At 39.2% G+C, this 56,066-nt stretch carries 58 protein-coding genes, 1 tRNA gene and 3 pseudogenes (1 of these 62 cut by a window edge); 29 read left to right on the forward strand and 33 right to left on the reverse strand.

What is annotated here, in order from left to right; all coding sequences use genetic code 11:
• The 6 genes from ftsH to vbhT form a co-directional block, all read left to right on the forward strand.
• Window positions 1-1,897, forward strand: partial view of an ATP-dependent zinc metalloprotease FtsH gene (gene ftsH / locus ACFIK2_RS06060; protein WP_375637006.1) — the 3' portion only. Its footprint begins 266 nt before the window's first position; only the last 1,897 of its 2,163 coding nucleotides appear in the window; its start codon lies off the left edge, out of view; its stop codon occupies window positions 1,895-1,897.
• 551 nt (window positions 1,898-2,448) lie between these two features.
• Complete coding sequence (glmM, locus tag ACFIK2_RS06065) at window positions 2,449-3,822, forward strand: phosphoglucosamine mutase (protein ID WP_375676992.1); 1,374 nt, start codon at window positions 2,449-2,451, stop codon at window positions 3,820-3,822.
• Window positions 3,823-4,637: 815 nt separating this feature from the next.
• Entirely contained in the window at window positions 4,638-4,766 is a 129-nt protein-coding gene (locus tag ACFIK2_RS06070) for a hypothetical protein (protein WP_375634445.1), read from the forward strand.
• Window positions 4,738-5,010 carry a HigA family addiction module antitoxin gene (locus ACFIK2_RS06075; protein ID WP_375634432.1) on the forward strand — a complete coding sequence of 91 codons (273 nt, stop codon included), beginning with the start codon at window positions 4,738-4,740 and terminating at the stop codon, window positions 5,008-5,010. Before ACFIK2_RS06070 ends, ACFIK2_RS06075 begins: the two co-directional genes overlap by 29 nt.
• Window positions 5,011-5,179: 169 nt before the next feature.
• The gene (locus ACFIK2_RS06080; RefSeq protein WP_375617883.1) at window positions 5,180-5,368 is read left to right on the forward strand and encodes an antitoxin VbhA family protein; all 189 of its coding nucleotides are present in this window, start codon (window positions 5,180-5,182) and stop codon (window positions 5,366-5,368) included.
• Window positions 5,355-6,872, forward strand: a complete 1,518-nt coding sequence (gene vbhT / locus ACFIK2_RS06085; RefSeq protein WP_375676993.1) for a type II toxin-antitoxin system protein adenylyltransferase VbhT — start codon at window positions 5,355-5,357, stop codon at window positions 6,870-6,872. The genes ACFIK2_RS06080 and vbhT overlap by 14 nt, the downstream gene beginning before the upstream one ends.
• Before the next feature lie 340 nt (window positions 6,873-7,212).
• Here the strand turns inward: vbhT and virB11 are convergent, their stop codons facing one another.
• The 14 genes and pseudogenes from virB11 to ACFIK2_RS06155 form a co-directional block, all read right to left on the reverse strand.
• Window positions 7,213-8,265, reverse strand: a complete 1,053-nt coding sequence (gene virB11, locus ACFIK2_RS06090; RefSeq protein ID WP_375655031.1) for a P-type DNA transfer ATPase VirB11 — start codon at window positions 8,263-8,265, stop codon at window positions 7,213-7,215.
• Window positions 8,266-8,282: 17 nt separating this feature from the next.
• Window positions 8,283-9,455, reverse strand: a complete 1,173-nt coding sequence (gene virB10 / locus ACFIK2_RS06095) for a type IV secretion system protein VirB10 (RefSeq protein ID WP_375676994.1) — start codon at window positions 9,453-9,455, stop codon at window positions 8,283-8,285.
• Window positions 9,456-9,482: 27 nt separating this feature from the next.
• Window positions 9,483-10,337, reverse strand: coding sequence for a P-type conjugative transfer protein VirB9 (gene virB9, locus ACFIK2_RS06100; RefSeq protein WP_375676995.1), 855 nt, complete (start codon window positions 10,335-10,337; stop codon window positions 9,483-9,485).
• A 2-nt stretch (window positions 10,338-10,339) separates the two neighbouring features.
• Window positions 10,340-11,011 (reverse strand): virB8 family protein, encoded by a 672-nt coding sequence (locus ACFIK2_RS06105; protein ID WP_375676996.1) that lies wholly within the window; start codon window positions 11,009-11,011, stop codon window positions 10,340-10,342.
• Window positions 11,008-11,238 carry a type IV secretion protein VblB7 gene (locus tag ACFIK2_RS06110; protein ID WP_375677047.1) on the reverse strand — a complete coding sequence of 77 codons (231 nt, stop codon included), beginning with the start codon at window positions 11,236-11,238 and terminating at the stop codon, window positions 11,008-11,010. The genes ACFIK2_RS06105 and ACFIK2_RS06110 overlap by 4 nt, the downstream gene beginning before the upstream one ends.
• 58 nt (window positions 11,239-11,296) lie before the next feature.
• Window positions 11,297-12,235 (reverse strand): type IV secretion system protein, encoded by a 939-nt coding sequence (locus ACFIK2_RS06115; protein ID WP_375642881.1) that lies wholly within the window; start codon window positions 12,233-12,235, stop codon window positions 11,297-11,299.
• A gap of 36 nt (window positions 12,236-12,271) precedes the next feature.
• Window positions 12,272-12,658: an EexN family lipoprotein gene (locus ACFIK2_RS06120; RefSeq protein ID WP_375628033.1), complete on the reverse strand. Its 387-nt coding sequence runs from the start codon at window positions 12,656-12,658 to the stop codon at window positions 12,272-12,274.
• 268 nt (window positions 12,659-12,926) lie between these two features.
• Window positions 12,927-13,298: an EexN family lipoprotein gene (locus ACFIK2_RS06125; RefSeq protein WP_375676997.1), complete on the reverse strand. Its 372-nt coding sequence runs from the start codon at window positions 13,296-13,298 to the stop codon at window positions 12,927-12,929.
• Window positions 13,299-13,582: 284 nt separating this feature from the next.
• Window positions 13,583-13,987, reverse strand: a complete 405-nt coding sequence (locus ACFIK2_RS06130) for an EexN family lipoprotein (RefSeq protein ID WP_375676998.1) — start codon at window positions 13,985-13,987, stop codon at window positions 13,583-13,585.
• Window positions 13,988-14,172: 185 nt separating this feature from the next.
• A pseudogene (locus tag ACFIK2_RS06135) lies at window positions 14,173-14,478 on the reverse strand (EexN family lipoprotein); the annotation flags it as partial.
• A 24-nt stretch (window positions 14,479-14,502) separates the two neighbouring features.
• A complete protein-coding gene (locus ACFIK2_RS06140) occupies window positions 14,503-15,270 on the reverse strand; it encodes a type IV secretion system protein (protein WP_375676999.1) in 768 nt (255 codons plus the stop codon).
• A complete protein-coding gene (locus tag ACFIK2_RS06145; protein ID WP_375642876.1) occupies window positions 15,267-17,627 on the reverse strand; it encodes a VirB4 family type IV secretion/conjugal transfer ATPase in 2,361 nt (786 codons plus the stop codon). The genes ACFIK2_RS06140 and ACFIK2_RS06145 overlap by 4 nt, the downstream gene beginning before the upstream one ends.
• Window positions 17,627-17,950: a type IV secretion system protein VirB3 gene (locus tag ACFIK2_RS06150; protein WP_375617900.1), complete on the reverse strand. Its 324-nt coding sequence runs from the start codon at window positions 17,948-17,950 to the stop codon at window positions 17,627-17,629. The genes ACFIK2_RS06145 and ACFIK2_RS06150 overlap by 1 nt, the downstream gene beginning before the upstream one ends.
• A 22-nt stretch (window positions 17,951-17,972) precedes the next feature.
• Window positions 17,973-18,320, reverse strand: coding sequence for a TrbC/VirB2 family protein (locus tag ACFIK2_RS06155; RefSeq protein ID WP_375633398.1), 348 nt, complete (start codon window positions 18,318-18,320; stop codon window positions 17,973-17,975).
• A 159-nt stretch (window positions 18,321-18,479) separates the two neighbouring features.
• Between ACFIK2_RS06155 and ACFIK2_RS06160 the strand changes: the two genes are divergently transcribed.
• On the forward strand, window positions 18,480-19,223 hold the full coding sequence (locus ACFIK2_RS06160) for a nuclease (protein WP_375677000.1): 744 nt from the start codon (window positions 18,480-18,482) through the stop codon (window positions 19,221-19,223).
• A 575-nt stretch (window positions 19,224-19,798) separates the two neighbouring features.
• Here the strand turns inward: ACFIK2_RS06160 and ACFIK2_RS06165 are convergent.
• Both ACFIK2_RS06165 and ACFIK2_RS06170 read right to left on the reverse strand, forming a co-directional pair.
• On the reverse strand, window positions 19,799-20,242 hold the full coding sequence (locus tag ACFIK2_RS06165; RefSeq protein ID WP_375617902.1) for a hypothetical protein: 444 nt from the start codon (window positions 20,240-20,242) through the stop codon (window positions 19,799-19,801).
• A gap of 3 nt (window positions 20,243-20,245) precedes the next feature.
• The gene (locus ACFIK2_RS06170) at window positions 20,246-20,584 is read right to left on the reverse strand and encodes a YqjD family protein (protein ID WP_375633396.1); all 339 of its coding nucleotides are present in this window, start codon (window positions 20,582-20,584) and stop codon (window positions 20,246-20,248) included.
• A gap of 997 nt (window positions 20,585-21,581) precedes the next feature.
• Between ACFIK2_RS06170 and ACFIK2_RS06175 the strand changes: the two genes are divergently transcribed.
• Complete coding sequence (locus tag ACFIK2_RS06175) at window positions 21,582-22,466, forward strand: MotA/TolQ/ExbB proton channel family protein (RefSeq protein WP_375617904.1); 885 nt, start codon at window positions 21,582-21,584, stop codon at window positions 22,464-22,466.
• The gene (locus ACFIK2_RS06180; RefSeq protein ID WP_375677001.1) at window positions 22,463-23,041 is read left to right on the forward strand and encodes a biopolymer transporter ExbD; all 579 of its coding nucleotides are present in this window, start codon (window positions 22,463-22,465) and stop codon (window positions 23,039-23,041) included. Before ACFIK2_RS06175 ends, ACFIK2_RS06180 begins: the two co-directional genes overlap by 4 nt.
• Window positions 23,042-23,878: 837 nt before the next feature.
• Here the strand turns inward: ACFIK2_RS06180 and dut are convergent.
• Together dut and ACFIK2_RS06190 are read right to left on the reverse strand one after the other, a co-directional pair.
• Window positions 23,879-24,409 carry a dUTP diphosphatase gene (gene dut / locus ACFIK2_RS06185; RefSeq protein ID WP_375633393.1) on the reverse strand — a complete coding sequence of 177 codons (531 nt, stop codon included), beginning with the start codon at window positions 24,407-24,409 and terminating at the stop codon, window positions 23,879-23,881.
• Window positions 24,410-24,667: 258 nt separating this feature from the next.
• Window positions 24,668-25,477, reverse strand: a complete 810-nt coding sequence (locus ACFIK2_RS06190; RefSeq protein ID WP_375634492.1) for a VIT1/CCC1 transporter family protein — start codon at window positions 25,475-25,477, stop codon at window positions 24,668-24,670.
• A 1,062-nt stretch (window positions 25,478-26,539) separates the two neighbouring features.
• Between ACFIK2_RS06190 and ACFIK2_RS06195 the strand changes: the two genes are divergently transcribed.
• Window positions 26,540-27,208: a hypothetical protein gene (locus ACFIK2_RS06195; RefSeq protein ID WP_375617908.1), complete on the forward strand. Its 669-nt coding sequence runs from the start codon at window positions 26,540-26,542 to the stop codon at window positions 27,206-27,208.
• Window positions 27,209-28,747: 1,539 nt separating this feature from the next.
• Here ACFIK2_RS06195 and ACFIK2_RS06200 read toward each other — a convergent pair.
• On the reverse strand, window positions 28,748-29,272 hold the full coding sequence (locus tag ACFIK2_RS06200; RefSeq protein ID WP_375613249.1) for a type II toxin-antitoxin system PemK/MazF family toxin: 525 nt from the start codon (window positions 29,270-29,272) through the stop codon (window positions 28,748-28,750).
• 164 nt (window positions 29,273-29,436) lie between these two features.
• On the opposite strand from ACFIK2_RS06200, the gene ACFIK2_RS06205 reads away from it, so the two are divergent.
• Complete coding sequence (locus ACFIK2_RS06205) at window positions 29,437-29,589, forward strand: hypothetical protein (RefSeq protein WP_375677002.1); 153 nt, start codon at window positions 29,437-29,439, stop codon at window positions 29,587-29,589.
• On the opposite strand, the gene ACFIK2_RS06210 is transcribed toward ACFIK2_RS06205, so the two are convergent.
• Entirely contained in the window at window positions 29,569-30,141 is a 573-nt protein-coding gene (locus ACFIK2_RS06210; RefSeq protein WP_375677003.1) for a disulfide bond formation protein B, read from the reverse strand. The two genes, ACFIK2_RS06205 and ACFIK2_RS06210, sit on opposite strands and share 21 nt — an antisense overlap.
• A 12-nt stretch (window positions 30,142-30,153) precedes the next feature.
• A complete protein-coding gene (locus ACFIK2_RS06215; RefSeq protein WP_375633390.1) occupies window positions 30,154-30,759 on the reverse strand; it encodes a YqaA family protein in 606 nt (201 codons plus the stop codon).
• A 222-nt stretch (window positions 30,760-30,981) separates the two neighbouring features.
• Here ACFIK2_RS06215 and ACFIK2_RS06220 point away from each other — a divergent pair.
• Window positions 30,982-31,066 (forward strand) — tRNA-Leu (locus ACFIK2_RS06220).
• Between the two features lie 1,338 nt (window positions 31,067-32,404).
• Here the strand turns inward: ACFIK2_RS06220 and ACFIK2_RS06225 are convergent.
• The 4 genes and pseudogenes from ACFIK2_RS06225 to fumC (ACFIK2_RS06240) form a co-directional block, all read right to left on the reverse strand.
• Window positions 32,405-33,292 carry an outer membrane protein gene (locus tag ACFIK2_RS06225; protein WP_375634495.1) on the reverse strand — a complete coding sequence of 296 codons (888 nt, stop codon included), beginning with the start codon at window positions 33,290-33,292 and terminating at the stop codon, window positions 32,405-32,407.
• Window positions 33,293-33,915: 623 nt separating this feature from the next.
• Window positions 33,916-34,095, reverse strand: a pseudogene (fumC, locus tag ACFIK2_RS06230) (class II fumarate hydratase); the annotation flags it as partial.
• Between the two features lie 582 nt (window positions 34,096-34,677).
• Window positions 34,678-34,833 (reverse strand): hypothetical protein, encoded by a 156-nt coding sequence (locus ACFIK2_RS06235; protein ID WP_375633388.1) that lies wholly within the window; start codon window positions 34,831-34,833, stop codon window positions 34,678-34,680.
• 199 nt (window positions 34,834-35,032) lie between these two features.
• Window positions 35,033-36,421, reverse strand: coding sequence for a class II fumarate hydratase (fumC, locus tag ACFIK2_RS06240; RefSeq protein WP_375634496.1), 1,389 nt, complete (start codon window positions 36,419-36,421; stop codon window positions 35,033-35,035).
• 227 nt (window positions 36,422-36,648) lie between these two features.
• On the opposite strand from fumC (ACFIK2_RS06240), the gene groES reads away from it, so the two are divergent.
• The 3 genes and pseudogenes from groES to groEL form a co-directional block, all read left to right on the forward strand.
• Window positions 36,649-36,945, forward strand: a complete 297-nt coding sequence (gene groES, locus ACFIK2_RS06245; protein WP_005774667.1) for a co-chaperone GroES — start codon at window positions 36,649-36,651, stop codon at window positions 36,943-36,945.
• Between the two features lie 58 nt (window positions 36,946-37,003).
• Complete coding sequence (gene groL / locus ACFIK2_RS06250) at window positions 37,004-38,647, forward strand: chaperonin GroEL (RefSeq protein ID WP_375606493.1); 1,644 nt, start codon at window positions 37,004-37,006, stop codon at window positions 38,645-38,647.
• Window positions 38,648-38,716: 69 nt separating this feature from the next.
• Window positions 38,717-38,922: pseudogene (gene groEL / locus ACFIK2_RS06255) on the forward strand (chaperonin GroEL); the annotation flags it as partial.
• Window positions 38,923-39,672: 750 nt separating this feature from the next.
• Here the strand turns inward: groEL and ACFIK2_RS06260 are convergent.
• The 7 genes from ACFIK2_RS06260 to ACFIK2_RS06290 form a co-directional block, all read right to left on the reverse strand.
• Window positions 39,673-39,825 (reverse strand): hypothetical protein, encoded by a 153-nt coding sequence (locus ACFIK2_RS06260; protein ID WP_375606492.1) that lies wholly within the window; start codon window positions 39,823-39,825, stop codon window positions 39,673-39,675.
• 495 nt (window positions 39,826-40,320) lie between these two features.
• Window positions 40,321-40,533, reverse strand: a complete 213-nt coding sequence (locus tag ACFIK2_RS06265; RefSeq protein WP_375617918.1) for a hypothetical protein — start codon at window positions 40,531-40,533, stop codon at window positions 40,321-40,323.
• Complete coding sequence (locus ACFIK2_RS06270; RefSeq protein WP_273790903.1) at window positions 40,526-40,738, reverse strand: hypothetical protein; 213 nt, start codon at window positions 40,736-40,738, stop codon at window positions 40,526-40,528. Before ACFIK2_RS06270 ends, ACFIK2_RS06265 begins: the two co-directional genes overlap by 8 nt.
• Window positions 40,662-40,898: a hypothetical protein gene (locus ACFIK2_RS06275; protein ID WP_375606489.1), complete on the reverse strand. Its 237-nt coding sequence runs from the start codon at window positions 40,896-40,898 to the stop codon at window positions 40,662-40,664. Before ACFIK2_RS06275 ends, ACFIK2_RS06270 begins: the two co-directional genes overlap by 77 nt.
• Window positions 40,895-41,557, reverse strand: coding sequence for a lysozyme (locus tag ACFIK2_RS06280; RefSeq protein WP_375617920.1), 663 nt, complete (start codon window positions 41,555-41,557; stop codon window positions 40,895-40,897). Before ACFIK2_RS06280 ends, ACFIK2_RS06275 begins: the two co-directional genes overlap by 4 nt.
• Window positions 41,558-42,230: 673 nt before the next feature.
• Window positions 42,231-43,157: a YopJ/AvrA family T3SS effector serine/threonine acetyltransferase gene (locus ACFIK2_RS06285; RefSeq protein WP_375677004.1), complete on the reverse strand. Its 927-nt coding sequence runs from the start codon at window positions 43,155-43,157 to the stop codon at window positions 42,231-42,233.
• 326 nt (window positions 43,158-43,483) lie between these two features.
• Entirely contained in the window at window positions 43,484-44,428 is a 945-nt protein-coding gene (locus ACFIK2_RS06290) for a YopJ/AvrA family T3SS effector serine/threonine acetyltransferase (RefSeq protein ID WP_375636889.1), read from the reverse strand.
• Window positions 44,429-44,841: 413 nt separating this feature from the next.
• On the opposite strand from ACFIK2_RS06290, the gene ACFIK2_RS06295 reads away from it, so the two are divergent.
• Window positions 44,842-45,066, forward strand: a complete 225-nt coding sequence (locus ACFIK2_RS06295) for a hypothetical protein (RefSeq protein WP_375633372.1) — start codon at window positions 44,842-44,844, stop codon at window positions 45,064-45,066.
• A gap of 1,110 nt (window positions 45,067-46,176) precedes the next feature.
• Here the strand turns inward: ACFIK2_RS06295 and ACFIK2_RS06300 are convergent.
• Window positions 46,177-46,743 carry a hypothetical protein gene (locus ACFIK2_RS06300; RefSeq protein ID WP_375633370.1) on the reverse strand — a complete coding sequence of 189 codons (567 nt, stop codon included), beginning with the start codon at window positions 46,741-46,743 and terminating at the stop codon, window positions 46,177-46,179.
• A gap of 1,938 nt (window positions 46,744-48,681) precedes the next feature.
• Here ACFIK2_RS06300 and ACFIK2_RS06305 point away from each other — a divergent pair.
• The 13 genes from ACFIK2_RS06305 to ACFIK2_RS06365 all read left to right on the forward strand — a co-directional run bounded on the left by ACFIK2_RS06305 (window position 48,682) and on the right by ACFIK2_RS06365 (window position 56,018).
• Entirely contained in the window at window positions 48,682-49,185 is a 504-nt protein-coding gene (locus ACFIK2_RS06305; RefSeq protein WP_375677005.1) for a hypothetical protein, read from the forward strand.
• A 210-nt stretch (window positions 49,186-49,395) separates the two neighbouring features.
• Window positions 49,396-49,752, forward strand: a complete 357-nt coding sequence (locus ACFIK2_RS06310) for a hypothetical protein (protein ID WP_375677006.1) — start codon at window positions 49,396-49,398, stop codon at window positions 49,750-49,752.
• 48 nt (window positions 49,753-49,800) lie between these two features.
• Complete coding sequence (locus tag ACFIK2_RS06315) at window positions 49,801-50,391, forward strand: hypothetical protein (RefSeq protein WP_375677007.1); 591 nt, start codon at window positions 49,801-49,803, stop codon at window positions 50,389-50,391.
• Window positions 50,381-50,578 (forward strand): hypothetical protein, encoded by a 198-nt coding sequence (locus ACFIK2_RS06320; RefSeq protein ID WP_375677008.1) that lies wholly within the window; start codon window positions 50,381-50,383, stop codon window positions 50,576-50,578. Before ACFIK2_RS06315 ends, ACFIK2_RS06320 begins: the two co-directional genes overlap by 11 nt.
• A gap of 11 nt (window positions 50,579-50,589) precedes the next feature.
• Complete coding sequence (locus ACFIK2_RS06325) at window positions 50,590-50,922, forward strand: hypothetical protein (RefSeq protein ID WP_375677009.1); 333 nt, start codon at window positions 50,590-50,592, stop codon at window positions 50,920-50,922.
• 824 nt (window positions 50,923-51,746) lie between these two features.
• On the forward strand, window positions 51,747-51,995 hold the full coding sequence (locus ACFIK2_RS06330; protein WP_375634503.1) for a hypothetical protein: 249 nt from the start codon (window positions 51,747-51,749) through the stop codon (window positions 51,993-51,995).
• Between the two features lie 103 nt (window positions 51,996-52,098).
• A complete protein-coding gene (locus tag ACFIK2_RS06335) occupies window positions 52,099-52,272 on the forward strand; it encodes a hypothetical protein (protein ID WP_375636896.1) in 174 nt (57 codons plus the stop codon).
• Between the two features lie 2 nt (window positions 52,273-52,274).
• On the forward strand, window positions 52,275-52,640 hold the full coding sequence (locus tag ACFIK2_RS06340; protein WP_375636897.1) for a hypothetical protein: 366 nt from the start codon (window positions 52,275-52,277) through the stop codon (window positions 52,638-52,640).
• A 229-nt stretch (window positions 52,641-52,869) separates the two neighbouring features.
• Window positions 52,870-53,226, forward strand: coding sequence for a hypothetical protein (locus tag ACFIK2_RS06345; protein WP_375633362.1), 357 nt, complete (start codon window positions 52,870-52,872; stop codon window positions 53,224-53,226).
• Window positions 53,227-53,453: 227 nt separating this feature from the next.
• Window positions 53,454-53,819, forward strand: a complete 366-nt coding sequence (locus ACFIK2_RS06350; RefSeq protein ID WP_375677010.1) for a hypothetical protein — start codon at window positions 53,454-53,456, stop codon at window positions 53,817-53,819.
• A gap of 28 nt (window positions 53,820-53,847) precedes the next feature.
• Window positions 53,848-54,984 carry a DUF6990 domain-containing protein gene (locus ACFIK2_RS06355; RefSeq protein WP_375640401.1) on the forward strand — a complete coding sequence of 379 codons (1,137 nt, stop codon included), beginning with the start codon at window positions 53,848-53,850 and terminating at the stop codon, window positions 54,982-54,984.
• A gap of 88 nt (window positions 54,985-55,072) precedes the next feature.
• Window positions 55,073-55,435, forward strand: a complete 363-nt coding sequence (locus ACFIK2_RS06360) for a hypothetical protein (RefSeq protein WP_375640308.1) — start codon at window positions 55,073-55,075, stop codon at window positions 55,433-55,435.
• Between the two features lie 10 nt (window positions 55,436-55,445).
• Window positions 55,446-56,018: a hypothetical protein gene (locus ACFIK2_RS06365; RefSeq protein WP_375677011.1), complete on the forward strand. Its 573-nt coding sequence runs from the start codon at window positions 55,446-55,448 to the stop codon at window positions 56,016-56,018.
• Window positions 56,019-56,066: the final 48 nt, after the last annotated feature.

Here is a 56,066-nt window from a genome sequence, read left to right on the forward strand (position 1 = left end):
CGTTAATGTTAAAGCTATTCCTGAAAGCTCTGGAAATAGCATTTTCCTCAATCTCCTCTTTTCCTTATTGCCTGTTATTATTATCGTGGGGGCGTGGGTCTTTTTTATGCGGCAAATGCAAAATGGGTCACGTGGTGCAATGGGATTTGGGAAATCGAAAGCAAGATTGCTTAATGAAGCGCAAGGGCGTATTACCTTTAAAGATGTTGCTGGCGTTGAAGAAGCAAAGCAAGATCTTCAAGAAATTGTTGAATTTTTACGCGAACCACAAAAATTTCAACGCTTAGGGGGGCGTATCCCACGCGGTGTTTTGCTTGTTGGTCCTCCAGGAACCGGTAAAACTTTGCTAGCACGCTCTGTGGCCGGTGAAGCCAATGTGCCATTCTTTACCATTTCAGGGTCTGATTTTGTTGAAATGTTTGTTGGTGTTGGGGCAAGCCGTGTGCGCGATATGTTCGAACAGGCTAAAAAAAATGCACCTTGTATTATCTTTATTGATGAAATCGATGCTGTTGGGCGCCATCGGGGGGCTGGTCTTGGCGGTGGAAACGATGAACGTGAACAGACCTTAAACCAGTTGCTTGTCGAAATGGATGGGTTTGAGCCCAATGAAAGTATTATTCTTATTGCCGCAACAAACCGTCCCGATGTGCTTGATCCTGCTTTATTGAGACCAGGGCGTTTTGATCGGCAAGTTGTTGTGCCAAACCCTGATGTTTCTGGGCGTGAACAAATCTTGAAAGTGCATGTGCGCAATGTGCCTTTAGCGCCTAACGTTGATTTGAAAATTTTGGCAAGGGGAACACCAGGATTTTCAGGTGCGGACCTGATGAATCTGGTCAATGAAGCTGCTCTTATGGCTGCAAGCCGTAATAAAAGAGTTGTCACGATGCAAGAATTTGAAGATGCCAAAGATAAGGTGATGATGGGGGCTGAACGTCGTTCAACCGCTATGACACAAGAGGAAAAAGAACTCACTGCTTATCATGAAGCAGGACATGCTATTGTGGCTCTTAATGTGCCGGTTGCTGATCCTGTCCACAAAGCAACAATCGTTCCAAGGGGAAGAGCATTGGGAATGGTGATGCAATTGCCTGAAGGCGATCGCTATTCTATGAGTTATCGCTGGATGATTTCTCGTCTGGCCATTATGATGGGTGGACGTGTGGCTGAAGAATTAAAGTTTGGAAAGGAAAATATCACCTCCGGTGCTTCTTCTGATATTGAGCAAGCGACGAAATTAGCACGCGCGATGATCACACGGTGGGGATTTTCTGATCTGCTTGGAAATGTAGCTTATGGCGATAACCAAGATGAAGTCTTTTTGGGTCATTCTGTTGCGCGAACACAAAATGTTTCTGAAGAAACAGCGCGCATGATTGATATGGAAGTGCGTAAGCTTATTGATGATGCCTATAAAAATGCGACAAACATTTTGAAAACAAAAAGAAAAGAATGGTTTGCTTTGGCACAAGGTTTGTTGGAATATGAGACTTTAACGGGAGCTGAAATTAACGAAGTTATTGCAGGAAAGCTTCCTTCACGCACACAGAAAGATGAGGGTGCTGCGCCCCGGGGGTCTTCTGTTCCAAAAACTGGAACGGTCAGAGCAGAGATAACAGTGGTAGATGAAAAAGATGCTGAAGCAGCCCCTAAAACAGTGCCTCATAAAGAAGAGACCGATAAAGGCAAGGCAGGTAAAGCAGAGGTAGCTGTTGGGAAAAAAACAGCAAAATCCGGTAATGTTGAGCCTAAGGAGGCTCAGTCTAAAGAAGTGCAATCGGATGAGACTGAGAAAAAAGCGCAAAGCACAAAAGGTACCACAAAATCAGTCAACCGCTCTAAAAGTAATGCTGAAAAGAAGTCCAATACTGCGGGACATGATAAAGAAAAATAAGAACTGTTTAATATCGCTTGAGTGACGATGTTTTAGGAAAACTTCTAAATTCTTTGAGAAAGGCGCAAGTTTTGTTTGCGCCTTTCTTGTAATATTTGCAAAATATGGAAGCAAAAAATTAAGCAAAGCTGTTGTATGATAACAGTTTTAGCAGGCTACAAGGCGAGGTGGACTGTTGCTTTTCTAATGTGGTAGGGGTTGTAAGGTTAGGCGATAGATTTCCTTGCTGATTTGGTAGGGTATGAGGTTTGGTGCTGGGTTTCTTTACGGATTTAGCAAGTGTGTGAGATTATCCGTTGGTTGTGTTAAAGGGATGTATAGAGCATTTTGAGGAGATAATATTGCTTTTATGTGTAAGGGTGTAAACATAATTGCTTGAGAGTGTTTTAGATGTGTAGATGGTGAATAGGGGGCTTGATTTTCTAAATGCATGAAGGTTTAAGATCAATGATCTGATTTTATACGGGGAGAGGAGGACTATTGTACCAAGGGGGCTTGTTAGGGTTTTAAGGAAAAGCCAAGGGAAGAATTATATATTAAAGGAAAGAGGCATGGTGCAAAAATATTTTGGTACAGATGGAATTCGGGGGAAAGCCAATTCATTTCCTATGACACCCGATTTTGCCATGAAGGTGGGGATGGCGGTAGGGGTTTTATTTCGCTCACAACATCAATCTCATCGTGTGGTGATTGGCAAGGATACACGATTATCTGGCTATATGTTGGAAAACGCTTTGGTTTCAGGATTGACTGCTGCGGGGATGGAAGCTTTTTTATTGGGTCCAGTGCCAACACCTGCTGTTGCAATGCTTTGCCGCTCTTTGCGCGCAGATCTTGGGGTGATGATTTCTGCTTCTCATAATCCGTTCTATGATAATGGAATTAAACTTTTTGGTCCTGATGGTTTTAAACTTTCAGATGATATGGAAGCGAAAATTGAACAATTGATCGATACAGATCTTTCAAAGTCTTTAGCAAGTTCTGCCGAAATTGGTTATGCAAAACGGGTTGAGGGAGATATTTATCGTTATATTGAATATGCCAAACGAACTTTGCCGCGTGATGTTCGCTTAGATACTGTGCGTATTGTTGTGGATTGTGCCAATGGGGCTGCTTATAAAGCGGCTCCCCGTGCTTTATGGGAATTGGGGGCTGAGGTTTTTGCTATTCATGATGAGCCCAATGGGACCAATATTAATCAAAAATGTGGATCAACCGATTTAAGCTCTTTAAAACGAAAAGTGCATGAAGTGCGTGCTGATGTGGGGATTGCTCTTGATGGAGATGGAGATCGTGTTCTCATTGTTGATGAAAAAGCACAAACGGTTGATGGAGATCAGTTGATTGCTGTAATTGCTGAAAATTGGCATAAAATGGGACGATTACGGTGCAATGGTGTTGTCACAACGATTATGTCAAATCTTGGACTAGAGCGTTTCTTGAATAGCAAAGGATTGCACCTTGTAAGGACAAAAGTTGGAGATCGTTATGTTGTCGATGCCATGCGCCAAAAGGGATATAATGTTGGTGGTGAGTCTTCTGGGCATATTGTGCTTAGTGATTTTGGTACAACGGGTGATGGCTTGGTGGCTGCATTGCAGGTTTTAGCCTGTATGAAGGAAAGCCAAAGTCCTATGAGCCAATTGTGTAAACGGTTTGAACCTGTACCGCAAATTTTAAAAAATGTAACGATTAAAAATAAAAATGTCCTGAAAAAAAATCCCGTCAAAACGGCTATTAATCAAGCAGAGAAGCGGTTGGGAAAAGAGGCACGGCTGGTGATCCGCGCTTCTGGAACGGAACCGGTTATCCGCCTTATGGTTGAAGGCGATGCACGAGAAGTATTGGACACTGTTGTGACAGAGTTGATGGATGTTATTATTCATCATGATGTACGCATGGGTACTGCACTTGAGGAATCTTGAATTTTTTGAGAAAATTATCAGATCATCTTTTGATAAAGATATTATTATAATGTGGGATTTTGGCAATTACAAAAGGTATGATTATTAACTCAGTGATGTAATAACGGTAATGGATACTCTATCTACGAACAAATTAAATAAAAAAGGGAAAAGTCCAATTCTAATAAATACAATGCGTATAGATTTCTCTATATTTCGTAAGATATGAAAAATATGCCTTTTTTTGATTTTCCTTTTTCTTTTACTTATTCGTAAACCGGTTATTAGTTTAACAGAGTTTGTAGGGGGGAGAGTTTATTAGTATTATTCATTCTTTTTACTGGATATCCAGCGGGTGCAGCGTCCCATGAACATCAAACAGCAATGGTCATTGTGGTTATATCATCTTGATGTTTCTAAGTGCCGCTGCCAATTGGAGATATGATACGCTCCTATTACGTTTAGCTCCTCCTAATTATGAACTTATACTTTTCCAATAATTAGTAGAATAATGAGAAAGAGATGGGAATGATCAATTTTTTTCACGATAGTTCTAATGTTTATAAAGTAAAAAAAGCTATGTGATGTAAAAATAATGAACATTTTTTGTATCTTGGAGAGGTACACTCTATATTCATTTATCATTTTAAGATTTAAACATAAAAGGATTGAAGCCTTCTATAATACTGGTACGACTGAAGGGATTAGAACCGCCCATGCTCAAAAATTAAAGCGTATTCTAAGTGCTCTTGAAGTAGATGTATCGCCAAAAGATTTTGAGTTATCCATCCTTTTGATTACATCTGCTAAAGGGTGATTTCAAGGATTATTGGTCAATTACTGTAAATGGAAATTGTCGCGTAATATTTCGCTTTGATAGCATAGATGTCGAAATGGTTGATTATCTAGATTATCATCAAAAAGGAGATCTAAACAATGATGAAGAATCCTTCACATCCCGGTGAATTATTGCGTGAAGATGTGATCAAAGAGCTTGGTTTATCCTTTAATGAAGCAGCAGAGTGGCTTGGTATATCTCGTGTAGCACTTTCTAGAGTTTTAAATGAAAAAGCCGCTATGAGTGCTAATCTTGCTATTAGGCTTGAAATGTTTGGTGTAAGCACAGCACGTGCTTGGCTTGTTATGCAAACAAATTATGATCTATCAAAAAAATTCCTTAACAACAGTCTCATGATCAAGATTGCATAAAAGAGCTTCAAATGGCAGTTAAGTTTTTGCAACAGAGACGTATACAAGAGCTAAATCATGCGTATGAGCGTACAAGGTCAAAAGATGTAATTGCGGGTAAGACAAGGAATAAAATCTTGTTTCTATAGTCTGTTTGGCTATAATAAATGTAAGCAAATGAGGGTTTTATATGTTGAGTGAAGAGGAAATTAAGCTGCGTCGCATTTATGCTGAAAATGCATTGGCAAGCCAACGTTTAGAGGGATTAGAGCCAGATCCGCTGGTTGTTGCTCAAGTAGAGCGTTATATTATAGGTGAACTTGAAATAAGTGATATCATCACAGATTATATGGAGCGTGTAAGACGTGGAGAAGTATAAGGGGAGCGGCGATTCTTATACTGATCCTGAAACTGGTGTGATGTATAATCGGCTTGGTATTAAAGACAAAGCCACACTGCAGCGTGTAGAATCTACTATTACTTATGTAAAATCTTTCGAATTTGTACATACTCCTATTGGTGGTAAATTTGATCTGGATTACATGAAAGAGATCCATAGAAGGCTGTTTGGCGACATATATGAATGGGCGGGACAAATTCGTTTAGTGGATATTGCCAAAGGTAATAGTATATTTGCTAGTTATAATCAGATTGAAAGTTATGCACCGAAGATTACACAAAAGCTTGCAAAAGAACAGTATCTGCGTGGTCTTGGCGCTTATGAATTTAGCCAAAGGGCTGGATATTACATGGGCGAGTTGAATGCGTTGCATCCGTTTCGAGAGGGGAATGGGCGTACTCAGCGTGAATTTATGGTGCAACTGGCTCGTGAAGCTGGTTATCATATCAACTGGAAGGGTATTGAGCGACAAGAAATGACACGTGCGTCAATTGAAGCACATTTTGGTAATTCAGAATATCTGTCTGCACTCATCTATAAGAACCTTACCAAGTTTACAGAAAATAAAAGGGATGATGTTTCTCAAGGTATTGGCAAAAATATTGCTTTTGGCGTTGATCTTAATAAAGAGTGCTTGGAACAACAAAAAGAGAAGATTGAAACTCCTTGGGATAGAGAAAAGACAAGTTTTGCTAAACGTCAAAAAGAAGAACTTGAACAATTACAAAATGATTTGAATGTTGTTGCAAAAGCAACAGAACGAGAGCCATACCTTGCGGCTTATATAGATAATTCTAATTTAGAACAGAAAGCGCTTAGCGCTCTTAGGAATGAAAAATCTTATGTTAATATGTTTAAGGAGTTAAACAGTCGTTTAGCATCTATTTATAAAGATCCGCAAGCTGCCGCACTCAAGATTGAGCAGACGATTTTAGCAGGTAAAGGCGATAAATTGCCTGATATTTTGGAAAGGGAACCTGATAGAGCGGGTGAACTGCGTGGGTCAGATCGTTTAATCGATAAACTCAAATCTACAGGAAAAGAACGAAAAGAAGCGCTTTCTCATGTTCCTCGTGCACTTTCTTCTATTAAAAAGCTTCAAGCCTTTTATAAGAATTCTTATGAGACACATGTAAATAGGGTTGTACGGGAGCGTGAGCGATTGAAAGTTGAAGTACCTTCGCTTTCACAAGAAGCAGTGACTTTTATGAAAAATGTTGAAGCTGGTCGTGATAGTTATTCAAAGATACCAGAGCAGGTTAATCAAGAGTTTTTAAAGCTACAAAGTGCTTTAGATAAACGTTTTGGACAGGATGCCATTCATAAATATGGTTTTGATTTATCAAAAGCAATCCCCAAAGAACAGTCTTATAATAAAGAACACATAAAAGAATTTCAAATGGCAGTTAAGTTTTTGCAACAGAGACAACAGGAGAAAATCAACGCAATAGCGCGTGCAAGATCAATAGATATGATACGGTAAGGGCAAGAATAAAGCCTTATGCTGTATAAGCCCTATTAAGCCATATGGTAAAAGAGAGGTAATCAAAAGAGGTTTAATATGAGTGTGACAAAAGACGTTGTACGAGCCCGCATAGATAGGACATTAAAAAAGAAGCTGGTGAAATATTAGCAAGTTTAGGACTTACGGTGTCTGATTTATCCGGATTGCTTTGACAAAAGTTGTTGATGAAAGAGGATTGCCGTTTGATATGTCTATTTCTAATGCGGAAACGCTTAAAACTTTTGAAAAGAGTGCAAAAGGATAAGATGTATATTTTGCGAAAGATATGAATGATTTATTTAAGTGATTTCGATAGTTTTTAAAAGGCATCACGGCGTTTGAAGGGGTCGTAATAGATTTCTGTTACACGAAATTTTCCTTCAAGGCGTTTGCATTGGATGATGACATCTATCATCGAGATTAATAAGCCGCGGATATCATCGCGCGCTAAATTACCACCACCGTCACTTTCTTTGACTAAAAGGGTCATTTGTTCGAAGGCTGCAAGTGCTGTTGAGGCGTGGACGGTGGTAATGGAGCCGGGGTGACCAGAATTGACATTACGGATGTAGTAAAAGGCTGTACCATCACGCAGCTCTTGTAGAAGGATTCTGTCGGGGCGCATGCGTAAGCCAGATTCAAGCAGTTCTTTTGCGCCTGCTTTTGCTAAGCCTTGGTTATCTTTTGAATAAAAAAGTTGGACTTTGTTGGCGTGCGGAACGACAAGTTCTGGCGTGTCTTCAATGGTGAGAATTCGTTCATAGTCAGGGATTTTTGCAATCAAAGCTTTGGAGAGGGTTGTTTTACCAGAACCGGTTTTGCCCGATATTAAGATATTTTGTTGTGTAATAACGGCTCTTTCTAAAAAGGTGCAAAAATCTTTGGCGATAAAGAGATCTGTTAGCTCTTTGTCTGTATCAGAGAGTTCGGATAACCGTTCTGTCATTTGTTGCGTAGGTGTGAAACTGGTGTTTTGGGCGACAGAAAACAGATTGTTTTCATGTAAACTTTCAAGAGAAAAAGTGCGTGATGAAGGTTTACGAATGGTCATGCTAATGGTATTGGCTGCAACTGCTGGAGGCATAACAATTTGTATGCGTTCGTTGTTTGGCAGTGTTGCGGAGAGAACGGGGTTTTCTACACTGATTTTTTGTGTTGTGTAGGCAGCAACAACTTTTGCAATCCCTTCTAGTTCGCTGTAGGTTAGTTCTTTTAAGATGTGGGTTTGCCAACCATTGGGACCCTCAACGATTACTTCGCCAGGGCGATTGATAACAATTTCAAATAAATTTTCATCATTGAGGAAGTCATCTAAGATCTTTAATTTTGTTAAGACGATGGAGGCGCGTTCTGCATTTTTTGCTGATGGCATAATGTGACTTTATTGGCTTAATGAAAAAAGGAATAGCTGGGAGTAGAGCGGTTTCTTTTGCTCTTTACGACTAGTTTATAGACAGATGAAAAATCGAGATCTCTTGCTACAAAGATGTTGACGAGTTCGCCTTGAAATTTTTCTAGGGTAGGAGGGATGTTGATTTGATTTTCAAGAGCAATACTGGCGGTATCTTTTCCAGTGTTGTTTGCGCCTTCAAAACCGCCGCCTCCAGAGTTGTTTGAACCTTCTTTATTGGAATTGCCTACTATTTTATTTGTTAAAACTGTTGTGGCACCATCAATAACGGTGAGTAAAAGGGAAGAGCCAAAGCGTTCCCACCAATGGGTGTTGATGTTGCCATCAAAACCGGCTCTGCCTAAACTGTCGGTTGCGGGTGAGGCAAGGTCGATGATGACACCGGTTGGGGTTTTTGCTCTTGTCCAGAGCACAAAGAGGCGAGATTGACCTTGTTTTATCCCTCCGCGGTATTCGCCAATCACTTGGGTTCCTTTATCAAGCAAAACAACGCGCCCATTGTCAGAGAGGATATCACGGTTGATGATGCAGCTTGCAAAGCCTGGTTGCTCACTGTTTAATGCGGTTTCTAAGATACAGGGGATAGAGGTTCCCATGGCGATGATAAAGTTCCTATTGCCGATGAGTTTTGCTTTTGTTTCTTCTGTTTTGGTGGGCTTTAATAGGGTTGCAAAATTTTGTGTGTCTTGAAGGGCAGGAGAATTTTGCGCATTCGCGAGATTTTCAAGGGCATGGAATTTGTCAAAGGGGTTGAGAGTCGTGTTGACGATGTCTTTTAATTGAGATTTAGAGCCTTTGGCAAAAGCTAAAACAGGGGCGCGTCTTGCGGCATCAAGTAGTGGGTCATCTTTTTTGGGTTCTTGTGCGAGTGGTTGTGGGGGTGGTAAGGTTATTGGCGCTATGTTGGCACGCGGGTCAGAGGGCGCGAGCTCTAAAGGGGCGAGGGAATTGTGAAAGTTTTGTGCTTGTTTTTTATGAGCTTTTGCGGTGTCTTTTTGTTCTGTGGGGGAGGATAAGATGTTCCAGAGCACATAGCCGCAGATTCCTATACAGGCTATTGCGACAACTATTTTTTTGCCAGCGGTTTTGGCGCTATTGTTTTTGCCATCCCCAATAGATCCGCGATCTTCGATGATTGGTTTATCACTCATGTGTTGTCCCCTTCAATTCCCGCTTATTTAAAGATCTGATGCAATTTTACGTTCAACAGATGGTGAGGTTGTTCCGGTATTTGGATTGGTGCCTTTTGGTTGATAGGCTTCGTTAAAGACGCATAGGACGTTTTTTCCCTGTCTTAGGGTGAAGCGTGCGCTAATGGCATGGACTATCACCATGTTGCCTCTTGTGGTTTTGGGAACCAGCGATTCTGTACCGTCATTGCTGACAATGTAAATGGCAGGGATTTCTTGGTTGTCTGGAAATGTAAATGTTGTGGTTTTGCCATTGTCGTAAACGGAGGAGGGTTCGAGCACGCTCGATCCTTGAGCGGTGTAAGCCCAATTGCGTGGTCCGTAGGTTTCAGAAGCGTTGAAGACATTATCAATACGCTGGGCTTGTTGTTTTTCTTGTCGCATAAGGGCTGCGAGTCTTCTTTGTTCTGCTTCCTCTTGTGGGTAGCGAAATTTCACAAGGAAATATGTTTCTTGTCCAGAGGAAATTTCTCCATCTTTGACCATGAGTTCAAATTGATAAGAGCGCTTTGAGCCATCAAGCTTTGTGGTGACGACTTGGAGATTGGTAATGGGTTGGACTTCCCGCGCTTTAAGGAAAAGAATATTGCCAGCGGGGGCGACTTCCCATGCAACGCTGTTGCCAATGGCTACATGGGCAATTTCTTCATTGGGAGAAAATTCTATTTGTACCGATGAGCGTATGGAGCCAATAATTTTAGTGACATTATAAGCATCATAATTGATAAAGCGAATGCGGCTATCGCTTGGCGCGCGGGTGGGAAAAACACTGGCATGGCTTATCGGTATAGGAGAAAGGGTAATAGCGATGTTAAGAATGAGAAAAAGAAATTTTTTTTTCATGATCAGTTGACCACTTCCGGATCGGTTCTATATTCATTAACAATAAACCCTAGAGGATTTATTAAACGGTTTTGGACAGAGATAGGGGCATTGATATATTCAAAGGTAAGTGTTGCAACCCAGTGGGTGATGAATTCTTTGTTGTTGTCGTTGTCATGAATGGTTCTGTAGTAACGCACTTGGGCAACATCGTCATTGATAAAGGAGATTGATTTTATTGTTATTGTAACAGCGGCGTGTTTATAGAGAATTTGAGGACTTTGGGGATTTCTTGCTCCATACCAGCTGGCAAATCTTTGCTGTTCTTCAGAAGAAGAGAGGAGGGAGACGGTTTGGAAGTTGTGTTGTGTTTCTTCTGTGGTGAAGCCTTCACGGCAGCGGACGTATTTTGCAGCAAAGTAGCGTGTGATGGCTTCGTCGACATTGGTGGGACCTTCTTTTAAGGCTTCTACGACTTCAGTGATGCCGGTTGAATTGTCGACGCGAATGACAAAGGGTTCCACGGTTTTAAGGGGCGTGAGGGTGATGACCGCGAGAGAAGACATTATTGCAACAGCAACCGCGATGCCGGCAATGGCAAGCGAGACGCGGGTGGTGCGGCGTGAAGCGAGCATGCGGTCTTGATCAAACGAGCGCGCTTCGGCAATATATTGTTCTACTTCTTTTTCTTTCATGCCTTTTTTCCGCAATCTTTGTAGGATTTTATTTCTTCATCCATTAATTTTTGTGCCAGAAGCATTTCCAATTTGCCCTCTTTCATGGTGGAGGGTGTGTTGTTACTGATGATAATGGGCGTGGGCGTGGGGTTTTTCCCTTCCCAATTCCACATCGATTTGTTGAGCGGTCGCTTAGAATATCCATCACATTTTGGCAGTGACTTCAGCGTGTTTGGTGAAGACATACAGCCACTGAGAAAGAGAAACGGCAAGATTACCCCAATTTTTTTTAACACTTTCCTATTATCCTTTCTTAGTCTTAAACAGATTGTTCAGCAGTTTATTAACAAAATTTTGCATGTTGTTACCAGCTCTCCAAATCGTTTTTGCTGTGTCTGCTCCTAATTTTGTTGCTCCTGTAAGGGAGGCTCCTCCAGAGGCTAAAGCGGAAGCAATGCCAGGTAAATGGAAGAAAAGGTAAATACCACAGATGCCGACAACTAAGAATTGAATTAAAGAAATCATGATATCATCAAGACCTGCTGAAAAAACTTGCATTGAAATCTTTATATATAAGCTACCAAGCAAGACGACTAATACCTGCAAAATGATGAAGTTGGCTGTTTGACTTAACCATGCTTCTGTAAACCTTCTGGTTGATGAAAACATATAGAGGCTTATGAAGAGCGGTCCTATTGATATGACAAGAAATAAACCAAGTTTAGCCACTAATGAGACGACAAAACCAATTAAACAAAACAAGCAAGCAATACCGAGACATATAAGACCAGCAATCCATGCAGCAAGAAACTTACCCATTGACAATAATCCTGCTTTGTCTGCTGCATCAAAAACATGTGCAGCAGCTTGATTCATCATATTGTCCCATACATTTTGATCCGTGTGTGCTGCTGCACCTTGTGTGACATTTGAAATGGCATTTGGTAGATCATTGAAAAATATGTCCCTAACCCACGTATTGTAGTGAGCGGCATTTGTGGCGAGTGCAACAATGATGCCAAGTTTGAAAGTTGTCGCTATAAATTCCCATAAGGGCGTGGAAGAACGCCCATAGATGATATTGTATCCCATAAATATAATGTAGATTGTACAAGACAGCTTGAGCGGAGCACTTAAACCAGATGAAAGATGCATAATGGCGCTATCCATTGTCTTTGTAAGGGGATTCATTAACATATTGTCTATAATAGTGAATATACCTTTGGTTTCTATTGCTGCCATTTAGATGCTCCGCTATTCATTATGTGTTTTTATAATTTAATCGTTATTTTGTTTTTTCGCTCTTCGTTCTTCTTCAGCACGTTCTTTCGCTTCTTGTTCGGCTTGCAATTTTTTAGTCTCAGCCTCCATTTTTTCAAGATCGGCTTCCATTTGAGCTCTAGCCTTTTCCATAGCTTTATCAAATTTTTCTTGATCTTTACGCGCTCTTTCTTCAGCCTTTGCTTCATATTCCTTTTCAAGTTCAAGTTGTGCTAATCTTAGAGTTTCACAATTTTTTGAAGTTCCTGCTAATCCACATTTAGCAATCCACTCTTCCATCAACGTTGGATTTTTTTTAAATTCTGCGACGCTGTAAGTTTTTTCACAGCCAGCGGTGATGAGCCCTGTGCAAAGTAGCAATGTTGTTATGAGAACTTTATTCATAGATATTTCCCCTTTTTTCTTTCAGTTTTTGAGGTTTGAGCACAATCTTTAAATTATGCTTGTGTTATCGGTTGTTTTACAACCAGTGATGATAAATCTAGGGCACAGACATAATGTTGCCATAAATATAAGCCTAAAATACACAAAGCTCTTTAAGTTGAGCAGCTAAAGCGCAATAAGAGATTCAAGAGTGAATCGCTGTCTATACGAGGATATTTGCTTTTTATTGCCATTTAGATGCTCCGCTATTCGTTGTGTATTTTATAATCTAATTATCCTGTTGTTCTTTTGCTTTTCGTTCTTTCTCTTGTTGTTCAGCTTGCCTTCTTTCATATTCAGCTTGATTTCTTTGAATCTCCTCTCTCAATCTAATTCTGGTTTTTTCAAATGTTTTATCAAGGTTCTCTTGAGCTTTACGAGCTCTTTCTTCAGCTTTTGCTTCATATTCCTTTTCAAGTTCAAGTTGTGCTAATCTTAGGGTTTCACAATTTTTTGAAGTTCCTGCTAATCCACATTTAGCAATCCACTCTTCCATCAACGTTGGATTTTTTTTAAATTCTGCGACGCTATAGGTTTTTTCACATCCAGCTGTGATGAGCCCTGTGCAAAGTAGCAATGTTGTTATGAGAACTTTATTCATCAATATTTCCCCTTTTTCCTTTCAGTTTTACAAGTTTTGAGCACAATCTTTAAATTCTGCTTGTGTTATCGGTTTTTATAACCAGTGATGATAAATCTAAGGGCACGGACATAATGTTGCCATAAATCTATTGTATAGTTGGTAAGGCTCTTTAGGTTGAGCAGCTAAAGCGCAATAGATGTTATCCATTGTTTTTGTAAGGGGCTCCATCAACATATTGTCGATATAAGAAAATATGCCTTTGCTTTCTACTGCCATTGAGATGCTCCGCTCTTCATTATGTCTTAATTATTATTCTGTTGTTCTTCTGCCGCGCGCTCTTTTGCTCTTCGTTCTTCTTCAGCGCGTTCTTTTGCTTTTTGTTCAGCTCGGAATTTTTTATTCTCTGCTCTCATTTTTTCAATCCTGGCGTCTTGTTCAGCTTTAGCTTTTTCCATTGCTTTACGATAACGTTCGTCATCTTCACGCTCTCTTTCTTCAGCTTTTGCTTCATATTCCTTTTCAAGTTCAAGTTGTGCTAATCTTAAGTTTTCACAATTTTTTGCAGTTCCTGCGAATCCACATTTAGCATTCCACTCTTCCATCAACGTTGGATTTTTTTTAAATTCTGCGACGCTATAGGTTTTTTCACAACCAGCTGTGATGAGCCCTGTGCAAAGTAGCAATGTTGTTATGAGAACTTTATTCATTATTTATTGTCCTGTTGTTGTTTAGCTTTAGCGCGCTCTTCTGCTTCTCGTTCGGCTTTTTCTTCAGCTTCAGATAATTTACGGAGATTCTCGTCTATTTCTCGCTGTAGTTTTTCAAGATAAGCGCGTCCTTTAGCTTCATTTTCAGCTCTCCGTTTTTCATATTCAGCTGCCCGTTTTCCAGCTTCGGCTTCCCATTTTTCACGTTCAGCTTTTCTTTTAGCTTCTTCTTCTTTTTGCTTTTTTTCCCATTCTTCTCTACGTTTACGGTTTTCTTCTTCAGCCTTTTTCCTGCGTTCTGCCGCAAGTTCGTGATCGGCTACTCTTACATTTTCACAATTTTTTGAAGTTCCTGACCATCCACATCTCACAGCCCATTCTTCAAATAATTTTTTATCTTTTTTAAATTCTTCTACGCTGTAGGTTTTTTCACAACCAGCCGTGATCAGCCCTGTGCAAAGTAGCAATGTTGTTATGATGATCTTGTTCATGTTCAAGCCCCTCTTTTTTACTCTTTATTGACCACGCAGTTTTTTGGCCAAAGCTCTGTATCGTGCTCTAAATTCTTCCGCTTCACGTTTTTCTGCCGCTTTTTCTTCTGCTTGTTGAATCATCATGGCGGCTTGCATTTGGAGTATTTTTGCTTGCAGGTCTGCTTGTACCGCTGCTAATTGTGCTTGAATGCCTTGAATTTTACCCGCATCTTCAGTACTTCCAAGTTCGTCAAGGAGCTTGGTAATGTTTTTTTGTGTTTCACTGGCTTCTTCGTAGACGTCTTGTCCTTTGGCTGCTTGTCCTACTACGCGCTGTTCAGCTTTTTTCACTTCCTCTGCGTAAAAAGCATCTACTGCCTCTTTTGATCCTGCGCCCCCCGCGGGCTCTTTGTATAAGAGTTCTTCTTGCCATTTTTGCGTGTTTTTGCTGCCGCCGCCACCGCCACCGCCGCCGCTGCCCATCGATTGTTGAAAGTGGTTGAAATCTGAAGGAAGGGCGCCACTGCTCCCTTGCTTGTTAAACATGTCTTTCAATCCCGAAATGTCAGGCTTGACATTTAGGGAGTTATATAATTGTTTCGCTTGATCGAGTTGGCTCTTTAATTGGTCAAGCTGTTGTTTGCCTTGTTGAATTTGTTCTTGCAATTTGCCAAGCTGTTGTGTGCCTTGCTGGACTTGTTTCATTATTTGTCCAACAGCTGTGGGATCATATACCATGATAGCGAATGCATTTGTTTGAAAGCCAAATGAAGCTGCATAGACGGCTGTTGCCAATAAAAGTTTTTTCATTGCTTTGACCTTTCTTGAAAAATAGGAAGCCATTTTTCTGGAGATTGTCCAACTTCATCCATAATGGTCTCTAGGAGTTCAATATTCTTGGTGGTGCCACTTAAAATGGCTATTTCATCATCAAAGCCGCGTAAATTTAGCTCTGCTACAACTGAACTTTGTCCTTGTTTGATGAGAAAACGCCGTGACTCACGGCTTAATTCTGATTGTATCAGGTTAAATTCTCTGTCCGATAATTTAAACCCTTCTACATAATCCCCATGATTGCCCTTTTGATTGGGAAAATAAATCTGTGTTGGGCATTGCTCTATAATGGTGTGGGCAATGGTCGAATTGATCGCATCTTTGGGAGATTGCGTTGCAAACAACATCAAACCATTTTGTTTACGGATAGTTTTCAGCCTGTCTTGCGCAAAGGCTTTAAAGGAATCATCCTCTAGCGCTTTCCAAAACTCATCAATGACAATGATAATACGACGCCCATCAATCAGAGACAAAATCCTATGAAAAAGATACATCATTAATGGGGGACGAATTTCATTATTATCTAAAAAATCCGTCATGTCATAACCAATAAATTTTGCATCAATGCCAATGTCGTCATCAGGATTGTCAAAAACCCACCCTAAGGCATTGCCTTTACACCATCTTTCTAAACGACCCGCTATCCCCTCCCTGTGCGTGGTGTCAAAAAACATTTGTAAGGCGGAGATCGTCCGTTGTTCTTTTGGCAACAAGGCAAGTTGGTCAACAGCAGCAGAAATATCTTGTCTTTCTGATTCACTGATCTTTTGATCTTCAGACGAAACAAGCTTTATAATCCATTGGCGTAAAAAAACTCTATCTGCTGGATTGTTATAGTCTAAGCCTTTTAGCGGTGCTATGCCTGTCGGTCTACCATTCTTCAAGGGCATATAAGTGCCGCCACCCGCTCTGACAAAAAGTTCTGCACCCCGATCTTTGTCAAAAAAGACCATATTGGGATCATGCTTTTGAAGTTGCGCTAAAAGAAAATTGACAATAACCGTTTTCCCAGAACCAGAGGGACCACAAACAAACGTATTGCCTAAATCACCAAAGTGAAAGTTAAAATAAAACGGTGAACCAGCAGAGGTTTTCATCAAGGCTACCGCTGGTCCCCACACATTGCCATCTATTTTTCCAACCGGAAAAGAATGAAATGGAGAAAGCGCTGCATAATTGCGGCTTGTTATTGCACCAGAGCGGGTGCGATAAGCATAATTGCCAGGCAATTGTGCCCACCAAGCCGCCGCTAACCCTAAATCTTCCCGCGCAATCACAGCCCCACCATCTGTAAGACGAGAACGCGCTTTTGCAAGATTATCCGCTAATTCTTGCGGCGTATCAGCAAAAACTGCCAATGATAAATGATGTTCCCCTAAAACAAAACGATTGGATTCAAGATCATCAAGCGCATCATCCAGTTCCATAATTTGTGAACCTGCTCGATCTCCTGCATTGACCATTTGGTTTTGTTTGCGCCCCATAATTTGCTTGGCAATGTTTTTGCTCTTGAAAACAAAAGATTGGGTGAAAATAAACTCAAAGGGAAGGGTGAGCAAACCATCCGCCATGCCTACCCTGGTTTTTGCTGGATATTCTTTCCAACCAAACATGCCCGCAAACCGCTGTGCCGCCTCGGTGCGTATTTCTATGATCTCTTTCCCAAAAATGAGACGGTCTGAGTAAACAGTCGAAGCTATCGTCCCCCATGTGAGAGGGATCCGTTCACGACGACCTCCCACCAATTGGTGGATAAACTCACTTTGCTGCGAATAAATATTACCTTCATGTTCATAAAGGCTCAGTCTTTTTGCACCATAACGCTCTAAATTTTGAATAAGATCTGTGGTAATATCTTCAAGCTTGCGAATGGACTCTGCATCAACTTCTGTCTTTTCTTGCTTGGCTTTGCCTAAACGTTTGAAAAATTCCACTAATTTATCCGTTTGATCAACGTGTGGATTCCACAAAATCGAAAGATAAAGATCATTGCGATAAAGCTCCTGTGAAACCATCCGCTCGCGATATTTATCATCTAATTGCTTGGCAAATGCCGATCTGAAAGTCCCATCCGGATAAATCGTTTCACGCTTTCTGATAATATGGCTATAAAGCGCTATCCGTTCATCCGCTATGTTTTTAAAAAGATTATTGAGTTGTTCGTGAAGCACATTCAGATCAATAATATCCGCTGTCTCAAAGTTAATGCCTTCAAGTTTAATAACGCTCATGAGAGCGCGTGAATCCAGCGCAATGATGTGTTTGTTGACATGGCGCACGTAAGGGATAATCGCCTCTGGCTGCTTTTCACGTTTGCGCTCTGTTCTATTCATTATAATTCCTCATAATTACGAATTAATCGTAATGGAGAAATACTTCCCCCACCCCATAGACTCGAATTTCTGGCAAAAATAGATGTCTTTTGCCATGTCAGAAGAATACGAAATTTGTTATGGTCATGCTTTAGGATTTCCTTGAATATGAAATGCAGCATCACACCAAAGGTTAGAAGAAAAATATTGCCCGCCATAATGAACAATATCATCGTTCCTATCCCATTTAATCCCATAGCTTCCACCGTCACGCCCGCAATCATTGCAGGGCGCGTGCAAGCAAGAAATAACGTATCTTCTGTTAGCTTATCGTGCTCTTTCATGGCTTTGAAAGGCAAAGTTTAATTAGGAAAGCATTGATACGATTTGCGATGCACCCATAACAATGCCGATGCCAACACAAACAAAAAAAGCTTTACGCATTTCAACATAACCAGCAATCCATGCAAGCCCAATACCAGCAACCGCAATCGTCGCAATCGATTTTGCAATGTTTCCTGTTAAAGCTTCAATTATTTTTTTAAGCGCATCGTCAACTTTACCAAAGTCACCTGCGGCAAATGCTGGCTCACTCAGTGCGATGAAGGCAATAAACAGCATCAATGCTGTTGTTAACCATTTCTTTTGGGTGTTGGATAGAATAGTTTTTTGTAAGGTATGTTCACAACTGAACAAATTATTCATGTTTTTCATGAAAAATTCCCCGCTTTATGTTTAAGTTGATAGAAAAATTAATATTCAAAATATTATTTAGGAATCATATAAATGAAAAAAATAAATTTTTCTATCGATAAATTAATAATATTTAATCTTTTATTAATTTAATGAACAAAAAATATAGTAATATTCAAAATGATACTTTTAAAATATCTTCGAGAAGCGCCTAAATATATTGTCTTAATTTTTATTATTATTTTAGGATACTTTTATTTAATTAAAAATAATGAACAACTTACTCAAAATTCTTTTTTAAAAGGAACAGAAAAGACAATAGAAAACCCCGTTCAAAATCCGAAGTCACAATTGATAGATTATGCAAACCAACAAGACGCAAGCCAACAAAATGTGGTATTGCATCCAGAACCAATCGCATCACAATTTTATGAAGAAAATGTGCCGGTCTATTCCGGTGCTATACAGGTCACAAGTGGTGTGACCTTTAAAATGATCACGCTCGTGGATGATGGATGGAGAAAAAAGATTATCCGTGATATCCGCTTATATGGTGTGGAAAGCTGTGAAATGAGGCAATTTGCCTCACGCAACGGAGTTAAGTGGCCATGTGGTGCTTTTGTTACTGCTTGGCTTGTCTCAAAAACAATCGATAAAAATGTTACTTGTCGGCAAGCACGTGTCATTCAACAGGTTCATTATGCACAATGTTTTGTAGATGGGGTTGATCTGGCACGTTTGGGGCTGGCAGAAGGGTTGATGGTGTTGACAAAAGATCAGCATCATTTTCCATCCCCAGCAGACTATAAAATTCTACAATCTGCTGCTCAAAAAGCACAAAACGGTTTATGGTCGAGCCAATTTCAACAACCAGAAGATTGGCGAAGAGATCATGGGAGCTATAATCCCATTGACCATTATTGATAAAGCGTCCTCTTAAGCGCTATTTAAAAATCAAGACAATATTCTACTGCAAATCTTATCAGAAAAAAGTTAATTATAATCCACGCACTCCTTGGTGGACAACGTTCGTTATGGAAATTTGTTGTGTTTAAAGCTCGCTTACGCATATAGGTTGCTCACTACAGCGCTATGGGAGAGCGCGTTTTTTCCCCTAAACAAAATAGTCATTGTAACAAACATGAGTGTTCAGAAAATATGAACACATGCAAACTACTGATGTGACCTTTGGTCATGAAAAAAGGCTTATGAAAAAATAGAGAAAAGGTAAAACTGAAAATACCTTGCCTTCAAAAAACAACCAATTGCTTCAAATCAAACCAGAACTTTTAATGCAAGCTTTGCCTCATGTTGCTATGTTCATGAAACATGGGGACATCTGAAAGGGAAGCGGTTCTATGGAATTTTTATCCAAAATGAAGGGGATTTTTTCAGGCTTTTGAAGAAGCTAAAGAGGCTATGAGGAAAAAATGTGCTTTCTTTTGTTACAAAAGAAAGCACATTGAGGGGGGGGATTTAGAATGACAGTTTTACATATTTTACTCTGAAAAGCGGTCTTTTTTATCTTTTTTCCACAGAAAATAAGTTGCAAGTCCGAGTATGGGAACACTCAATTTGGCAAAAGGGAGATGTTGACTGAGAGCTGCAAGGCTGGAAACGGTCGCATCTGTCATGAGTTTATGGCGTTGTTCTTCTGTCTTTTTTTGTTGGTCATAGCGTTGATAAGTTTTGAGAATGCGACTGATAATAAGACCTAATCCCGCAAGAGAAAGACAAATTAAAAACATGATACTAGCGGCGGCAAGAGGCTTCATAACAGAACATAACGCAATAAAACCGATGGTACATAAAAAAAGCAAAGACATGAAGAATGAAATGCCAATAAACCCATAGAAAATTGCTTGAAGGCGTACTTGCTTGACTGTGCTTTTAAGCCCTCCACCGACAAGATGGTTTAAAAGAGGAGCGATAAACTTATGCATTGCTTAACGACGTAGTAATTGAGAAAGAATAAAACCAATTCCTGCGGCAAACAAAACGCTTTTGCCAGGATTTTTGCGAACGCATTGATTCATGGTTTGTTCAAGATCACTGATTTTATCTTTTGCTTGAGACATCATGTCTTCACCACTTTCTTTCGCTGAGTGATATAGTTTTTCTGCTTTGTCTTTGGCGGCGTTGAATTTGTTTGCACCAAGATCTGTTAGGGTTGAGGTAATCCCTGAAATTTCAGTGCGTAACTTTTCTAATTGTCCTTGTAGGTCTTTTTGTTGGTCTTTTTCTACGGCTGATTTATCGTGCTGTGTTGTTTTATTATGGGCCATGGTATTTTTCCCTCTTGATTCATTATATTTGTATTGGTGTGTTCATAGTGATCATTTGCATTGGAGTGAAAATTTTCACTGCTTGAGTAACGCCAAAAGCTTTTTTTGGTTCCTTTCATTTTGTCGAATTTAAAACTGTTTTTGATAAAATAAATCTTTCCTATACGATATGCTCTGTCTGTAAAGGGTCGCATTTGTTAAAAATTGTCTTATGCTTTTGCAAGAATTTAGCACCATTCTTCAGTTTCTCATGGCACAGTTTTTATAAAAGTTTTTTAAAAGCGTGTTGAGGTTTATTTTTTAGGCTTGTGACAGGTAAAAAACATGGTTATTGTGAGTTTGCGGCAGAAATAATGTCATTTTTATGTTTTTGAAGCAAAGAAAAAGAAATGATATTGCGGCTCTTTGTTCTCTATGTATTTGGGGGCAACACGCGCTCTCCCATTATACTTTTGGTCAGTTTAAGATATTGCGATAGTTCTTTTTTTAAAAAAGGTATATTTTTATTTGGATAGAAGGTACTTTAGTGCACTGGTTGTTAGAGAAGTGCATATCCTTTTCTCCGAGGATTTTATGATATTTTTGCTGCTTGTTTCATGTAAGCAAATATTTTGTTGGATTTAAAAGAGCCGCTGAAATGAAAGAAGCTTTGCGATATGAGGAATTCATTTAACAGGAATGATGATAAATTATTCTTATAAATGAAAATATTATATGCGATATTTCTTGTAACTTTATCATTTTGCCTAATTTATGCAATAAATTGATTGAGTAAGATAAACTTGTTGAATTGTTAGAGAAAAATTTCTTGAGTGATTTCTTTAGAATTAAGAGAGAGCTTGTGGAATAAAACTATACTTGATTTATCAAGTTTTCTTTCTTAAGAGGAATACACAAGTGACGTTAAAAGGGTCGTGGCATTTTGGAACAGTGATGCTATGCGGGGTGACGACCCAGCTCATAAATAAAGATAAGAGCACAAGAATGTGAGATAAAAATGGAATCTGAAACAGTACCTTTAGATAATATGTCTGCTGTAGTGACAACGCATGATTTTTCTCCTCTTTCTATGTTTATGGCTGCTGATTGGGTGGTGAAAGCGGTTATCATTATTTTGTTACTTGCTTCACTTGTGTCTTGGACAATTGCTTTTGTGAAAATTGTTGAGATCACTTTGGTAAAACGAAGAGTACGTCATGAACTTCAATTGGTTCTAAATGCTCAGACTCTTACGCGTTTGGCAGCTAGCTTGAAAGAAAGCAAAGGGGCTGGTGTATTTTTTCTCAAAGAAGTCCTTAAAGAGGTGTATCTTTCTGCACAACAGGTTCATTTTTCTGCTCCTGAAGGGATAAACGAAAGCTCTGGTGAAAAAACCAGTACAGGGGAAAGGGCACAAACGATTGAAGATATTCTCTTTTATGAGGAGAGCAATCAATATGAAGATGTTTCCCGCGATGTTCGTGATGCTAGGGTTCGCGATGTTCATGAAGGTTTAAAAGAAAGGGTTCATTCACTTTTGTCACGCTGCTTGCTGGCTGCTACACGCCGTGTTGCATGTGGAAGTGCTGTTCTTGCAACTATTGGCGCAATTGCTCCTTTTGTTGGTCTTTTTGCAACTGTTTGGGGAATTATGAACTCTTTTATTGGGATTGCTCAGTCTCAAACAACGCGACTTGATGTGGTGGCGCCTGGAATTGCTGAAGCTTTATTCGCAACGGCTGTTGGGCTTTTTGTGGCTATTCCCGCCGTTGTTATGTATAATAGCCTTATGCGTGCTTTGAGTGGTTATCGCAGTGATTTAGGCGATATCGCTGCTGCTCTTGAAAGGCTCTTGAGCCGTGAACTTGATAGGCAAAGACAACAGAAAAGTCATAAAAAATGAAAGCAAGCCTTAATAATGATTGGGATATAGACGAGAGTGGGTTGCAAAGTGAAATCAATGTGACCCCTTTTATTGATGTTGTATTGGTGTTGCTTATTGTTTTTATGGTTGCAGCGCCTTTGGCAACGTCTGTCATTTCCGTTCAGCTTCCTTCTATAACTCAAGCACCTTCAGTGGTTCAGTCTGATGAACCTCTTTATGTTACGTTGCAAAAAGATCGTTCTCTTTACATTGGTGATCATCTTGTAGAACAAGCAGCTTTGAGAGAAGCTTTGTTGAGGGAAACTACGCAAAATTTAGAGGCAAAAATTTTAATCAAAGCGGATAGCGAAATTGATTATGGTACTGTCATCGATTTATTAAATCAAATACGCATGGCTGGATATAATAAAATCGGTCTTGTAGGATTGCAAAACTCTACCAATCTTGTCTCAAGAGGTGAGATCAATAATAAAACAACAGGGGTAGCGGATGCTGCTGTCGATGGAGCGGGTGGTAACGTTGTGGGGCGTGTGGATGCCGTAACAACGAGCCCTACGGGAAACGCTAATATTCCAGCCGATGTCTCTGATTAGTGATAAAAAAACAGCCTTTGTTGCAGGAAGCAAAGCATATTACTCAAAGTCGTAGAGTGAAATTGATGAGGGTTCCGTGGATTTATTAAACCAAATACGCATGGGTTTGATATTATGCAGGGGGTTCATATATTGAATCGTTTTTTTTAGGATTAAGCTCTACTCATCTTGCCGCAAGAGGTGCGATCAAGAAAAATAGCCAAGGGCGATTGTTGTGTGTCTTAATACATCTTAAAGCCTTTTTTGCGGCGGTGTTCATAAATGGTACAACGTTAAAGCCCCCGTAACATAATAAAAAACCTATCAAACATCACCATCTTTATGCTTAACAAAAGAGCAAGCGAGCACCATTATCGTATTTATATTTTTTTCCAATGTTGTGATAGTGCTATTTATTGTAGGCATTTTTTCAGTTTTTATCTGCATGCTAGCCACGTTTGGAATGTGAGAAACATGCTTTTGATTGATTTAATATAAATAGGCTTGCCATGAAACAATCTTACAGTATTGAGATTTCTCATTTAAGTTGCAAGACAATTCATTATTATTATAAATCAATATGATGTATAGATTGTCGACATTACCAGCGGTGTGTGAGCTCTCAATGTTTAATGCCAATGTTTTTGTTATGGGGGAGGGGTATCTGGTGATAATGAAGTTTTGTATAGCGCACGAGACGTAATTGAGAGATGCTTGTTTAGAGGTGCGTTTAGTGAAAAAACTTTGAAAGCAAATGCGCATTCCCTCTGCATTTTAAAAGCTCAAAGAATTTCCAGTGAAAGAGTGGTTGGAATAAGTATGTGTGTTATTTTGAGAGTAGCGATTTTTCAGAGCTTCTTAAGTGTGTCCCGTTGAACCAAAACCTCCTGTTCCACGGCTCTCTATATGGCTTTGGGTATTTTGCTCTGGTTCAATGGTGCAAACATTAACTTGGGATACGGGGGCGATGACTGTTTGGGCAATGCGCATGCCCCGTTGGATGGAAAAGTCTTCTTGTCCTAAATTGATAAGAAGGACTTTGACTTCACCACGGTAGTCACTATCAATTGTTCCTGGAGTGTTGAGGCATGTGATGCCGTGTTTTAAGGCTAAGCCAGAGCGTGGACGTATTTGTGCTTCAAACCCAAGTGATAAATGAAAAATGAGACCTGTTGGAATAAGTGCCCGCTGCCCAGGGGCAAGAACAAGCGTTTCTTCTTCTCCAATTGCTGCCCGTAGATCAAGACCCGCAGAACCCGCTGTCGCGTAGCAAGGAAGTTCTAAACCTTGTCCGTGTGCAAGACGCTGAACAAATAAAGTCTGGGCATGTGAAGATTGAGAAGAGACAGGATGATTGTTTAGAGGGGCGTTGGTTTCAGTGTGCGACATGATTGAGGCATTTCCAAAATATGAGGTCTAGAAGAAAATGATACTTTAACAAAAGATATCTATAAAACCAAGTCGATAAAGGTGTGTGGATATAGGTTGTCCCCAGAGCTTGCTTATCATCTCTTACTGACTTAAAATATTCCACAACACCACCTAACATTATCAATGGCATTTTTCAATAATGGCATCATCAAGGATGGCTTATGCCTAGGGGCATGCGCTTATTTGAGATCTAAATTATGGTTACAGATAAGATTTTTAGATACTACCGATAAGAATACCCGTGGCAAAAACCAGAGCACCACCAATGATGACCTGTAAAGAGGCGCGCCAAAAGGGAGTGGACATGTATTTGTTCTGAATCCAGACGATGGCGCCGAGTTCGAAAAAAACAATGATAAAAGCAATAATTGTCGCTACATAAAAAGAGCTGATCAAATAGGGAAGAGTATGGCCTAGTCCTCCTAATGTTGTCATAATGCCGCTGGCAAGACCTCTTTTTAATGGCGAACCACGCCCTGATAATTTTCCGTCATCATGGGCTGCTTCTGTGAAACCCATTGAAAGTCCCGCACCAATTGAAGCTGAGAGCCCTATTAAAAAAGTTTGATGCGTGTCTCCCGTGGCAAAAGCTGCGGCAAAAATGGGGGCAAGGGTGGAGACAGAGCCATCCATTAATCCTGCAAGACCTGGTTGAATCCAAGTCAAAAGTGTTTGTCTTTGCGTTTTCGAAGTTTTTTTTATGGTGTGATTTGCCGCTGTTGTTTTTTGGGAGGGATGGCGGTTCTTGCCTTTCACAAGAGAAGTTTTGTCACATAATGAACCGATAGTGTTTGCACGATTATGGCAAGAAAGGCACAAAAGTTGCTTATAATTTTTAAGCTCTTGAAGCCCCATGGCGGTAAAAACCGCGGCTTCCTTAGAGGAATAAGGTTCTAGAGCTTTTGCATATTTTAAATAGAGCGCCGCATGTTGCTCTTTTATTTTGAGCGCTTTAAGTATCACGTTTTGTGCTGAACGAAAGGACAGAGCTTTACGTTGTACAAATGAAAAAAACGATCTCAACATTTTCTGTTCCTCTGCACTTTAGAATAATTCTAAAACATAAGAAAAATAAACCGAAAGTCAATCTAAAAGTTAAAAACTGACAAATTACAAAAAGGTTGCACTGAGAAAAAAGGTGATGGGATGCTGAGAAAGTACAAGGAAATTTATCAAATGGAGACGAGAGGGGCGCATGAAAGAAATAATTGCGTGAAAAAATTTAAGAGACAATGTGCTTTATTTTGCTAAAGGGATGTTTGAATGGAGCATTTCAATGTATTGTGAATATATGGAAAAAAATAGGACGACTCTATCATTCATTTGATGCGTTCAAAAGACTGTAACAGTTCTTGGAATTTGAAATGATTCTTTAAAAAGAGACCTTTTTCAAGGGACAAAAGCCCATTTCGCGAGGGGGCCCCGTGAAGAGTATAGAAGGGTAGAGCCGCAAAATTTCCATGAAATAATATAAACTCCATTGAGTCTTCTTAATCTTTACGCTTCATAAAAGAGCAAGCTGGCATCATCATACACTTTAGCTCCCAATGTTGCGACAGTCTTTAGTACGGTTCATTATAGGTATGGCATTTTATTGTACAGTTTTACGCCAATCATCCTGCTTGTGGAGGTGTAAGACAGTATTCTTATGATATTTACGCGCATTGAGCGTTGTTACAGCTTTTGCATTTAGGTGGATTTGATGTAACGAATTATCTTTTGTGCTGTAATTGCAGGGGCAGGTTTAAGGGTGGGAGTGCATAAATGAAAGAGATATTATCATATCAAATTGTTTGATCACGCATAAAAATTTATGCTTTATGAAGGGGCATTTATCGCCTTGTAACTTGCCTGATATCTTGTATGAAAGCCCAAAATTCAGTAGGTTTCCTCTCACTTCAAAACTTCTTATATTGAAGCAATTCAAATCATTTTCTTGTGTATCACAAGGAGGGGTGTGGGTGCTGTGTTTTTATTTAAAGTATGGGATGAGTTGAAATATGAAAAGTGCATAATCTCTACGCGTTAACAAACGTTTTTGATGTTTTTAAAAAAGAGCGAAATTGTGCAGAAAAAAAGGGAGCATATATGGAAAATAGTGATGGTTTGAAATTTTGGCGGCTTTCTGAAAAACTAACAATACTGCAGGCAGCGCTTTTAATAGTTGGATTAAATCCAGGAAAGTATTTGTTTGTCAACAAATTAGAACCAGAAAAAAGTGATATTTACGAAGATAACCTTTCCGTATCATCAGAGAAAACTGCTAATTTTCGTGCAGCCTATCATGCTATCGTTCAAGCGGGAAAAAGCAATCGATTAGAGATAGAATGGTCGTACTATAATTTTTCGGATTTTATAGATGCAGATTCCTCATATGTTCGCGTTGATGATTTAAAAGAATGGCTTTCATCGCGTGGTCTGTACCCTCCATTTTTTTTCCCTGAGGATGATTCTGCTGAGACTAAGGACCAAAAATATGCGTTTCAAGATCCAACGCATCCACGTTATGCTCCAAAGCTTGCTGCTATTGTTGCGGCATGGGAAGCGGTGAGTGAGGTTGAGGGTGGTAAAACTGTTAAAGGAACGCTTGCAAAATGGTTGCAACAGAATGCTGATCAATATGATTTACACAATAAGAAAAATGGTAAGTTAAAAAAGGATGTTATTGAGGAATTAGCGGCTGTTGCGAATTGGGAACCTACCGGAGGGGCGCCTAAGACACCTGCCAGCTCTCTTTTATCAAAAGAAAAAAAATAAAAAGATCACTAAAATTGCGCTGCTTTTTTTGATAATTTTGAAGATAAACTCTTTTTCTGGGGGAGATTTTTACTTTTCTTCCCTAGATTATAAGTAATTGTTTTTCATTAAAAATAATTTTTATAGTGTTCCTCTGACTGTTCAGGCGGGGGAAAATAGACATTTTGGGGCAGTAAAATTTACCCTGTAGTTTTCGTAACTTACCTCTCTATTTTTGTTTGATTTTTTTGGGCATTTTAAAATCCAGATCAACTGAAATGGAGTGCAACATGATTAAAGTTAATCTTTTTTTTACTATGCGTAAAAGTGTGAAAATTTTTCGAGGAAATGTACGGATATTTGGCAATGTGTTGCGGATGAGGTGGTACATAAATCGTTTAGAGTAGGTGTATTGTCGTGTTGGTTAAAATTTGAAATGATCACTGTCAAATAGTCGAAGTTGAGCATCGTGCATTTCTTGGGTAAAGAAATCTTGTCATCTATGAGCGAGTGAGAGTTTTTCTTAAGAAATTTGCACAATAGTAAAACTAGTTAGCAAAACCCGTTCTTTGGCGTAACAAAAAGGATGTCATAAATGATTATCTCATCATAAATATGCTTTAAGAATAACCCTAGCGTGGCGAAAGTCTATGGCGTAGTCGCTATAGATTTTTGCTCTGTGTGTGGTGATCAATGCTCTTGTTTATCTCTTGTCAATGCAAGTGCCCATGAAAGTGATGGGTGTCTATTGCTCCATTGTGATGCTTGGTTGTTCATGTTTAGAAACGACAAGTGTATTAAATGTGATAGGGTTGATAGAAAGGAGAACGTATCCTGTAAAAATAGGTGTGTCTTTAAAATAAAGCTGATAAACGAAATTATTTTTTTATCTACCTTTTGTATAATGAGAAAAAGGTATTCAAAGTGCAAGCATAAGCAATTTAGCAGTAAATCCCAAAATAGCTTAACATAGATCGTTTCTAGGAGAAGAGGAAGAAAGTCTATCTGCAAAGCTATGTTAGGTCGTGTGACAGGTGAAATAATGCGGTTAGGGCAATAAACAATTGTTATTGGTGAAGAGATAGAAATCGGTTGGGTGTTGATTTCTGTTTTACTACAGAATTTTCTTTGTTATCTCGTAAAATACGATCGTTTGAGGTGTGGTCATATAAAGCGAAGCTTTTTTCAATCTTGGAAAGATATTCCCATTGCGGAAAATCATATAAAGTTTAAGCAACGGCAGAACGATTTTTTGTGCAATGAAATGATAAGTATGTACAACATCTCGGTAATCTCCGTGGGAAACTTTACCGGATCCAAGGTGTGGATATTGTCTTCTGCTTATCCCAAATCGCAGATATTTCAAAACAACAACGGTGGAGAATGAATGTTGGATATGTTCTAGGGAAGGTTGCAAAAAATGGCAGTTTTCAAAAAAATACCAAAAATGACGAAAGGAGCGGTTTCCCACTCCTTCGTTCCTATCTCCCCTTGCGGGGAAGCGGCCACCATTACTGATGCCGTGTACGCTGATATAGGTACACTTATTTTTCTCAAAAGTCAATAGTGTAAATGCGGTAAATATTTGAGCATCAGAGCTACAACTTTATGAAAATCTTCGCAGGATAATCTTGGAACGGTACGTGAGCAACTTAAACGACTTACAGAAACTGTTGTGACATAATTGCAGATAATCCATGCTTTTTTATTCTCTATAGGAGATTGTATTGGATACGCAGCGGGATTATTGGGTTGTGATTTCGTTGAAAAAGGTAAAACTGTCACATTTCCATATAATTTTGCATTCTTAGAAAGCACTAAAACAGGCCGCTTTTTCCAAAATTCAGGGAGTATCGAATCATGAGGAAAATCACACCAAAAAACTTGTCTGATGCGTGGTGCCGATTTGATTCGTGGTTTTATATGAGGTGGTTTTTCGTAAGGAGCATTTAAATCTCTTTCTTTTATATGCTCGCGCCATGCATTATGATCATGTTCCATCATAACACATGGTTCTTCAAGTTTGGTTATATCTAAGGAAATAGGTGATAGGGTAGAAGGCTCTGTGTTCTTATCTTCAGCCATAGCAGACCATTTATATTTATTGGTCCCCTCACTTATTATTTTACGGCTTTTCTATCACGAGTTTTTATCAAAATGTTGCTTATAAGTACAGAGAGGTGAAACCATAAAATGGATGTATCTGCTCATTTTTGTCTTTTGAGTACAACGCTAGAGGAGGGATGTTGATGACTCGTTGGTGTTGGTGGGTTGGTTTGGCGGTGGGTGGTTCTGGGTGGGGATTGGTGACTGGAGGGTTGTTGGTTAGGGGGAAGCGATTGGAGAGAACGAGTGCACGCGGTTTCGTTTCTATTTTATGGTTAGAGTTTTTTATGGACTGAAAGGAGCCCTTTTGAAGTAATATAGAGGCTTATAAGGCTGAAAAATAGGCTTGAGACGACATTCCAACCGGCAAATGAAAGAAAAAGAAAGCGTGCGGATGCTTCAGAACAAGAAGGAGGATGAATGTTGTTTAATTGGCTGAGCAGCTGGTTAATGTCTGAGGTTTTTCTGACTGCGCTTAAACCACAGCTGAGGGGAGCTGCCCAAAAGCCATATTCAACACCCGCATGATAAACGGCTAAAACAAGGCTGATGCACATTAAGACAAAAACACACAAAAATAAAAGTTGTATCCAAGCAGTTATGCGAAAAAAACATGCCCCAAAACCTGCTAAGAGCAAAAATGGTATGGCTCCATAATAGGGAAAACGTTCTATGAGACATAAATCGCAAGGAAGATATCCTCCGAAATATTCAAAACCAAGGGCAATCCCTATTGTGGCAGACAAGCAAAAAGCGAGAAAAAAAGCCCATAAACTTTGTTCTTTTCTGCTGGGTTCAAGATGAAGGTGTTTGTGTAAAAGTGGGTGAGAAGACAAAACGCATGCCATTAAGTCTGTTCCTTATAAAAGCTTCTTGTTTAAAAAAGCTATGAAAATCCCATAAATTAAAAGGAGGCTAACACAACCAATGAGAACAATCCATTTAAAATGCTGTACTAGAAAATTCATTGCTTTTTGCCCAAAATGTTTAATCAGCCACGCGAGAAGATAAAAACGAGCGCCTCTGGAAAAAATACAAATAAGAATGAAAAGTTCAAGACGCACACTCATAACACCGGCCAAAATTGTGACAATCTTGATGGGGGGAAGATGAAAAAAACCTGATGTTATCAGTAAAATGATGAGAAATTGCAGGGTTGCACTATTTTTCAGAGATTCAAAACTTTCAACCTTACCATAAATTTCTAAAATGGGTTTGGCAAGGGTATCATAGGCAAAATGTCCGATAAACCAACCGGCAATGCCTCCTAATACAGAACAGATCGTCGCAATCAAAGCATAACGATAAACCCGCTTTTGATGGATAAGAAGCATCGGAATATATAAAACATCTATGGGAATTGGAAAAACAGAACTTTCAATAAAGGCAATGAAACCAAGCCAGTGTGGTGCTGTACGCCGATTTGCTAAAGAAATCGTCCAAAGCTTTAATTTGTTTAATATCATGAGGCTTTTTATAAATTTAAGAGGTAAACACTTTACAAATGAGATTGCTATAAATCCGATAGAGAAATCCAATAAAGAAAGTATTTCATAAAATAGATAAGAAAATGATATGAATTCTTAAAAAATGAGAAGTCTTCTGTTGACGAATCTGTTCTTCTTCATATAGTGCAAAGGAATAATCGACAAGTCTGTCTTTTATAGTCCTGTCTTTTATAGCAGTGTGCGGGTGTGGTGGAACTGGTAGACGCGCCAGACTCAAAATCTGGTTCCGAGAGGAGTGTCGGTTCGAGTCCGACCACCCGCACCACTTCATAAATATTTTCCTTTATCCTGTTATGGCGCATCACGTTGTTTTATAGAACGTGGGATTTATAAAACATGGGGGGTTATAAAACGTGGGATTTATAGACCGTGTTCAATGTTTTGCATGTTGAATGAAAAAACTCGAATACCGTAGGATTCTTTCATTTCAAGTCTGTTTATAGTAAATCAACTAAAATCATGTCGCTTGTATGTTACAAGCTAGATGAGCTCGCGTGGAGTGAAATTTTACAAAAAATGAATAAAAATGCCTCTTATGCCGTTTCAAGGGCATCATTGGAGGTAAAGTGTATGATGGATGGTGCCAGCTTGCACTTTTATTGAAGTGTAGAGATGCTGCTCTATAGATTTTATATTCCTGTGGGTGCTGTCGCAAAATGGGCTTGAGGGTTTTGAGAGCTGTTTCTTTAAAACACGCATGTGAATTGGCAACCCAAGTATCTTGAATTTGAGTGTGTTTGGTTTGAAGCGCTGCCGTATGATATGAAGGGTGTGATCCAAAAAAGATCCGTGAGAAACACCAGCATGAGGTAACGCGTAATCTCCTCTCTTTAAAAGACAGTGCTTTAGAGGCTTTTGAAAGTTGTAAAGCAGAGGGAAATGGTAAGATTGGAAATTGGTTTTTACCTTGAAAACTTCATGTGCTTCCTAAATGAAGCTGTCTCCCCGTTACAGAAATTACATAAACAGAGAACCGCAATATCCTCTTTCCACTCTGGCATACAATAGCGGTAAAATACTGTTGTTTGAAGTGTGGTAATATAGGGCATACTTCCTTGAAACGTTACAGTATTTTTTCGGTGTGTGTTGGATATTCTTAAATGTGTTTGTCTTGCTTTAGGTTTAAAGGCATTCCATGCGGAGGAGCCCAAAGAAACCCGCTAAAATCCCCCAAGAGTCCCCAAGGGTTTTTGTGTTTTTATAAACGGACATGGTGTTTAAAAATGGGTGTTTAAAATGGGTTTTCAGAATCTTTATCCTTTAAGAGCGGGGAGGCCAAGTCAACATTATCTTATAAAACTGCAATTGATGCACAATATCCATATTTATTTTAAAGAAATATCTCTTAAATAACGGCTCTCATTTATTTTACGATGGCGCCCAATGGTATGATGGTAAAGCTTTTATATTCCAAATGTATTACATGAAAGGGGGAGAGAGGATAGGAGCTTGCTTTAAGAGAGGGAGAGGCTTTATTGTTTCGTGACTATTTGTTTACAGTTTAGTACTGGTTTTTAGAATCTACGTCTTTTTAGGGGGAAAGGGGCATTAAAAAACCCCGTTTTTAACAGGGTTTTTTAATCGTTCAATTTTTCTACAAAACTTAGAATTTATAAGCGATACCAAAGCGAACATCATGCGTTTGAGAAGAGATTTTAAGGTTATCGTTTGCAAATTTCTTTTTAAAAAAATCTGAATAACGATATTCTGTACGCATGATGATATTATCTGTCATTGCAAGATCAAAACCACCACCAACAGTGTAACCAAACATTGTTTTTGTCTCATCTAACACATTGCCAGAAGCAAAAATTGTCGAATCTTCTTGCGATTTTGATAAAAGTGACATGATATATTGCATCTGTGTATAGGCTATACCCCCTGCAATATAAGGCATAAGACGATGGGAAGCAAAACCAATACGCGCACGCGTGGCACCAGACCACGTTTCTTTCAATGTTACACTGCTAACAACAATGTCACCATAGTTGGATATCGTTTCACCCTGAGCTGCAGGTTTTATGATAGGAATCCCAGCTTTTTTAAAGGCAATGTTAATGGAGTTTGATTCATCTAGAATTTTCTTTCCATTGTCTGTTTGGGTGCTTTTCCTTCCAGACCAGACCATATCGGTATCAAAACCGAAAACAAGATCTCCCAGATCAATATTAGAACCTGCATACAAACCTGCTCTCAATCCTGATAGTTTCGGTGATAAATCTCTATCAACCCAAGCCCATTTTCCTTCCCTAGCTTCTTGTGCGTAATTTAGAGTATTTTTATTGGAAAAATATCCAATTTGTCCTCCAAAATAAAAACCAGACCAAGAAAAAGGCGCAGAAACAGTAACCGGTGAAATACGTGACGATGAAACATCTTGCAATGAAACCTTCGGTTCTGATTGCTTAAAGATTACCGTATCTGCTGCTTGCGCTGTTGAAGCGGTAATGAAGGTGAAAATAGATAGTGCAACTAAACATTTTGTTTTCATAAAAACGTCCCCAATTTATTTCAGATACAAATCGTATTATATACAAATTGGTTAAAAAAATCTATACTTAATATCATTATGAAAACTAAAATACGTATAAACTCTATAATTATCCATATTTAAGCGTTCTTAAAACTTGTTTTCATGCTATTATCCCGCGTTTATATTGATTTTTCAGGATTTTTTATACTCTTTCAATGTTCTCTGTGTTTTAGAAAAAAATATAGTATAGTAAATAAGCTTTTTATTTATTTAAAAAACATTATTTTATACATATTAAAACACTTTTTGTTATTAAATGTATTATCCATTATGATTGACATCAATGTGCTTACATATTCAATTGATCGTAAAAAATGCATATTGGCCATCATATTCGTTGCTCGTTTCTGATATTGCGTAGCTTTGTATTGCGATAGCCTTTTGAGCACTTGAGGGGATGAGGGACTTTATTTCTTTTTTATCTATATGCCACTTTTTCTTGTGATAATCCAAGCGAATAGTTTTGATTGATTGAATGGAATACGAAGAATAAGAAGGAGTAAAGTGCGAGAATCTCAAGTCTCATGAGGTTTCTTATGCGCCATGTAAAACGGATAAACTCTCCGTTCCGTTTGCTTAAAGCCGGAACGTGGATGAGAGTCTAAAAACTGAATGTCTTTGGCGATTTTAAACAGATTAGCGCGTGCATTCAGGTTTTTGTGGAAATGGGTGAGGGTGCCATAATGGGCAAATGCCTCCAATTTCTTGCGAGCTGTCAAGTATATCCCCGTCAGAGAGCTGATTGTTTCAGCAAAGGTCAAAACCTTTCAGTGCATTGAGTTTTTTCCAACAGCTGTTCCTCTATTGAGCACCCCCATCTTCACGCTTCATAAAAGAGACATTTCTCAATGTTCCTAAACCCATTTCACGACAGCGATTGTAAATGGTATAATGATAAATCTATTGAGCACCTCTTTTACGCTTCATAAAGGATTACGCCGGTACCATTACTATATTTGCCAGTTCGTGGGGTGTTGTGACAGTCCTCTCCACAATGTTGTGACAGGCCCCTTTGTCCGTTGTGACAGTCCTTGGCACTTGAGGTGGTTCATTAGAGGCGTTTGTAGTTCTTATCGGATACAATTTCTATTCACATATTCATTGCGTTTGTGATGTGCAAGTCAGTGATTTTGATTGATGCAACATGGGACCGATTTAAAATGAGAAAATCTTACGGTCTTTAGGATTCTCATTCAATATGGATAACGCTAGATTATCATTATAAATAAACACATTATCTCATTGAGATAAGAGTTATCTACCCAATGTTATCAATAATGATAACATTGTAAAGCGTCGATGAATTCATTAATCTTTTTATACTTCGATTGAAATTATGTCTATTAATACCGATAACACCGATTTTTTTGAGCTAATTCTGTTTGGCTGATAGCTAATAGATTTTCAAAATCAAGACGCGAAGCTAGAATGAAAAACACCTTAAGGTCATATCCATTTAAATCACTTTCTGCCAGTATAGCCATTGGGTGTTGAGCCATGATTATCCATGCCTTTCCAAAACCGTTGTGCTTTTTAAGTACAATATAAGCGACAAAACCACCCATAGCATAAATGCGGATCAGAGCCTAAAATGAACGCTGTGGGTAATTGTTATCGGTCATCATCGGGGTGTTTACACCCCGATCTTTTGACAGAAAGATTTGTTTTAAGATGTTTGCATCTTTTTTAGTGGGTTGTTTATTGGGGAGCAATCATCTTTTTAGGATCAACTAATCGGTCATAATCCTCTACAAAAACGCCTGCTTTTAATGCTTCGGTGCGCAAAGTTGTATCATTTTTATGCGCTGCTTTGGCAATTTCAGCAGCTTTTTCATAGCCAATTTCTGGTGCAAGAGCTGTGACTAACATGAGTGAGCGCTCCATGAGTGAGTGAATATGAACACGATTGGCCCGTAATCCTTGAATGCAATGCATATCAAAAGAACGCATGCAATCACCAAGAAGGGTAATTGATTGTAAAACGTTATAGCCAATAACAGGTTTATAAACGTTGAGTTCAAAATGTCCTTGGCTTGCGGCAAAGGTTACGCTGGTGTGATTACCAAAAACTTGGCATGCAACCATGGTTAAGGCTTCACATTGCGTGGGGTTAACTTTGCCGGGCATAATAGAAGATCCGGGTTCATTTTCAGGAAGACTGAGTTCCCCTAAACCAGAACGTGGACCAGAGCCTAAAAACCGAATGTCATTGGCAATTTTAAACAGATCAGCAGCGAGAGCATTCAAGCTTCCGTGGAAATGCGCAAGGGCGCCATGATGGGCAAGTGCTTCAAATTTATTGCTGGCAGTTTGGAATGTTATTCCTGTGAGAGTGCTCACTGTTTGCGCAAAAGCAACGTCAAAACCTTTTGGCGCATTCAGCCCTGTGCCAACAGCCGTACCACCCTGAGCAAGCATTTGGACATCGGTTAGAGCATTTTCAATGCGTTGAAGATTGGCTTCTAATGCGGCACGATAGCCTGAAAATTCTTGCCCTAAGGTTAAAGGGGTTGCATCTTGGGTATGGGTGCGGCCGATTTTAATGATATCTGCAAATTCTTGCTCTTTTTGTTTTAATGTCGCAATAAGAGCTTCAAGGATTGGCAATAAGTGTTGGCGTGTTTGCAACGTGGTGGCAATGTGAAGCGCCGTGGGAAAGGAATCGTTCGATGATTGGCTCATATTGACATGGTCATTGGGATGAACTGGTTTTTTGCTTCCAAGTTTTCCTCCCAAAATCTTACTAGCACGATTAGCAATGACTTCATTGACATTCATATTGCTTTGTGTGCCAGAACCTGTTTGCCAGACGGATAGTGGGAAATGTGTATCAAAATCGCCAGCAAGCACTTCATCAGCGGCGGCAATAATTGCTTTTCCAATATTTTCTGGTAGTTTTCCTTTGTCCATATTTACAATCGCTGCTGCTTTTTTGACAAGGACTAAAGCATAGATGATGGCAAGAGGCTGCTTTTCACTGCCAATATTAAAATTATGCAGAGAACGTTCAGTTTGTGCGCCCCAATAACGATCTTGACGTACCGAAATCGTTCCAAAGCTATCCGTTTCCTGACGTGTTTCAACCATGATAAGATCCTTTTTTGTTCACGGGTTCTCAAAAAAGATAGATAACGCGAAAGTGCAATAAGAGGCAAGACTTTGAAGCTTCATTTAGAGAAATTATTTTTATGGCTATTCTTGACATTGAGAGATGCCGATTTTATATCTAACACATGCTAGCACTCGTAATTTGAGAGTGCTAGCAAGAACTTTTAAGATTAATTCAATTATGTTCAGTTTTAAGGATTTAAAACATGGCTAATATACAATTCCGCCCACTTCACGACCGTGTCGTTGTCCGTCGGGTTGAATCTGAAAATAAAACGGCTGGTGGGATTATCATCCCTGATACAGCAAAAGAAAAACCCCAAGAAGGCGAAGTGATTGCTGTTGGCAATGGCGCTCTCGATGATAACGGAAAGCGCGTGCCTTTAGAAGTCAAAACAGGAGACCGTATTTTGTTTGGAAAATGGTCTGGAACTGAAGTCAAGATTAATGGGGAAGACCTCCTCATTATGAAAGAATCTGACATTATGGGAATTATGGGCTAATTGAAGCGCTTAATTTTTCATTGTGTACTATTTTGAGAAAACTCCAAGGAGAAATTAAATGGCTGCTAAAGAAGTCAAATTTGGCCGTGAAGCGCGTGAGCGTTTGTTGCGCGGTGTCGACATCCTTGCTAATGCTGTTAAGGTGACACTCGGCCCTAAAGGTCGCAATGTGGTGATTGATAAATCATTCGGTGCGCCTCGCATCACAAAAGATGGTGTATCCGTTGCAAAGGAAATCGAACTGGAAGATAAGTTCGAAAATATGGGTGCACAAATGTTGCGCGAAGTTGCTTCTAAAACCAATGATATTGCTGGTGATGGAACAACAACAGCAACTGTTTTAGGACAAGCTATTGTGCAAGAAGGTGTTAAAGCTGTTGCTGCGGGCATGAACCCAATGGATCTTAAACGTGGGATTGATGCTGCTGTTGAAGAAGTGGTGGCAAACCTCTTCAAAAAAGCAAAAAAAATCCAAACTTCAGCAGAAATTGCACAGGTGGGAACAATTTCCGCTAATGGCGCTGCTGAAATCGGTAAAATGATCGCTGATGCTATGGAAAAAGTGGGCAATGAAGGCGTCATTACCGTGGAAGAAGCTAAAACCGCTGAAACGGAATTAGAAGTCGTTGAAGGAATGCAATTTGACCGTGGGTATCTTTCCCCTTATTTTGTCACAAATGCTGAGAAAATGGTCGCTGATCTTGATGATCCTTACATTCTCATTCACGAAAAGAAATTGTCTAATTTGCAATCTCTTCTTCCTGTGCTTGAAGCTGTTGTTCAGTCTGGAAAACCACTTCTCATTATCGCTGAAGATGTGGAAGGTGAAGCTTTGGCAACGCTCGTTGTCAACAAATTGCGTGGTGGTTTGAAAATTGCTGCTGTAAAAGCTCCTGGATTTGGTGACCGTCGTAAAGCAATGTTAGAGGATATCGCTATCTTGACATCCGGACAGGTTATTTCTGAAGATGTGGGCATTAAACTTGAAAATGTCACTTTGGATATGCTTGGACGTGCAAAGAAAGTGAATATTTCTAAAGAAAACACCACCATTATTGATGGTGCTGGACAAAAGGCTGAAATTACTGCTCGCGTCAATCAAATCAAGGCTCAGATTGAAGAAACAACTTCTGACTATGACCGTGAAAAATTGCAAGAAAGACTTGCTAAACTCGCTGGTGGTGTTGCTGTTATCCGTGTGGGTGGTGCAACAGAAGTTGAAGTGAAAGAAAAGAAAGACCGTGTTGATGATGCTTTGAATGCAACACGTGCTGCTGTTGAAGAAGGTATTGTTGCTGGTGGTGGTACCGCATTGTTGCGTGCAGCAAATGCGTTGACCGTTAAGGGAAGTAATCCTGACCAAGAAGCTGGTATTAGTATCGTTCGTCGTGCTCTACAAGCACCAGCGCGCCAGATTGCAAGCAATGCTGGTGAAGAAGCTGCTATTATTGTGGGCAAAGTGCTGGAAAATAATGCTGATACTTATGGTTACAATACCGCAACTGGTGAATTCGGTGATTTGATTGCTTTGGGAATTGTTGATCCTGTGAAAGTTGTGCGTTCTGCTCTTCAGAATGCGGCTTCAATTGCGAGCCTTCTGATCACAACAGAAGCAATGGTTGCTGAAGTTCCAAAGAAAGATACACCAATGCCTCCGATGCCTGCTGGTGGAATGGGCGGAATGGGTGGAATGGATTTCTAAGCTCTTTTCCATAGAAATAATAAAGAAACGGGTCTTCTGGGCCCGTTTTTTTATGCTTTTTCATGTTTTTCAACCGGTGAATTTGGTGATTTGATTGCTTTCAAGAATTGTTGATCCTGTGAAAGTTTTTGCGTTCTGCTCTTCAGAATGCGGCTTCAATTGCGAGCCTTCTGATCACAACAGAAGCAATGGTTGCTGAAGTTCCAAAGAAAGATACACCAATGCCTCCGATGCCTGCTGGCGGAATGGGTGGAATGGGCGGAATGGATTTCTAAGCTCTTTTCCATAGAAATAATAAAGAAACGGGTCTTCTGTGCCCGTTTTTTTTATGCTTTTTCACGTTTCATACAGTTTTTCCTTTTATGACAGTTTCTTTATCTTATAGGATTGTTCTATTCTCCATTGGTTGATCTACCGTTATTGTGAATGAATCTCATTCTCGGTTCTTGGCTTTTTCTCTTGTTTTTATGAAATGTTTCTATTGTGCGGGGATCGTGGTTTTCTTTGAAAATATTGTGCTAATAAAAATATAAATATTTGATTTATAATCATTTATTCCTAATACAGTTCTGTTTTTTCATTTCAGGTTTATGCATGCCCTGTTAAAAAATCCTGTGTTTGTGCTTCATAGGGTGAGAGGTCACTACGGTTTTTATGAACCAATGTAATCATTAAAAGTCAGTAGTTAAGAAGAGTCAGTAGTTAAGAGTTAGTACCTATTGAGCGTTGGAAAGACAGAGTTGAAAAGAGCATGATGGGGCTGGTTTGTTTTTTATGAATAAGATGCTGGTATTTCAAGCTTTTGCATAGGGGAATAAGCATCTCTCTGTTTAGTTGATCTCTGAAATGGGGAGACTGCTCCATTTGAGAAGCTTAAAGATAAAAGCTAATTTTTCGCCTTGCTCTCATCTTTTTTTCGGTAAGCTCATCACCTAAACTGGAGCCAAACCCATGTTGTTATATTCAAGTTCTGTTTGTTGCCTATATTGTGACAGAAAATTCTTAAGTGGGGAGCAATTTTTGAGCTAAGGGGACCATGACAGGTAGCCGAAAAAATCATGACGAGACAATAGGCGCGCTTGTGTTAGAATTTTTAATGCTTCTGATGATAAAGGCACGCGAAATTCTGTTGTAGCCTCATGCTTTCTTTTCATATTTTCGAGCCAAGGATTTTCCATATATTCTCTTCAACTTGACCTTTATGCATAGAACATAAGGGAATTGAGAGGGTGGGAATTGAGAGGGTGGGAGGAGCCAGCTTGCTTTTTTATTAAACGTAAAGATAAGAGGTTTTATGTAAGGCTCCCATTACATTGCTTGTTTATGCGCTTCTTTAAAAGAAATATCTTTTAATACAAATTCTTGGCAATGCTATTTATGAAGAGTATAAAATCATTTGGATATCAATAGATTATTAAAAAAAATGTATGTTGGTATGATCCTTTTCTTATGTTACCAAAGTTGCTGATTTACGCGTTGGTTAAAAATCTCTCTTCATACCCCTAAATTCATTTCATGAAAGCGTTTGTGAAGAGCACGACGTTTATGAGGCGTGTAAAAAATTCTCGTGAGACATGAAAAAATCATTAATAAAATCTCCATGTTTTCAAAAAATAACGAATGGCTTTTTATCTTTTTAAAAGATTTAACACGTCTCACGTTTTTTATTTATTTTAGAGCTGAATATTCGATTTTTGTGTAAAAATACTTCCCAGCACATCTATGATCCGTGAAAAATCAAGTGCTAATAAGAAAATGATGAATATAATCCACTTCGTATAGCGTGACATCATTTTTACACTTTTATACGTTGTGATGATTTCTTGTAGGATTTCTTTTTCCTTTTCTGTAAGCTCTGTTTGTTTTTCTGTTTTTTTTCTAGCCATGTTTCCACCCACACAAGCCTTCCCCTTGTTTGTTATGCTTTAAAATATCTCTTGCGAGATTTGAACTGATGATATTGAGATCTTTTTTGTCTAAATAAATGGGCATCCAACCAACGCAAGAAAAAGGCTCATTGATTGTTTTTATCGCGCAACCAGTGAGTAAGAGAAGCGCGTACATCAGCATCACTTTTTTGATTAATTTCATTTTCCACCTCTAGCCGTGTTGTTGATGACTTTAGCGTTTTTTCTATTTGCTTTTGTTGTTCAACTTTCTTTCCAAGAGTGAAAGCTTTTGCTAAAGCGATAAAAAAAGCGGTCAGAGCCGCTCCTGTTATCATCAGATTTTTTTTCAACCACCACATCATAAGCTCTGCTCCCGAAACCGTTTTGCCACAAAGAAAATGCCAACGCAGGCGGCTAAAACCATAATGGTTGCTAATGCCCATTGGATGGGACCATTGCCTGCCAATAAGCCCCCAAGTCCAGAAAAAGAACCAATAATCGGTGTAAGCGCTTCTGCTTTGAAAAATCCCATTGGAGCTTGCGTTTCTACAGTTTGGTAGTTGGGAGAAACATAAGCTCCTTTTGCCCATAATCCCGATTCTGCTGCACGACGGTGCACTAAACCGTGAAGACGTTTTCCTCCTGCTTTAGTCCACTTTTGTAACTCAGCAGGGACGGCTTCATATTCGCCATTATTGAGTTTTTTGAGCAGGGTCGAATTACAAAAAGCCGATGTTCCTATATTATAGCAAAACGATACGAGCGCGGCGAATTGTTCATCCGTTAAAGAAACCGTCACATGTTTTTCAACGGTATTTTCAAATTGTCTTAAATCTTGAGAAAGAACTTCTTCTGCTTGTTTTTCAGTAATGATCATGCCCTTGTGAACGAACGGTTTGCCAGCCGTGCTGGTATGACCATAGCCAATTGTCCACACCCCGATGGCATCTTTATGGGCATGTAAACGCAATCCTTCCCATTGTTTAATGAGTGCAAGCCCTGCTGCTGATATTTTTCTCATTTGCTTCTCCATAAAATAAAGCCTCACGGTAACGTGAGGCTGGTTGACAGATTAAAAATGAATTTTTTCACGCTTCAAAAACAGAAGAGATGTGAAACTTTTATGAAATCAAAAGGTTGGTTGTGACATCTTAGGGAATGGGGAATGGTTGGCCAAGAGGGATCATAGTCGGCCAAGTGGGGTAATGGTTGGGCTGGTGTTTTCCGTTAAGAGAGGTTGTAGATTTTAAGAGCTTGTCCTGGTGTTTTTGATGGAGCCTTCTTGGGGTACGGGCGGTTGTTTGGTTGATGCACGATAAGTGTGGTCTATTGCGGTTGTTTGGTCGTATGGCATTGATGTGGGGGTGTTTGAGATACGAAGTGGATACTCTCAGAAAAACAAGACATATGCTTTTACTGAAGACGAAAGCATTAAATATTTTATGTATCAAACGTTTTGCTTATCCAAAGAGTCTCATTGTTACACAGAGCTTTAGGCTAACAAGAGCTGTGGAATTTTGATACAATTTTAAGAGGGGCTGGTTTTTATAGGACAAAGGTGTTTTTTCTTTAAGAGGAAAGTTGTTTGCTATTTTTGTTTTATGAACGCAAAAGCTGGTTTGCTTAGAGAAATCTTAGCCGTAAAGCAGCCTCTCTTCGTTCTTTGATGAATAGGAATATGGAAAAAGCCTCAATTACATCGTTAAAGATTTGTATTCAGTGAGCCTTTTTTGGTGGGAAGAAACGGAAACAGTTTTTCCCTCTGTTTCTCTTAAGTTTTTTTCAAATCTCTCTCTCAGAGTTTCACCTTTTTTGTTGACTGTTTCATGTTCAGCATCGGGATTGGCTTTTAAATAGTGTTCTAGACGTCTTCTTCCTTGTGTGTGTTTATAAAAAGTGGTTGGAAGATAGGAATCTAACTTTTCAGCATATACAGATGAATTGGGTTCACATAATACACCCTTAACATTATCTTTGTGCAGTCTTGCTAATTTATCAGATTCAAGATGAAGCTTTTTGGCAAGGCTTAAGCTGAACATCCCGCATTCAGAAGAGCTTCGCTGAATATCCATTTCTGCCGTGGTAAAAGAATAAGGAGGCAGTTGAAGACATTGAAGGGTTTGATTTATTTTTATCCCTAGTTTGCAAGCCGTGATATTCTGAAATGTTGTAGGTTCAAGCATAATCAAAGAGATTTTGTCATCAACTTTTTGATAATCAAGGACTGCAAAGTGGATTTTGCTTCCCGAATTGACTATAAATCGGGCAGAATTTGCGCCGCTCTCAACGACTTCTTTTAGGGCGTGCGAAAACTCTTCTGCTGTAAGAGCCAATTTGAGATTCATTTCTGGATATTTGCTGTTTGCTTTTTCTACGAGAGCCGGCATCAATCTAATATCTGTGTTTTCATAATAAGCGTTAATCCAACGGCCGGTGACGAGATCATCTTCTAAGCCTGTAATAATATCTTTTAATTCGTCAGAACTCGGTGCAACATGTTCTTCTTCTGTTTGGATGGAACTTTGCATTAAACGTGCAATAAGGTCTTCTAAAGATTCATTTGCACTTGCTCCTTCTGGTGTTTGTGAGGAATGAGGGAGGGAAGAATCTTGTGGCTTCATACTATTAGCCTCCATATTGATAATCGATAGGTGATATTATCTTCTTCAATTCTGGCTAAACAATGTTTGCAGGAAAGATTTTTAGCTAGAAAAAACAAAGAGATGAAATCATCTTTATTTAAATTACGAAAGATAAAACCCCACGCTTTTCAGAGTCAAAGGTAAGGTATCTTTTTATCTTTTAAGAGATCACGTCGCTTACTGTTTGCATCTTTACCTCTTTCAAAGGGAAAAGAAGATTTGCTAACAGCAATTTATGCCTTACCGTAAAGCTACAGAGCTTCATTCTTTGTGGATGTGGAATATGGCTATGGCCAAAACGCTTATTACATCATTAGAGATTTGTATTCTGTGGCTCTTTTTCTGTGTTGTGAAACAGAAACAGTTTTTGTCTCTGTTGCTACCAGGCTTCTCTCAAACCTCTCGTTTAGGGTTTCGCCTTTTTTGTTTACTTTTTCATGTGCCGCGTCTGGATTGGCTTTTAGATATTCCCCAAGACGTCTTCTGCCTTGCACGTGTTTGTATAAACGAGCTGGAAGATATGGATCTAATTTTTCAGCAGGTAAAGGCGTGTCTGGTTCACATAACACACCCTTAATATTATCTTTGTGCAGTCTTTCTAATTTTTGAGCTTCGAGATAAAGCTTTTTGGCAAGGCTTAAGCTGAACATCCCACATTCAGAGGAGCTTCGTTGAATATCCATTTCTACCATGGCAAAATGAATATTCGGAAATTGGTGATGTTCAATGGATTGTCGCGTCCTTAATGCAAGTAATGCGGGAAGCGTGTCACGCAGTAAGGTCGGTTCAAAAAAGATCAAAGATGTTTTATTATCAATGGTTTGATGATCGACAACCGCAAAATGAATTCCCCTATCTTGTGCGTTAACGATCAGCCTAGAAGATTTTATGCCCTTTTCGAGCGTTTCTTTGAGTGCAAGGGCAAAGCCGTCAGGGGGGCTTGTAAGTTTGAGATTCATCTCTGGATATTTACGATTTGCTTGATCGACCAAGGCTGGCATCATGTAAAGATCTAAAATATCATAATAATTTTTGATCCAACTGCCATCGGCATTATGCTGTTCTAAACCAGCAACAATATCTTTTAACTCGGCACGGTTGAAAGGGGTGTTTTTTATTTTTTCAATGTTAAGCCGTTCTAAATGTGCAGTAAGAGTGTCTAATGATGCATTTGCATGCGCTCCTTCAGGTGCGCTTGCTCCTTCTGGTGTTTGTGAGGAATGAGGTGGGGGAGAATCTTGTGGCTTCATAATCTTAGCCTCTATGTTGATGATCGATAGGTGATATTATCTTCTTCAATTTTGGCTAAACAATGTTTTGAAAAACAAGCCTTTGCATCTTGAAAGGTGAGGCGATGAGAGCATAATGATGCCGTTTTCATATTTTTATGCGTGTATTGCTCATCATTGCTGTGATGTATTATATTGGTATTTTATGGGGGGATTATTAGGGCGTTCTATTGGGAGCCCGTGAATACGGCTTGTTTTGAAAATCTCAAAATTATAGAGTTGTTGGTGATGCAAATTGGGTGATGCAAAAGAAAACAGTCAGAAAAAGACGAAAGATACCTTCAAACCGTAAAGTTTTAAACATTGTCGCAAGACACACTGTTTTATAACAGTCTATAATAACTTATAATAGCCTATAATAATGCGAAAATTTTATGATGAAATCTGGACACAGAAAACCCCTTACCGCGCCCGTCATTAAATACGATTTTTCAGATTCTGTCAACCGCAAAACGATTATTTTTCCTCCTTTATCGCGGGAAAAATCTACAGAAAAAAGCTCATTCATTGGCTATGCAGCAAAATATCTTGTTTTAATGGAAAAGTTTTTGATGTGGCAAAAAACATTTTCTCCTTTGAGAAAGGAGGGGACAAGATGAAGGGAGAATTGTGGTTTTGAAATCCGTGGTATTTTATTGATGGAATTGGGAAGGCGGTGGTTGGAAGGTATTGCGGGGGCAAAGCTTTAGGTATTGCGCAGGGGGTGTTCCGAGGGGGATGACGAGGTGGGGGGCTCGTGGGTGCTTAGAGGGTGATGGCCCTTCGAGTGGCTGTTGGGGTCTCTAAAGATTTCTGTATAAAGATTTATTGAGTAAATGCTTTTTCTCCTTTGAGAAAGGAGGGGACAAGATGAAGGGAGAATTGTGGTTTTGAAATCCGTGGTATTTTATTGATGAAATTGGGAAGGCGGTGGCTGGATGGTGTTTGCGGGGCAAAGCTTTAGGTGTTGGCGATTTGTGCGGGTGAATTGGGGCTATGCTGGCTGTCGTATTAGTGGTGATGTGATGGGGGGGGAGGGTTATCGGTGCAGTTGTTGATGAGGGAGGAGATTGTTGGTAGGGGCTTTTTCTTTCGTTTAAGGGATGATGCTTTTAATTGTGTCAAAAATCAACGGGTTGTTTTAATGATAAGCTATTTATTTATAGTGGATATTTTATCGTTATTTATCTTGAATGAGAAACCCAGATTATGCTGAAATAAAAGCCATAGCTCTTGTCCGTCATAAGATCAGAAGAGCCATATAGAATTGTACAAGAAAAGATGTAAAATGACGATAATGAATTATCTGAAGAGCTAAGGATGTCGCGATATTGGGGGAAGCGTATGATGAGGGTGATTTGTTACAATGGGGGGTAGAGGGGAGAATGTTGCTGTTTTAAAGAGGGGGCAATATTTATCCTGCCCATGCCGTGAATATGCTGTGAAATATTGTCCTTTGAGGCATGGATAAGTGAGGTATGGGTAGATATAAGGTTAAGTCTCTTTGACAGTTGAAGTATTTTTTTTAAGGGCGTGGTGGATATTTTTAAGCTTGTTTGTTGTGCGCTTTAAGCTTGTTAACCCATGAAATTTTATGAAAGGGCAAGCTCAGTGGATCTCAAGTGTCATTTGCCAAAAGGGGGCTTTACAAAGGCGCTGGTTATAAAGAGGCATGTTATAAAGGAGGGGGAGAATCTTTATCCTGTGAGGGGGAGGAAATGATGGGTGTTTTAGCCAAGGCTCTTTTGGGTAGAACTGTCAAAATGTTTATAAAGGGCATCAAGAATAATACGCAACGAACCAACAAGATTAGGCAGCGGTTGATCTTCTATAACAAGATAGTGTAATGCCGCATGAAAGTTGTGTTGACGATGTAGATATTGTGCTTCTTTAATCGCTTCTTGCATAGCTTCATAGTGTTCGGTTGCTCTTTGGACCCATTGCTTTTTTGCTTTCTCATCTGATGCGCTGTGCGTAAAACCATCATAATAACCGTTTGGTAAACCTTTTGCACATAAATAGTCGTTTCTAATTTGCAAGTATTGTTGCGCCGTGTCATATTGCTCTTTACTGATGCCTGATGAAGCCTCTTTATAGCCAAGCAAACAAAGACGCCCAATATAGGTTCCGACAAGCGGATTTTTCGCTTCTTCGAAGCTTAAACCAAAGTGTTTTGCACGCATTTCAATCGCAGATTGAAGGGCAGATTCGCTGGAATTTTGGGCACGTGAAATACAGCTATTGGGCTCTCGCTTTCCTGTTATTTTCGATCTACCGCGTTTTTTACGTATTTTCATGAACTTAACCATTTGAATGAAAAAGAAACTGTCTGTTGATGGGGGACAGTGATGTAAAAAGCACTTGGCGCAAATATTGGGGGGAGCAAATACTTAAGAGGGGGAAAATACTTAAAAGGGGGAAAATACTGGGAGAGTGAGCAAATACTGGGAAATATCAGCCGTTGCAGATCAAAAAACAAACGATACTAAAGGCGTTTAAAATGCAAAGAAAAGCAACGGTGTGGGGCGAAAAAATCATCTTTAAGGTGGTTTCTTACCTTTTTTATCTTATCCCTATCAGTCTTATTTTCCGCCCCTATCATGCTTATTTTTTTATTGCTAGCGGATTATTTGCTTTCTAAATATTTCTTAACTGTTCTTGAGAGATTGAAGGAAAATTTTTGTCAAATGTGAATGAAAAAATAACAATGGATTTCAAGGGCATGTCATCGTCTTTCTAATAGGAAGTTTTTTCTAATGGGATTATTTGTCTCTTTTTTCACGAGCGCTTTGTGGAAATTTTTCAATTCCACTTTTGAAAGGTCATTGTTTTCTTAAGTTGGGAGCTTGTTATTTGGGTTCTCTTATTTTTTGTTGTTGGGCGCTTTCTCAAGATATTTGATATACATCACGCTGTTAAGCACACTTTTATCCTTTATAAGAGATATGTTGTCTTCTATTGAGTAGCAGAGAGCGGCAAAAAGCAAACCTCCGCATTCTATTATAATAGCATAAGATGCCCTATATTTTCAAATGAAATATCGTTTATCGGCTTAAAATAAACTGTGAATGATCTCGCTATTTTGTTTGGTGTATCCTTTATGAGTATCCTTTATAGAGTATAAAAATCTCCGTTTTAATGGATCTCATCATAAGACGAGGGGATGTCGTTTAAAGGACGGAATGCATTATCGAAAGAAGCTGTTTTTATAAGTGGCAAATGCCTTTATAAAAAGATGCTTTTATAAGAGATGCCTTGATGAATGTAGGGGCTGTATCAATGTGGGGGCTGTGAAATACTTCATCTTTAATGAAGAATTTTTAAAATGAAGCCTTTTTGATTAAGAAGCTTTCAAATGAGGATTAAGGTTGTTTGTCGCACGTTTTTCATACTGGATAATCGATTGCTTGTTTGATTTTGTTTTGTGTTGCTTTTTAAAGAGCCATGTCTTAGGGCTCTCTTTTGCCCATTTTGCAAGGGTGCTCATGAAGGGTATAACGATAAAGTCCCCAATGAAATCCATATAAAGTTTGAATAATATAAAATCTATTGCACACTTCCATTTTTACGCTTGTGAAGAAGAAAGTCTATAGCATCACACATTTTGCCAGTCCTCTTGATCAAGACGTTTTACTCTATAGAGAAAGGGCAACAATGCTTTTAAAGGGCCTGGGGTAGAGGGAGGAAATTGAAAGAAAAGAGGGACATCTATTTATTTACGAGACTGTTATTTATTTACGAGACCGTGAAGGATAGTTTCTCTCTCTGGATGAAAAAGATTTTGTGCAATTTAATTATGGAATTGTGAGAGGCGCTGGTATTCATGCGGCGGCGTGTCAAATGATTAATCCTTATCATTTTAGGGCTTTGCCAGATTGACAACGAGGCTTTAAGGCAAAGGGATTGAAATTTTTTGAGGAAGAAGTAAGCCGTCCAGTGATTACGTCGTGTACTTGAGAAAGCTTGAGAAGAGGCAATGACTAAGGTTAATTTGGGACTGAGGTTGATCTTGTCCGCGTGCTTGGCTTTCAATAGAACACCCTTCCTTGGGAAAAGGGGTGTTTTGGCTTGTAAGCGCGCATGTATCAGCGCGTATAGGGCAATGAATAAAATATTTAGAAGGGAGATTATAGTGCTTGCATTACTCTGAGAAGGGTGCTAAGCGAATTTACCGCGCTGGTGGCGTGCTATCAAATATTGAAGAGTGGGAATTTTAGAAGTGGGGGAGTATCCGTATGATCGAAGATAAATCACAACACCAATCTGCCTATAAGGGAGATAAGGCTTTTGTATCGCAGCCAGTGTTGGATCAATCAGAAGCTTTCAAAAAATGGATGGCTCTCTCAACAGGCGATTATATCATCATTTGTTGTTTGGCTATCCTCTTGTTGGTGCTTTTTTCCGCGTCTGCCTATATGAGCCCTTTGGAATTTTTTCACGTTATATCCAAGGAACAGCTCCAAGCACTGGGAAAAATGAAACAAGAAGATTTTCAAGAAATGAGTCAGAGTTTTATACAGATTCCTGCGATCGAATTTCTTCGTAACTTAGGGTGGAATGGTGTTTGGGCTTTTTTATGTCTCTTGCCGCAAATAATTTTTGGCTTTCTTTTTGGGTTGTTTCCGCTCTTTTCTATTTTTAACGCCATATTTAAACGGGATGCGAAGGAAATGATGCTACAATGGGAAAACTTACCAGAGCAGAAACAGCTAGACAACCAATCTCTCAACAAAATATGATAGGGGGGAAAAGTGATCACTTCTATAATGCCTCTTTTAATAACTACATTATTGATCTCCTTAGGGATAGTTATCGTTATTTATTCTGCGTGGAGCATGATACTCTTTTCTACCGTGAAGATCATCTTGTCCATTTATTATTCTTTGATAAAACGGGCAGTACTGTTATGTAAGATGCGAAGGAAATTAAAAAAGGGTGCAGCGCAGAATTTGAGGCATTATCAGGCAGGATGGAGAGGACAGAATACAGTTCTTGCAACACAGTTGCGTGCCTTTTCTTTTCAAGAATCTTTGCTTCTCTCAAAAAAAGATTATAAAATAATCTCTTGGATGGCTTTCATTGCAGTTGCGCTTTTTATACATGCTGTGCTTTTTTCGTCTTTTACTATACGATATGCGATTGTTTCACACAATAATCCGTTGTTTTTTTTGTTATTGATTGAAGCGCTGCCGTTTTTGTTTATTTTGGTATGTAGTGCCATCACTTTGCCTGTTATTTTAATTCTCCATAGTCTCCTTCATTATGGCGTGAAAAAAACAGCAAAGAGATTAGAAACATTTGTTTGAGAAGAGAATGAAAATGATAATTCCACATCAATGTGATAGGGGAAAAAAGTGAGCATTATAATACTACAACATTTGGCTTTTTTAGGGGGCATCATTATTGCCATTTTAATGTTTATGGTTATGATCAGGCTTCCTTACCTGTTGATCAAGCATATGAGGTTATCTTTTAAATTCGCTCAAGACTTGAAAAAGAGTACGACGCAACAAAAACACGCCATACAACAATTGCGCAATGATCTGGGAGAAATGAAGAGACACAATCTCGCGCATAAGACCCTTGATGCGAAAATACGCTTTCTTAACTTTAAAGAATCTCTGCCTCTTTATTCAAAAGAATGTAAAATAATTCTTTTTATTTTTATCCTCTTTACCGTTTTGCAATTTGCTTTCTCTATCGTACATTTGGTATGGTGGAAGGATAGTATGGTCAGTTTTATAATACCGCGGTTTTCAATAGGTCGCATTATTTATGGCCTTCTATGGTTAGGGATTCTTCTCTTTTCTCCGATCATTGGGATCATGTGCATGAAGTTAACGAGAAAATTGAACAAAATACTTCCACAATTGGAAGAAGCGATACAACAACGCGATCAGGCAATGCGTATGCAGAATGTGAAAGGGGGACAAAATGACGAGTAGTCTTATAACATTAATAGCCATTTCTTTCCTGTGTTTTACGCTCTTAAATGTTTTAATATGGGTGCCAATCGTTGTCATTTATTACCTGTTTATCAAGCGTGCGCGGCTTTATTGTCGCGTGAAAAAGGAACTGAAATGCGTGCTGAATGAACGCGATATCGCCTTAAAACAGAACTCCCCAAAATAAAAAGCAGCAGAATGTTTGATAAAAAGCAGCTTTCTCTTGTTTGGCAAGACTATAAAAAAATATTCTATCTTTCTACGGTCATGGCGACTGCTCCAATAGTTATAACTGTTGTCGTTAAGATATGGAGAGGGCAGGACTTTGTTTCTCTTGTCGTATTCGAGCCACTGGCATGGCTGCTTGCCTGTACTTTTTTATTCTTACCGATTGTTTTTATTATGCGTTTTATCGTGACCCGTCAGTTGAACAAAATGATACGGCAATTAGAAGAAGAGGTTGAGCAGAAAGGAGCTCCCGTCATATTATATGATGTGAGTGAGGGGAAAATGAGCGAGGGGAAAAAGTGAAGAGAGGCTTTCGTTGAGCCTTGCTTTTGACTTGTTCATTAAGGAGCATGGGGGACACTTCTCGTTTTATGCCTTTTTATATTTGTGTCGTGTTTTTGAGAAAAATTGAGGCTCTTGCTTGAGTGCTGGGGGGAAAGTGAAGAGGGGCTGCTCTTGGGTTTCACTTGCTGTTTCTGTTCTCTTAAAGAGAGAAAATCTTGTAACTTATTTTCTTTTTATCAAGCATAAAAATGTGTCTTACCAAGCGATATTGAGAGCGAAAAATCTATACTTAAAGCAAAAGATATTCTGGTGTTTGGGGAAGAAAAGCCCATTTTTTGCAGGTGGAGAGGCAAGACGCATAGAGAAGGTGAGCCAAAAGCACACGTTTTGCTCCATAGAAAGTGTAACAGTGCTTTTAAAAAGCTTGAGGTGGAGGGAGAAAATTGAAAGAAAAGAGGGACATCTATTTATTTACGAGACCGTGAAGGACAGTTTCTCTCTCTGGATGAAAAAGGTTTTGTGCAATTTGGTTATGGAATTGTGAGAGGCGCTGGTATCCATGCGGCGGCTTGCCAAATAATTAATCCTTATCATTTTAGGGCTTTATCATTTTGGGGGGGCCAGATTGACAACGAGGCATTGAGGCAAAGGGGTAGATTTTAAGGCAAAGGGATTGGAAATTTTTTGAGGAAGAGGTAAGCGTAAGGCATTTATGCTGTGTACTTGAGGAAGTTTTCGATGAGGGCAATGAATGAGGTTGATCTTGTCCGCGTGCTTGGCTTTCAATAGAACACCCTTCCTTGGGAAAAGGAAATTGTTCTATCTCTCAAGTGGACTCTTCTTTGCTACACTACCTTGGGGCTTTGGTATTGAGGGCTGATGTTAACATTTGGCAGCTTTCTCATAAAAACTTTATGGAAGATGAAAGTTTGGGCTTTGAAAAAAAATATCGAAAAAATCTATTTGGGCCGGTTTTGCTAGATGATTCAAATCGTCATAAAGACAAAGCAACTTCGTTACGATTTTCTTGCACTCGTTTGCTTCTTCTTTGGAAAGCAGCTTATCTTCCTGAAAATAAAAAGAGCACTTAGAATTTTAGAACCATAGACCCAAATTTGTGCAATAGAAGAAGATATTTTTATGAAAATTTGATCGAGGAGAAAAGAGAAGCCTTAAGACAATAGGGGGTACACTGTGAGTGATGAAAACATGATGTTTGAAGGTGATGGAAAAAAATGCACCGCTGATATTGTCTTTATAAAAAATGAGGGATACAAGCGCGTGATATTGATTGAACCCTCATCCATTGTGAGGACGAAAGCTTCAGTTCATGAAAATGGCTTAGAAATTGAAACAAATGAGGGGTAAAAATGAGGGGCAATGGAAAAAATGCACCATTGGATGAAGAGCCACGGTCTTTTTCGCTGGAAGAAACGTTTCTGACAAGCAAAAATTATAAAGTCATCTTTTGTATTGCTTTCATTGTGTCAGCTTTAAGAACGGCTCTTCTCTTCTTACTCATGTGGCTTGAGTGGAAGTTGGCGGGGTGGGAAGGGGATGTCATAACAGTTCTCTTTTGCATCGTGCAGGTTATATTAGATTTAATTTTTGTATTCATTCCTGTTGCCTTTGTGGTCCGTATCATCTTTACGCGTTTGTTGAAAAAAAAGCTCGATAAATTGGATCAAGTAATTTGGCAGCGAAGAAAAAACAATTATCAACAAAACCGCGCGTGAAGGGCGAGCAGAAAATGAATACAGGTCTTTATATATTCTCATGTGTTGTAGGAGCACTTCTCTTCGTGCAATGTTTGAAGGTGATGGAAAAAAATGCACCGCTGATATTGTCTTTATAAAAGATGAGGGATACAAGCGCTTGATATTGATTGAACCCTCATCCATTGTGAGGACGAAAGCTTCGGTTCATGAAAATGGCTTAGAAATTGAAACAAATGAGGGGTAAAAAATGAGGGGCAATGGAAAAAATGCATCATTGGATGAAGAACCACGGTCTTTTTCGCTGGAAGAAGCGTTTCTGACAAGCAAAAATTATAAAGTCATCTTTTGTATTGCTTTCATTGTGTCAGCTTTTATAATGGCATTCTTTATGTTTTTTAAGTGGGATTTGACAGGGTGGTGGAATTATATCCTGTTCATTTTAACATTAATATTGGTTTTTATATCAGCGCTTCTTTTTGTACTCATTCCTGTTGCCTTTGTGGTCCGTATCATCTTTACGCGTTTGTTGAAAAAAAAGATCGAGCAGTTGGATCAAGCACTCTGGAAGCGAAGAAAAACGGCTTACCAACAAAACAGCGTGTGAAGGGCGGGCAGAAAATGAATACTGGTCTTTATATATTCTCATGCATTGTAGGAGAGTTTCTATTCGTGCGATGTTTGAAGGTGATGAAAAAAAATGCACCTTTGATATTGTCTTTATAAAAGATGAGGGATACAAGCGCTTGATATTGATGAACCCTCATTCATTGTGAGGACGAAAGCTTCGGTTCATGAAAATGACTTAGAAATTGAAACAAATGAGGGGTAAAAATGAGGGGCAATGGAAAAGATGCATCATTGGATGAAGAACCACGGTCTTTTGCGCTTGAAGAAGCGTTTCTGACACGCAAAAATTATAAAGTCATCTTTTGTATTGCTTTCATTGTGGCAGCTTTAAGAACGGCTCTTCGCTTCGTACCCATGTTGCTTGGGTGGAAGTTGGCGGAGTGGGAAGGGGATGTCGTGGCAGCTCTCTCGTTAATTATGGAGCTTATATCATGGTTTATTTTTTTGTTCATCCCTGTTGCCTTTGTGGTTCGTATCATTTTCACGGTTCTGTTGAAAGAAAAGATCGATATGTTGGAGCAAGCAATCTGGAAGCGGAGAAAAACCGCTTCTCAACAAAACAGCGCATGAAGGGGCGGAGAAAATGATAGATATTAAAATGATGGATATTATTGTTGTACTCTCGTGGGGTGTGGGCTTGACGCTTTTCACGCTGCTTTCTGCCGTGGTCGTGATGTTTATTTGGGCATTGTATTACTCTACTTTCAAGCGGGTGAGACTATATTGCCAAGTGACAAAAGAATTAAGCCGCGTGCTTGAACAACCTGTCGCTTTTGAGCCGTCTAGTGGAGCAACGCCGATGATTAAGCCGTTATCTGAGGAAAAAGAGTTTTCTCTTTCTGATGAGGAAATCTTAACGATGGAAAGTGCAACGGCGCTTTTAAAGAGTTTGGGGTGGAAGGTGGAAATTGAAGGAAAAGGAGATCATTTGGCCACCTATTATTTACCAGATCGTGAAGTGCAGTTTCTTTATAATGCTGAGAAGGGGTATCCGCGATTTGATTGTGCAATTGCGGTGGTTTCTGGTATCCATGCGGCGGCTTGCCAAACGATAGACCCTTATAATTCTGGAGGCTTGATTGCTCTTGAATTGAGTTTTGATGTGAAGGGGGTGGAAATTTTTGAAGAAAAGGTAAGCGTTGGATGTTTACGTCGTGCACTCGAGAAAACTTTAGAAAAGGCAATGACTGAGGTTGATCTTGGCAAGATGCTTCACTCTCAATATAGAATCCTGCCTTGGGAAAACAAAACTGTGGTCCCTCGGTTGGCTTCTTATTCCCTGCGTTATCTTGCGGCTCTGGCTTTGATGGGCGATGTTGAAACTTTACACTCTTATCACAAAAGCTTTATGGAAGGTGAGAAGCTGGGCTTTGAAACAAGCATCGAAGAAGAGCATCTGGAACGCGCGATGGTGATTGCTCAGGCGGTAGAAAAGACAAAGCAACCCAGTTACGATTTGCTTCAACAGGCGGCAAAGGATTTTTCCATGGAGGTAGAAAGCTATGAATGTTTTAGAGCTACAGATCCCAATTTGTGCAATAGAAGAAGAGATTCTTATGAAAATTTGATCGAGGAAAAAAGACAAGAATTAAGGCAACAGGGATATTTTGTTTACGAAAAGGACGCGATTTGTGAGGTTGATGGAAAAAACTATCGTCCCGATATTCTTTACATAAAGGATGGGGAGTTAGAATATATGGATGTAGAAATTAGGATTGATGAAAAGAATTATTGAGAAAAATAAAGAGTTTAGATAAATTAAAAAGAGCTTAAACCTGAAAATAATGCGTAAAAAGCGCGAAGCGTAAAAGCAGAGGGGAACAATGCAGGAGAAAAAAGCAACATTTGAAGTGTCTTTCTTTTCATTTAGAAAATTTATAGTGTCTTCAGTGGAAATGCGTAAAGGGGTGGGACGGTGTAAAATAATAGGGCACCGCTTTTTCATCATGTTTTATACATGCCTTATCATGATGGCTTTAGAAGTTCCTGCGGGTGCAAAATCTCTGGTACAGCCGTTGCAATGGACAAGATGGGAAGGAATTGGTTCTCTTATTTTTCTCTTACCAGTGTTGATATGGTTTTGTCTTCTCACACCCCTTCCTATTTTGTGGGGGATTTATCGTTTTAAAGAGCGCAGATTGAAAAAACTAAAAGAAAAAACAAAGCAGCAAGAGATTAATCAATGAGGTTATACGCATGAGGGGTGAGATCGCGTTTTTTATTTTGTTTCTGCCGGTTGGATATTTTCTTCTAAATGCAGTTACAGTTTTTGCCATTTTTGTGAATATGATTATTGTGGCGCCTTATTATTCTTTAATCAAGCGTTTGAGGCTCTATTACAGAGTGAAAAAACAAAGACGTTTGATGAAAAAACATCCACAGCGTTTTTGTTTCTTTGAAAAAAGCGAAAAAGAAAAAGAGAGAGTGCCGCAAAACTTAGCACTAGAAACACAGATAAGTTTCTATTCGTTAAAAAAATGGCTCGCTTTTTCACGCAAAGATTATATCCTCCACGCATGCCTCTCTTTCATCATTATATTTTTCAAAGCTTATGTCTATGTGATTTTCTTTAAAGGGATAGATGAGATAGATGAGAGCAGATTTGAATATTTTGCCATTCTCTTGCTTTTCTGGTTTTTTTTATCGGTATGTATTTTTGCAACGATCCCTGTTGTTGTGATCCTTCGTGAAATTTTAACCCATCGATTGAAAAAGAAGATTCAGCAGTTGGAAGAAGTGACTGAAGCAACCCAATCAATCAATTTATAAAGGGAAGGGGATAAAATGCATTACGAAATAGCGGCATTTTGGACGGTG

The sequence above is a fragment of the Bartonella sp. AP88XZML genome (assembly GCF_042195565.1).
GTDB lineage: Bacteria > Pseudomonadota > Alphaproteobacteria > Rhizobiales > Rhizobiaceae > Bartonella.

What these genes read in the sequence shown, in the direction of transcription:
- ACFIK2_RS06360 (WP_375640308.1), top strand. Translation starts at nt 55,073, where the DNA reads ATGCAGGAGAAAAAAGCAACATTTGAAGTGTCTTTCTTTTCATTTAGA.
- ACFIK2_RS06110 (WP_375677047.1), bottom strand. Translation starts at nt 11,238, where the DNA reads ATGTCTTCACCAAACACGCTGAAGTCACTGCCAAAATGTGATGGATAT.
- ACFIK2_RS06355 (WP_375640401.1), top strand. Translation starts at nt 53,848, where the DNA reads ATGATGGATATTATTGTTGTACTCTCGTGGGGTGTGGGCTTGACGCTT.
- ACFIK2_RS06125 (WP_375676997.1), bottom strand. Translation starts at nt 13,298, where the DNA reads ATGAATAAAGTTCTCATAACAACATTGCTACTTTGCACAGGGCTCATC.
- ACFIK2_RS06325 (WP_375677009.1), top strand. Translation starts at nt 50,590, where the DNA reads ATGTTTGATAAAAAGCAGCTTTCTCTTGTTTGGCAAGACTATAAAAAA.
- ACFIK2_RS06105 (WP_375676996.1), bottom strand. Translation starts at nt 11,011, where the DNA reads ATGAAAGAAAAAGAAGTAGAACAATATATTGCCGAAGCGCGCTCGTTT.
- groES (WP_005774667.1), top strand. Translation starts at nt 36,649, where the DNA reads ATGGCTAATATACAATTCCGCCCACTTCACGACCGTGTCGTTGTCCGT.
- ACFIK2_RS06265 (WP_375617918.1), bottom strand. Translation starts at nt 40,533, where the DNA reads ATGGCTAGAAAAAAAACAGAAAAACAAACAGAGCTTACAGAAAAGGAA.
- ACFIK2_RS06130 (WP_375676998.1), bottom strand. Translation starts at nt 13,987, where the DNA reads ATGAATAAAGTTCTCATAACAACATTGCTACTTTGCACAGGGCTCATC.
- ACFIK2_RS06120 (WP_375628033.1), bottom strand. Translation starts at nt 12,658, where the DNA reads ATGAATAAAGTTCTCATAACAACATTGCTACTTTGCACAGGGCTCATC.
- ACFIK2_RS06140 (WP_375676999.1), bottom strand. Translation starts at nt 15,270, where the DNA reads ATGAAAAAACTTTTATTGGCAACAGCCGTCTATGCAGCTTCATTTGGC.
- dut (WP_375633393.1), bottom strand. Translation starts at nt 24,409, where the DNA reads ATGTCGCACACTGAAACCAACGCCCCTCTAAACAATCATCCTGTCTCT.
- ACFIK2_RS06225 (WP_375634495.1), bottom strand. Translation starts at nt 33,292, where the DNA reads ATGAAAACAAAATGTTTAGTTGCACTATCTATTTTCACCTTCATTACC.
- ACFIK2_RS06115 (WP_375642881.1), bottom strand. Translation starts at nt 12,235, where the DNA reads ATGGCAGCAATAGAAACCAAAGGTATATTCACTATTATAGACAATATG.
- virB10 (WP_375676994.1), bottom strand. Translation starts at nt 9,455, where the DNA reads ATGAGTGATAAACCAATCATCGAAGATCGCGGATCTATTGGGGATGGC.
- ACFIK2_RS06280 (WP_375617920.1), bottom strand. Translation starts at nt 41,557, where the DNA reads ATGAGAAAAATATCAGCAGCAGGGCTTGCACTCATTAAACAATGGGAA.
- ACFIK2_RS06270 (WP_273790903.1), bottom strand. Translation starts at nt 40,738, where the DNA reads ATGAAATTAATCAAAAAAGTGATGCTGATGTACGCGCTTCTCTTACTC.
- ACFIK2_RS06195 (WP_375617908.1), top strand. Translation starts at nt 26,540, where the DNA reads ATGGAAAATAGTGATGGTTTGAAATTTTGGCGGCTTTCTGAAAAACTA.
- ACFIK2_RS06210 (WP_375677003.1), bottom strand. Translation starts at nt 30,141, where the DNA reads ATGGCATGCGTTTTGTCTTCTCACCCACTTTTACACAAACACCTTCAT.
- ACFIK2_RS06305 (WP_375677005.1), top strand. Translation starts at nt 48,682, where the DNA reads ATGATCGAAGATAAATCACAACACCAATCTGCCTATAAGGGAGATAAG.
- ACFIK2_RS06295 (WP_375633372.1), top strand. Translation starts at nt 44,842, where the DNA reads ATGATGAAATCTGGACACAGAAAACCCCTTACCGCGCCCGTCATTAAA.
- ACFIK2_RS06215 (WP_375633390.1), bottom strand. Translation starts at nt 30,759, where the DNA reads ATGATATTAAACAAATTAAAGCTTTGGACGATTTCTTTAGCAAATCGG.
- ACFIK2_RS06080 (WP_375617883.1), top strand. Translation starts at nt 5,180, where the DNA reads ATGTTGAGTGAAGAGGAAATTAAGCTGCGTCGCATTTATGCTGAAAAT.
- ACFIK2_RS06320 (WP_375677008.1), top strand. Translation starts at nt 50,381, where the DNA reads ATGACGAGTAGTCTTATAACATTAATAGCCATTTCTTTCCTGTGTTTT.
- ACFIK2_RS06275 (WP_375606489.1), bottom strand. Translation starts at nt 40,898, where the DNA reads ATGATGTGGTGGTTGAAAAAAAATCTGATGATAACAGGAGCGGCTCTG.
- ACFIK2_RS06340 (WP_375636897.1), top strand. Translation starts at nt 52,275, where the DNA reads ATGAGGGGCAATGGAAAAAATGCACCATTGGATGAAGAGCCACGGTCT.
- ACFIK2_RS06160 (WP_375677000.1), top strand. Translation starts at nt 18,480, where the DNA reads ATGATACTTTTAAAATATCTTCGAGAAGCGCCTAAATATATTGTCTTA.
- ACFIK2_RS06150 (WP_375617900.1), bottom strand. Translation starts at nt 17,950, where the DNA reads ATGAAAGAGCACGATAAGCTAACAGAAGATACGTTATTTCTTGCTTGC.
- ACFIK2_RS06200 (WP_375613249.1), bottom strand. Translation starts at nt 29,272, where the DNA reads ATGGCTGAAGATAAGAACACAGAGCCTTCTACCCTATCACCTATTTCC.
- ACFIK2_RS06165 (WP_375617902.1), bottom strand. Translation starts at nt 20,242, where the DNA reads ATGCATAAGTTTATCGCTCCTCTTTTAAACCATCTTGTCGGTGGAGGG.
- ACFIK2_RS06175 (WP_375617904.1), top strand. Translation starts at nt 21,582, where the DNA reads ATGGAATCTGAAACAGTACCTTTAGATAATATGTCTGCTGTAGTGACA.
- ACFIK2_RS06145 (WP_375642876.1), bottom strand. Translation starts at nt 17,627, where the DNA reads ATGAATAGAACAGAGCGCAAACGTGAAAAGCAGCCAGAGGCGATTATC.
- ACFIK2_RS06170 (WP_375633396.1), bottom strand. Translation starts at nt 20,584, where the DNA reads ATGGCCCATAATAAAACAACACAGCACGATAAATCAGCCGTAGAAAAA.
- ACFIK2_RS06190 (WP_375634492.1), bottom strand. Translation starts at nt 25,477, where the DNA reads ATGTTGAGATCGTTTTTTTCATTTGTACAACGTAAAGCTCTGTCCTTT.
- virB11 (WP_375655031.1), bottom strand. Translation starts at nt 8,265, where the DNA reads ATGCCATCAGCAAAAAATGCAGAACGCGCCTCCATCGTCTTAACAAAA.
- ACFIK2_RS06155 (WP_375633398.1), bottom strand. Translation starts at nt 18,320, where the DNA reads ATGAAAAACATGAATAATTTGTTCAGTTGTGAACATACCTTACAAAAA.
- ACFIK2_RS06350 (WP_375677010.1), top strand. Translation starts at nt 53,454, where the DNA reads ATGAGGGGCAATGGAAAAGATGCATCATTGGATGAAGAACCACGGTCT.
- fumC (WP_375634496.1), bottom strand. Translation starts at nt 36,421, where the DNA reads ATGGTTGAAACACGTCAGGAAACGGATAGCTTTGGAACGATTTCGGTA.
- glmM (WP_375676992.1), top strand. Translation starts at nt 2,449, where the DNA reads ATGGTGCAAAAATATTTTGGTACAGATGGAATTCGGGGGAAAGCCAAT.
- ACFIK2_RS06345 (WP_375633362.1), top strand. Translation starts at nt 52,870, where the DNA reads ATGAGGGGCAATGGAAAAAATGCATCATTGGATGAAGAACCACGGTCT.
- ACFIK2_RS06075 (WP_375634432.1), top strand. Translation starts at nt 4,738, where the DNA reads ATGATGAAGAATCCTTCACATCCCGGTGAATTATTGCGTGAAGATGTG.
- ACFIK2_RS06205 (WP_375677002.1), top strand. Translation starts at nt 29,437, where the DNA reads ATGACTCGTTGGTGTTGGTGGGTTGGTTTGGCGGTGGGTGGTTCTGGG.
- ACFIK2_RS06300 (WP_375633370.1), bottom strand. Translation starts at nt 46,743, where the DNA reads ATGAAAATACGTAAAAAACGCGGTAGATCGAAAATAACAGGAAAGCGA.
- ACFIK2_RS06180 (WP_375677001.1), top strand. Translation starts at nt 22,463, where the DNA reads ATGAAAGCAAGCCTTAATAATGATTGGGATATAGACGAGAGTGGGTTG.
- virB9 (WP_375676995.1), bottom strand. Translation starts at nt 10,337, where the DNA reads ATGAAAAAAAAATTTCTTTTTCTCATTCTTAACATCGCTATTACCCTT.
- ACFIK2_RS06260 (WP_375606492.1), bottom strand. Translation starts at nt 39,825, where the DNA reads ATGGAAAATCCTTGGCTCGAAAATATGAAAAGAAAGCATGAGGCTACA.
- ACFIK2_RS06285 (WP_375677004.1), bottom strand. Translation starts at nt 43,157, where the DNA reads ATGAAGCCACAAGATTCTTCCCTCCCTCATTCCTCACAAACACCAGAA.
- ACFIK2_RS06235 (WP_375633388.1), bottom strand. Translation starts at nt 34,833, where the DNA reads ATGGCTCAACACCCAATGGCTATACTGGCAGAAAGTGATTTAAATGGA.
- ACFIK2_RS06290 (WP_375636889.1), bottom strand. Translation starts at nt 44,428, where the DNA reads ATGAAGCCACAAGATTCTCCCCCACCTCATTCCTCACAAACACCAGAA.
- groL (WP_375606493.1), top strand. Translation starts at nt 37,004, where the DNA reads ATGGCTGCTAAAGAAGTCAAATTTGGCCGTGAAGCGCGTGAGCGTTTG.
- ACFIK2_RS06365 (WP_375677011.1), top strand. Translation starts at nt 55,446, where the DNA reads ATGAGGGGTGAGATCGCGTTTTTTATTTTGTTTCTGCCGGTTGGATAT.